Origin of the sequence: Marinifilum caeruleilacunae, from assembly GCF_013141825.1 — a bacterium.
Lineage (GTDB): Bacteria > Bacteroidota > Bacteroidia > Bacteroidales > Marinifilaceae > Marinifilum > Marinifilum caeruleilacunae.
Map to the genome: position 1 here is coordinate 1 of NZ_RZNH01000037.1, position 53,796 is coordinate 53,796.

The window sequence follows — 53,796 nt, forward strand, 5'->3', positions numbered from 1 at the left end:
ACTTGCAAATGTTTTTTTAACTTTTTTTCAAGCTAGATTCTCCCGAAAGCCTCATAGATACTAGTGCTCCAAAGAATCTTCTCTCTTACAAAAGCGGCTGCAAAGATAAACACTTTATTTTTACAAATCCAAAACTTTTTTGAAAAAAAAATAAAAAACTTCAAAATTGTAATTCCTTAAAAATGCAATCGTGGTTCAACCACTCTTCTCTCCAGAATTACGCTAACGCCTTACCGTTGTAAAGCGGGTGCAAAGATAACAGATAATAATTCCTATTTCCAAATAAAAACTTCAAGTTTTTTGGCAAAAAGAAATAGCTGCCTGAAAATCAGTAGCTATTTTTTTATGTGGAAAGGGAAAAACAAATTACGAAATTTAGTTGAGAATGTCCAACTTAATTTTGAAGATTTTTTCGCATTAACTTTCTCTCTGCCTCGAATGATAGATTTGGCAGTTCTTTTTCCAATATTTCCATTCCGGAAATGGTATTTTGAATGAATTTTTGATGCGATTCGGAATCGGGATTAAAAGGACGATGTTCGGCTGCTGAAATCATCTTCTTTATTTTTTTCATGTAATCCCTGGTTGGCTTTTCCATGTATACATCTGTAAAGCGCGACCATATGTAATTTGTTGAAGTGGAATTCATGTGAATCATATCTTCGTGATAGAACCTGTAATCTCTTAATTCGTCCATCACAATTTCGTAAGAAGGAAAATAGCTAACATGCTCGAACAACTGTACCAACTGATCGACAGCCAATAGCAAAGTAGATTTGCTCAACTGGTTGCCATGGGCTCCATCTTTCCAGTGTCGAATTGGACTTACGGTAAAAACAATTTTCAGATGTGGGTTAAAAAGTGACAAGGACAGAATCAAATCTTTATAGAAACGAACAATTTCGTCAACCTCAAGCCGGTAACGATTAAATGATTTGGCCGGTTGCTTATGGCAATTGGAAACAATCTTACCAGAATCGATTAATTCGTATACCCATGAAGTACCAAATGTAATGAATAGAATATCCGCTGTAGCGAGATCTAAAGATGCCGATTGCATTTGGGTATTGATTTTTTTCAGGCACTCTTCGGAAGATACAGACGAAAAACTCCCATGATGTGAGTAACTAAAGTACAAATCGTTGGCAAAATTAAGGTCTTCTTCGGCAAATGTTTTGTTATCGATTAAAAGTTGAATGCTGTTACCTACACTAATAGGATTGTAAATTACACCAAATGGATTCAAACTTGTATTGAATTTATTTTGCACAAGCAGTTTTCCAATGTTCTCGACAAAACAAGAACCCAGCATTAGAATTTTCGAATGGTAGGTAACTTTATATTCCGATTCCGGTATGTCAACAATTGTTCTGAATTGATCCATGGTCAACTATTTCTTGAGTAATTGATTTATCCAATTGCAAATGTAATCGAACACTTCCTGATTACAGGTTTCATTATGCAATTCATGATAAGCATTCTTCCACAATTTAAAGGTACAGTTTTCCTGATTTTTATCGGCAAAAAACTTACTGGCAGCAGAATCGGTAATTTCATCCTCATCGCCATGCATGAGCAAGAGCGGTTTTTTAATTTTCTCCTGAGAATTGTTTACAAAATAACCCGCATCGTAAGCATCTACAAACAAACGCAAGGATACCCAATGATGCACAAATTCATCCTCATCGTATTTTTTGCAAACTTCTGCATCGTGAGAGAGCAAACTTGAATCGAATTTGGTTTTGATACTGAATTTTGGAATCAATGCATTGAATAATCTCAGCAATGGAATTACAAATTTTGGTGGTGCAGCCTGGGAGATAATCCAGGGCGAAGTTGAAATTACGCCTTTATAATTGCCGTTTCTTCTTAACAGGTGATTCAATACCTCTCCTCCACCCATGCTATGTCCGTATAATATAAGTGGTAAGTCTGGATATTTTTCTTCTGCATTTTTCAGGAGCAAATCGATATCATTCATAAAATCGTTGTAAGAAGAAATGACTCCCCGCTTCCCTTCTGATAAACCATGTCCTTTTTGATCGTAAGTTAGCAGAGCAAAACCTTTGTTTACAAACCTTTCGGCCCAATGCAAATATCTCGAACTGTGTTCACCAATGCCATGCACCAATACAATTACCGCTTTTATATTCTGTGTAGGGAGAAATTCTTGCGCAAAAAGTTGGGTTTGATCTGATGACTGGAGGTGGAAGATTTTGTGTTGCATTGAGATTTTTTTTTGTATTGACTATCAGTTAGAATCGGGAGCTTAAAAAACCTTTATATTATACTTTTTCCTCAAGCCGGAAGGCTCTTACTTTCTCCATTGATGAGAAAGTAAGCAAAGAATCTAGGAAGTGTAAGCACAAACTTCTTCTACTTGAAAACTTTAAGTGCGGCGGGGTGATCTTCTCATTCTTCGAAGCTTCCCCGTCTTTCTAAAAGTTTTCTGCACATAAGCACTTTGTCCTTCCAATATCCTATAAGTCCGATCTCATTTTAGCTTTACATTTTGAATCTTTTCGGATTCATTCTTAAACAAGACAAATTAATGAGCATTTATAAAAGGAATTAACTCTTGATTTACTTTATCAAATAAATGATTATTTTTTTAATTGGAATTATTAAGACTTATAAAAGTAGAAAGAAAATGCAGAAACAGATCATAATTCGCACCGATAAGCAGAATGCTTTATATGATATTACCCGGCAGGTGGAAAAAGCGGTGGCCGAAAGTGGCATTCGTTCGGGCATGGTAAATGTATATGCACAGGGTGCAACTGCGGCCATCATGATTCAGGAAAATTGGGACGATTCGGTTCAAAACGACGTAGTTACACTGCTAAGAAAATTGATTCCTTCGGGGATTTGGGAGCATGATGCACAGGACAACAATGGCGATTCACATTTAAAAGCCGGAATTGTTGGGCCAAGCGAATGCATACCAATTGTTAGTGGTAAAATGGGTTTATCGACCTGGCAAAATATTTTCTTTTGCGAATTTGATGGTCCTCGATCGGAGAGAAGTATTATAATTACGTGTTTAGAGATCTAGAAAATCGAGATTTCTTTTGATTCCTTTGAATTTTGTTCTCTTGACAGCCGAATTTCTGAATATCTCGCCAAATTTATGGGCATCCATTTGCTGCCAATCTTCTTTCGACATGCTTAATAAATCGGGATTGGGTTCGAATTCGGGAACCTGATGTGCTTTCGACATGCGATTCCATGGGCAAACATCCTGGCAAATGTCGCAACCAAACACCCTGTTTTGGAATTTTCCTTTTCCCTCTTCGGGGATTTCCCCTTTCAGTTCGATGGTATAATAAGAAATACACTTGCTTCCGTTTACCACATAGGGTTCGGTAATAGCACCTGTTGGACAGGAACGGATGCAGCGATTGCATCCTCCGCAAAAATCGGCGTAGGTCGGATTTTCATATTCGAGCTCGATATCTAAAAACAGCTCGCCAAGAAATAGAAAGGAGCCAATTTTTCGATTGATGAGCAGGGAGTTTTTTCCAATCCAGCCCAGGCCGGCTTTCTTGGCCCATGCGTGTTCGAGTATGGGAGCTGAGTCGACAAATGCACGGCCCGATACTTCCTGTATTTCTGTATTGATGTATTCGAAAAGTTTGTTTAATCGATCTTTCAACACAAAGTGATAATCTTTTCCGTAGGCATATTTTGCAATGACGGGTGCTTCGGGATCGGATTGTTGCTGTTTGGGGAAGTAATTTAAACCGACTACAACTATGGATTTTGTGTTTTCGACCAATAATCGTGGATCGAGGCGTTTCTCGATATTGTTGGCCATGTATCCCATTTCGCCATGATAGCCTTTTTGAATCCAGGAAAGAAAATTTTCTTTTTCATCATCGAGGAAGTCGGCCTTTACAATTCCGCAAAGGTCGAGACCAAGCTCATGGGCTTTTTCTTTAATAAGGTTCGATTTTGCCAGAAGTGAGAGATTCATGTTGGTAAGTTAATGATTTTGGTTAAAACCCAAGTTTTAGGCTGCCTTGCCAGCGGATGTGTTAGGGATTGAAATGAAAACCCCGGAGTGAGGAACGAACGAGGAGTTGCAATGGAAAGCCCGACCCGACAAAGGAGGGGAACAGCCTGAAAAGAAAATGAATCCAATTTCTGGTATAAAACTTTCATGATGAAATTAGAAGAACGAAGAAAAATGAAGGTTTTTCGTGACTTTGTGATTTTGTAAATGTGTATTCCTATGGTTGACTGGGGATAGAAATTAACAATTTTGCTATTACAAACTTTACACTTTTCAAGACATCCATAAAAAAAAGGGCCGAAACAGCCCTTTATATTTTTCAACCTGAATTCCATTAAAAATATTCGCCACAGAAAGTCAGGTTTGTTCAAGATTTAGTTTAAAAATTACGAAATTAATATCGGGATATTATGAGAAATTTTTAAGCTAAAGATTGGATGAAGATGACTTTATTAATTTGCTTGTTTTTGGCATAAATTCCCTCATATTCTCTTGAAATATCCCGATATTCCTTCGAAAATCTGAGAAAATTTCTACTCAAAATCAAATCAAACTGTGATAATATTTTTAATGGAATTCAGGTTTATAGAAAACCCAGTTCGAGTTTTGCTTCTTCGGTCATCATGTCCTTATCCCATGGTGGATCGAATGTTAGCACAACGGTAACATCTTCGATCATTGGTAAGGCTTTGATTTTCTCGTTTACTTCTTCTAAAATCTGATCGGCCATCGGACAATTAGGAGCAGTAAGGGTCATCAATACCTTCACCTCATCTTCTTCGTAAAAGTCGATTTCGTAAATTAATCCCAGGTCGTAAATATTTACCGGGATTTCGGGATCGTAAATGGTTTTTAAAACCTCAACGATTATTCCTTCTGTTTCCTTTTTTCCCATCTTGTATTTTATTTTACATGATTGAAAGCAATTCCGTACATCTTAATTTGTTTCACCATTGATACCAAACCGTTTGATCTGGTTGGTGAAAGGTGCTGTTTTAAACCGATTTCGTCGATAAAGTTTAAATCGGCATTCATGATATCTTCAGGAGATTGATTGTTGAATACTCGAATTAACAATGCTGCAATTCCTTTTACGATAATGGCATCGCTATCGGCTTCAAGTTTCACTTTTCCTTCTTCCAAACTTGCATTGAACCATACTTTCGACTGGCAACCTTTAATTAGGTTTTGTTCGGTTTGGTATTTTGCATCCAATCCTTCCAAATCGGTTCCCAACTCGATTAGATATGCGTATTTGTCCATCCAATCTTCGAATCCTGCAAATTCTTCAATAATTTCTTCCTGAATCTCGTTTATTGTCATCTCTCTAATTGTACTTGGTAAAGAGTAGTGTATATTATATATATAGAATACAATACTCCATTTATTTTAATGGCACTAATGTACAAACATTTTGCAAACTTTTAGGATTCCCTTATAAAGTGCGTCGATTTCTTCTTTTGTATTGTAGAATGAAAAGGATGCACGTACGGTTCCATCGATTCCAAAATGCTGCATTACCGGTTCGGTACAATGTGTTCCGGTACGAACGGCAATTCCCATCTGGTCTAAAAGCATTCCCATGTCGTAAAAATGAATTCCATCGACAAGGAAGGAGATTACAGAGGTTTTGTGTTCGGCAGTACCATATATTCTTAGTCCTTCGATACCCGATAACTTTTCGGTAGCATAAGCCAGTAGCTCCTGCTCGTAAGCATCGATGTTTTCCAGACCGATGTTTTCTACATATTCGATGGCAGCACCCAGGCCAATGGCATCGATATAATTAGGTGTACCCGCTTCGAATTTAAATGGCAACTCGTTAAAAGTTGTGCCTTCGAATCGAACTTCCTTAATCATTTCGCCACCGCCCTGCCATGGTGGCATTTCGTTTAGCAAATCTTCTTTACCATACAAAACGCCAATTCCTGTTGGGCCATATAGTTTGTGACCAGAGAATACCAAAAAGTCGACATCCCACTCTTGTACATCAATTTTTACGTGTTGCACCGATTGGGCTGCATCTACCAATACCTTAACACCGCGCGCATGGGCGATGTCGATAATTTTCTGGATTGGATTAATGGTTCCCAAAGAGTTGGAGATGTGATTGACCGCTACAATTTTGGTGCGATCGCTAATTAATGCATCCAACTGATCGACAAGCAGTTCTCCCTTATCGTTGAAAGGAAGTACTTTAAGAATGGCTTTTTTCTTCTCACAAACCAATTGCCAGGGCACAATGTTCGAATGGTGTTCCATTTCGGAAACAATTACCTCATCGCCTTCGCTGATGTATTTATCGGCAAATGAATTGGCCACAAGGTTTACCGATTCGGTTGTGCCTCGTGTAAAAATAATTTCGTGAAGATGTTCGGCATTGATGAACTTCTGCACAATTTTACGTGCATTCTCGTTTCCATCGGTGGATTTGTTACTTAAATAGTGAACTCCACGATGAATATTAGAATTGTACTTGTAGTAATACTTCACCATTTCATCAATCACCTGTGTAGGTTTTTGAGTGGTTGCAGCATTATCGAAGTACACAAGTGGTTTGCCGTGCACTTGTTCCTCAAGAATAGGAAAATCTTTACGTATTTTTTGAATATCTATAGCCATTCTTTATCAATGATATAAATTCTTAATGATTGCAGGCAATCGCACAAGTATTACATTTCGAAATTTCTCCACGTAATCTTTTATCAACCAATTCGTCGATTCTTTCTTTTAAAGGCTCAACCCTGATTTTCTCGATAATTTCGTGAGCGAATGCAAACATCAACATCTGACGCGCTTCTTTCTCATCGATTCCTCTTGCACGCAGGTAGAACAATGCATCTTCGTCCATTTGTCCGACAGTTGCACCGTGACTACATTTTACATCGTCGGCATCGATTACCAGCTGTGGTTTTGTATTGATTACAGCATCGTTAGAAAGCAACAAATTGTTGTTAGACTGGAAAGCCTGCGTTTGCTGTGCATCTCTTCTTACGAAAATTCTTCCTGCAAATGCGCCTGATGCCTGGTCGTCCATTACACCTTTAAAGTGCTCGTTACTCAAACAGTTTGGCTTGGCGTGATCGATAGATGTAAAGTTATCTACATGCTGATCTCTGTCCATCAGGTACATTCCGAAGGTATTGTTCTCGCAATGCTCCTCATCAAGAATTACATGATGATTGTTACGAATGGTTCCCCCGTAAAGAGAAATGGTATTCGACAATACATTGGAGTTGCTCTCCTGGCGAATGAATGTTGAATTTAAAATTACAGAGTTTAAATGCTGATTTTGCAAAGTATACAAATCGAAGATTGCATTTCTTGCAACATTTACCTCTGTTACCGAATTGGTTAAATATTTATGGTGTGTTAAAGTATGATCGCACACAATAATTTTTGCCTGCGCATTTTCTTCAACAACAATTAAGTTTCTTTGAGTAGCCATTAGGTCGCGATCGGAACGAAGCAGGTTTACTACCTGAATCGGCTTCTCGATTACCACACCTTTTGGTACGTAAATAAAGAATCCATCCTTAGCCAATGCTGTATTTAATGCAACCACACCATCTTCGTCGGTTTTGGCGTATTTGCCATAGTGTGCATTAAATATTTCAGGATATTTTTCGGCTGCTTCCTGAACACCACAAATAATTACTCCTTTTGGCAGTTCAGTTAGCTCTTTATTGTTTCCATAGTACCAACCATTTGTCAATAATACCATATTGGTATCCAATTCAGGCACATCGCACTGGAAAATCTCATTCAAATCAACATCAACCTGCTGATATCTAAGATTTACATTGTATGGATGATCGAAAGCCGGAATCAAGTTGGTATACTTGTAATTCTCGTTGGCACGAGTAGGCACGCCCAATTTCGAGAAATCCTGGAATGCATTCTTGCGGGTTTCGTTCATCACATCCGACGAACCCTCTAACAACAATTCATTTCCTTGATTAAACAAATCGGCGAAATCCTTATTTATTGTATTAATATCGGCCATATCTGACAAATTATTTAATTGAGTGTTTCACCACTCCTTACTATCAACTATTTTCCGTTCTCTTCTTTAATCCAGTCGTATCCTTTTTCTTCCAGTTCAAGAGCCAACTCTTTTCCTGCAGTTTTTACGATACGTCCATCATATAATACATGAACAACGTCAGGTACGATGTAATCCAACAAACGCTGATAGTGAGTAATTACAATTGTTGCATTATCGCGTGTTTTCAATTTGTTCACACCATTTGCAACAACACGTAGTGCATCGATATCCAAACCTGAATCGGTTTCGTCCAATACAGCCAACTTAGGTTCAAGCATTGCCATCTGGAAAATCTCATTTTTCTTTTTCTCACCACCCGAGAAACCTTCGTTTACCGAACGGTTTGTTAGTTTCGAGTCGATTTCGACCAATGATTTTTTCTCGCGCATCAATTTCAAAAAGTCAGAAGCCGATAGTGGATCCAAACCTTTGTATTTGCGATGCTCGTTAACAGCAGTCTTCATAAAGTTCACAGTAGAAACTCCAGGAATTTCGATTGGATACTGGAATCCAAGAAAAATACCTTCTTTGGCACGATCTTCAGGTTCCATATCCAAAAGGTCTTTGCCCTGGAAATTTACTTCACCTTCGGTTACATTAAACAAATCTCTACCTGCCAAAACTGAAGCAAGAGTACTTTTTCCGGCACCATTAGGTCCCATAATTGCGTGAACTTCACCTGGCTTTACATCCAGATTGATTCCTTTAAGGATATCTTTTCCTTCGATGGAAACGTGTAAATTCTTAATGCTTAACATTTCTATATTTAGCTTTTTGCCCATTTGGGCGAATTACTACTTTATTAATTTACCAGTTGCTTGTTTCACTGGCAGAAAGCCCGGCACTAAATAGCTCCAGGCTTATATATATTATCCTACCGAGCCTTCTAAGCTGATTTGAAGCAATTTTTGTGCTTCAACAGCAAACTCCATAGGCATTTTGTTGATTACCTCTTTTGCATATCCGTTTACGATCAAACCAATTGCATCTTCGGTATTGATACCACGTTGGTTACAATAGAAGATCTGGTCTTCACCAATTTTTGAAGTGGTAGCTTCGTGCTCCACCTTAGCCGTTTGGTTTCCGATTTCGAGATATGGGAAAGTATGTGCACCACACTTATCGCCCAAAAGTAATGAATCGCACTGCGAGAAGTTACGAGCACCTTCACAGTTTTTGGCCACTTTTACCAATCCTCGGTAAGAGTTGTTACTCTTTCCTGCCGAAATCCCTTTCGAGATAATGGTACTCTTGGTATTGTTACCAATGTGAATCATTTTGGTTCCTGTATCGGCTTGCTGGTGGTTGTTGGTTACCGCAACCGAATAGAATTCGCTCGATGAACCATCACCTTTCAGGATGGTTGATGGATATTTCCAGGTAACCGCCGATCCGGTCTCAACCTGTGCCCACATCAATTTCGAGTTCACCCCTTCGCAAATACCACGCTTGGTTACAAAGTTGTAAATACCACCTTTACCATTCTTATCGCCAGGGTACCAGTTCTGAACGGTTGAATACTTCACCTCTGCATTATCTTTAACGATAATTTCAACGATAGCCGCATGCAGCTGGTTTTCGTCACGCATTGGTGCTGTACATCCTTCCAGGTAACTTACGTATGATTCCTCTTCGCAAACAATAAGTGTTCTCTCGAACTGACCTGTATTTTCTGCATTGATACGGAAGTAAGTAGACAGTTCCATAGGGCAACGAACGCCTTTTGGAATGTAAACAAACGAACCATCGGAGAATACAGCCGAGTTTAGTGCTGCATAAAAGTTGTCCTGAATTGGAACTACAGTTCCCATGTACTCCTGAATCAGATCTGGGTGATCCTGAACTGCTTCGCTGAAGGAACAGAAAATAATTCCTTTTTCAGCCAAAGCTTCTTTAAAAGTAGTTTTTACCGATGATGAGTCCATTACCACATCAACAGCAACATTGGCAAGAATTTTTTGCTCATCCAAAGGAATTCCCAACTTGTCGAAAGTTGCACGAATTTCCGGATCAACATCATCCATGCTCTCCAGCTTTGCTTTTTGCTTAGGAGCAGAGTAGTAAATGATATCCTGGTAATCAATTTCAGGAATATCCAAATATGCCCATTCAGGCATTTTCATCGTTTTCCAATGACGGTAAGCCTTCAATCTGAAATCGAGCATGAACTTAGGCTCTTTCTTTTTCGCCGAGATCATGCGAATGACATCCTCATTCAGACCTTTACCAATGTCATCGTTCTCAATGTCGGTTACAAAGCCATATTTGTATTCGCTCTCAGTAACCTCATTTAATATTTTATCTTGTTCTTCTTTCGCCATAATACCAAAATATTAGATCCTGACCGATTTCATTCGCTTTCGCGGAATTGTTATTTCATACCAGTAAGATTCAATTTTTGTCTTCGAAACTATTCTTGCATAGGCTTTAAAAACCTATTGTTTCTGCAAAGCAAATAAGAATTTGTGATATATCCCCCTCAAGCCCCTCTGAAATCAAGTGCAAATATAAGAAAGTATTTAAATATCTTACTGATATGATGCAATAAAATACTTCCAAGTCCTTATTAACTGAAACGTAAATTTTTGGGAATGGATACGTTTGCATGAAAGAGATTTTACTCCCGCCCAAAATTCCATTTTTTATACTAAACAAAAAGTTAGGATTGTTTGTTTCAGCTCCTTAGTAAAAAGTTAAGTCGATGCTGAATATGCGTTTGTCGGTATTGGGTATGTGTTTGTCGATGTTGGTTGGATTTCTGATTGTTTATGGTGAGTTTTTATGGAGATTGAAAGTAACTATAAACATTAAAATTTAAGATTATGAAAAAACATTTTATTTTGCCAATAGCCTTGGTTTTAATTAATGGACTCATTTATTCTTGTTCAAATGATCCGTTTATGGAAAAAGAAGATCAACCAAAAATTGATCAGTCGAGTGAACCAAATAACGATCCTAAAGTTTTAAAACTTGGTCAAATCATTGCCAAATCATTAAAAAATTCTAATGTTGGTAATTTTATTCAATCAGAAGCAATTAAGAAATTTGATGGTGATAATAATTTCATTCTAGCACTCGCCTATAATCAGAAAATAGATAATGAATCTAAAGTAAAGTCTCAAAAAAAAACATTCATTGAAACTTTATCCATGTACATTAAGTCTGAAAATGATAAAACAAAAACATCAAATTTTGAAACGCCATCACTTTTTAAAGAATTAGAACAAGACTATCCTCTAATGCAAATTGCAATTCCTGAAATATTTACTGAGAGTGAAGAAGGAATTGACTTTGCTCGAAAACCTCCGCATGTCGTAATACTTCCTATCGATTTTGATGAAAAAACAACAACAACGTTAACTGCGATAGATAATGAAGGAAATTCATACCAAATTGATGCTAACGAACCACCCGAGGAACCTGTTATTGTAATAAGTGAAAATGAAAGATTAGTAGCTATAGTTAAGAACGAACTAGATAATATTAATCATCACATGGGGATTCCTGATTTTGAGACTGAAGACCATTATTATTACCAAAGAGGCATGGTAATTCAAGAATTTAACGGTCGCGGATTAAATAGCGGTTCCTCTTCCTCTTCCTCTTCCTCTTCCTCTAGATCAAGAAGATACGATAGAGATCAGAATGACAACTTAGATAACCTATTAAAGGCTAAATTTATTAGTAAATCAGCTCTGCGGAGTGTAGAAAAGTGGACTCAGGGAAAGCCAGAAGTAAAACTAATTGTTGTATTTGCCAAGGATGACGATAACCAGTTAGGAACACTTACAAAATACCTTGGCAAAAAAGGTTGGTACCATAGAAAATGGTTAAAACTTAAAATTGACACCAAAACACTTAACATTCCAATGCTACAATGGAATAAAAATGAATTCGGGGACAGAATGAAATATGTTTTCATTGAAGAAGATGCTAACAGAGGTTCTAAAAATATAGACATTGTATTAACATCGAAGATTGATAATCAGAACACAATAAATACTAAAATCACTCTAGAAGTTAATAAAAATGATGATGAAATGGGGGAAGCTTTGTTACAATATACTAATACTACAGCTGGAGAAGGCACTAAGCATTCTACTGGAATTTTTGAGTTTTGGGTTAACCAAAAATAAATTTCAGTTACCATGATTACAAATTGTATAAAAGATAATCTTCTAACTTATTAATATCATGATATATATATTAACTAGGATTAATTTGATCTTACTTATCCTTATCTTACTAGCAACACCTGTTCTCGCACAGAAAAAACTCAAAGCATCATTACGAGTAGGAGCAGGCGCCGTACTCAACACAGGAATTGATGGAGTGGGATTTAATATGGAACTGCCTATTCAAGCATGTAAGTATTTCGAATTCTCCCCATCTGTTTCCTATGCGCGTATAAAACCCAATTATGAAACAGATTATAAACAGCAGGTCTATCTGCAGAACTCGACTAACAATTCAATTTCATATGGTGGACGAACCTATCAATTAGGAAACTCTAATTTCTTTACCTCAAGCAATAGTCAGTTCGGATTAGATTTGAATGTAAGGTTCAAACCACTTTCATTTCTGTCAAAGCAATTACCATTCGACATTGCTTTAGGTATAGGATATGGTTACAAAAGCGGTATGGACATCCTGGAAAATTCTTCTGATAATGGGAATTATTGGATTGCACACCGATCGTGGAATTCGATGGAATGGAACCCATTCCTCCTGGATGTAAACTACCAACTTAATAAGAAACACAAGCTAGGTGTGCATTTTAATATTTACGGTGGTAATGATCATATCAGTCAGTTGGGATTTCATTTTATTACGTGCTTATAACTTCAAATCAAACATATCATAATATTTTAACCCCGCTCTTCTTCTTGCTGACAATTAATTTTATTACGTTCATCATTTAGTTGAGTTGTTTGGGTTACCTTTTGCTCTTTTAGGGAATTAATATGTATAACCAAACATAGGGGACCAATAATTATGAATTACGAAACATTACTAACACGAGAAAAACACCTGAAAAAACTCATAGAACAAGAAAGCACAGGCACACCGGAACAGTTAGCCAGCAAGCTAAACACCTCTGTAAGTGCCATATACAGATTAATTAGAACGTTAAAAAAATTAGGAGAGGAAATCGGCTACTCAAAAATCAAACAAACTTACTACTACAAAAAGCTAACAAAATAGAAAATGATGCTTGAATTTTGATCTTATTTAGAATGGCATTTTATTTCTACTATAATAATTATTATTAATGCCATTCAGGACTTCTACCTTCCCCCTTCCCCTTGATTCAGAATAGACTTAATAAAAATAAGCAAACTATCATCAAATGATAGTTTGCTTACATAACTTAGTTCTTGAGTTCATTCAAATGTGCACATGATCAAACTCAAGTCCATTGTCTCATGCGAAGAGATAAGGGCAAAATTAAAGTTAATTTATTATTAAAACTTAAAATTTTGACAAAATGAAAGAATTGAATTTCGAACAAATGGAAAACATCCAGGCTGGCGTACCTATGATGGAATATTGTGCAACCATACATATGATTTTCGAACACAATCCTGATCAGAGAGATACTGAAGGAATGCGTTATGCTTTATCAATTTGTTATGGAGCTGGATATTAATTCAATTATAAATATTATAAAATGAAAGAATTAAGCTTTGAGCAGATGGAGAATATCCAAGCTGGTATTTCTGCAAAAGAATATTGTAAAACTGTACGTATGATCTACGAAAGTAACCCTGACGAAAGACATTCAGAAGGATTGATGTATGCTATGAATCTTTGTCACGCATTGGGACAATAGACCTCTTTTTAAAATATCTGGATTTCTAGTAATTCAGATATTTTTTTTATTCCTATAACTTGCTAGTTTCAACAAATCGCCATTCATTACATTTCCCCCTCAAATCATAACTCTTTCGATTCATACATTTAGTCATCCTTATAAGATTATTTAATAAATGAAGTTTTATTAGCTATTAATGCCATTGATCGGCTAATGTTAAAATAGTAGCATTAACATCCCCAAAAAACTTAACAACACAAAAAATGACATTCTATTCTTAATCTTATTTAGAACAAAATGTCTATTTAATTATAATTGTTATTCTGTATGTATACTAATCCTTATCTTTTACCAAGTATTACTGCCTACAAAATAGACTTAATAAAAATAGGCAAACTATCATAAAGTGACAGTTTGCTTACATAACTTAGTTCTCGAGTTCATTCAAATGTGCACATGAAAAAACTCAAGCTCAATTTCTCATGCGAAGAGATAAGGGCAAAATTAAAGTTATTTTATTATTAATACTTAAAATTTTGACAAAATGAAAGAATTGAATTTTGAACAAATGGAAAACATCCAGGCAGGAGTATCTGCAAAAGAATATTGCAAAACTATTCAAATGATTTACGATCATAATGAAGATGAACGCGACACTGAAGGTATGGGTGTAGCAAGAGGTATTTGTAGTTTCTATGGATATCCTGTAGGATAATCTCTATTTGGGCTCTTAGGAGCCCAATACTCTCCAAACAAAATAACCTACTATTATTTTATGCTTCACAAATTCATATTTTATCTTGGGTTTTTAATCATAACAAATCAAACCTGTTTTTCGCAAAACACACAAAAAATAAAAGGCGAAATTTCATGTTTCAGCGATTCAATTGCCATTGCTTATGCACATATTGGAATATTAGGTACAGGCATAGGTACTATTTCTAACATTAACGGAGATTTCGAATTAAAAGGACAATTTAACCTTGATAAAGACACCCTCGTGATATCTCATCTTGAGTACGAAAAAAAATACATCCCATTAAAAGAATTCGTGGCAGAAATCAATCATATCGACCTTGTAAAAAGTAAATATGAATTAGGAGAGGTTATTGTATTACCTAATGAAAAAATAAATGAGATTTTTAAGCAGGTAATTGAAAACTTAAAAATCAACTACCCAGATAAATTGTATCAATGTGAAGCATTCTATCGAGAAGTGCAATATGAATTAAAAACTAAAACCAATACCCGACTGATAGAAGCTGCGATAAATATTCAGGATGGTAAGGTTAGTTCTCCCAGAACTAAAATAAAATGCAGTGTTTTACAACTTCGAAAATCAAAGAACTACACACAAGAACATTGGGGCTCAAAGTTATTGAGCAAATTACTTATAGATTACAATCAATTGTACTATTTACTTCGAGGCAACCCCACCCGCTGTTACAAAGAACTACTAAGCAAAGGCGATTTGTATTGCAACCCAATTCAATGGGCATATGAAAATAAAAAGGGAACTTTAAGCCTGAAAAGCTTAATTAAGAAAAAGGGTCAGGAAATTTATGTATTTCAATATGATGTAGGCCCTGAACTGAGATTCAATTTTTACATCAACAAATCAGATTTTGCGATTTTACAATTCGATCACGAACTAAAAAATATTCAAAAGCAATCGTATCACTTTACAAAAGTTGAGGATAAATATTACCCCTCATTTTTTAAATCTGAGAATATTCAAAGCATACTAAAAGACTCTAAAGGACTAGGAATGACCATAAGCTCATTGAGCTTTGTCAATCATAATCCCGATCGAAAAAATTTTAAACGCTTACGTTCAAAACACGTCGCCGTTAAGGATCTTGAACTTTACGATCTGAAGATGAAGTACGACGAGTATTTTTGGGCTAGCTACAACATATTACTAGACGAGCCGATACACCCAAAAATCATTTCAGATTTAGAACAAGGTAAATCCTTACAAACTCAATTTAAAGAAAACTCAAATCTATAAAAGCGAATTATAAATAATTAACTCTATGAGTAATAAACTTTTTATATGTCTTGTTTTTATGCTACTAAGCAAACATGCTTACATGCAAAACACTCAAATAATAAGAGGTCAAATATCATGTTTGGCCGACACAGTTGCCATTCCCTATGCCCATGTAGGAATCCTGGGAACGGGCATAGGAACTGTTACAAATATTAAGGGCGATTTCGAATTAAAAGGGCAGTTCAATCTTGAGAAAGACACCCTAATGGTTTCCCATATTGAGTATGAAAAAAAACTGATTCCTTTAAATGAACTTTTATCTGATACCTGTTATATAAAACTTGTTAGAAATGAATATTTATTAGCCGATGTTATTGTATTGCCTGACAATAAAAAAGAAGAAATCTTTACAAATGTTATTAAAAATCTAAAACTAAATTATCCAGGCAAATTGTATCAATGCGAAGCATTCTATAGAGAAGTACAATATCAGGAAAGAACCAAACAACATACCAGGTTAATAGAGTCTGCTGTTAATATTCAAGATGGGAAAGTAACAGCCCCCCTATCAAAAATCAAGTGCAGCTTGCTGCAATTTCGTAAATCTGACAACTTTACTGAAGAACATTTGGGTTCTAAACTATTCAAAAAAATGCTTGGTTTTTCTCAAAACTATCTGCACTATTTGTTAGTCGGAAATCCTGTTCGTTATTTCAAAGACAGGCTTCACACATCTAAGTTTAATCCTCTCTCCCAAAAATACAAGGATAAAGAATTACAATTTGTTTTATCACATCTGATAAAAAAAACGGATTATGAAATCTATGTTTTTAAATCGACACAAAGTATACCCTGTACTTTTTATATCAATAGTAAAGATTATGCAATATTAAAGTATGAAGAAGAACTGAGAACTAACACCAGGCTTATAGCCAAACGCTCTTACCAATACACAAAGATCGACAACAAATATTATCCCGCGTTCTTCTATAGTGTTAGCATAACAGATTACCTTAAAAGTTCAAAAGGCTTGGGTATAACTGAAAGTAGTCTAACATTTGTGAATTACAGTCCCGATCGAAAAAAATTCAAACGCTTACGTTCCAAACATGTTGTTCCCAATGAAATAGATCTTTATGATCAGGAAATGGAATATGATGAAAATTTCTGGACAAATTATAATATACTTCTGGATGAGCCTCTGGAAGAAAAAGTCATTACCGATTTAGAGAAAAAATCATCACTACAAAGCCAATTCAAAGATAACGCCACCAATTAAAATCTAGAAAAACATGATACAATTCTTAAGACAGTTAAAATGCAGATATGCATTATTAATATTTTTATCGATCCTACTTATACTTCGATATACGAGTAGTGGAATTGTTTTTGCGAAAGTAAAGGATTCTGAATTTATTCTTAATAACTTTCTAATATACAATTACCTTTACAACACAATTGTTTATCTATTAAAAATTGCGGTGGTAACTTTACTCATATTAGGAGGAACACTGCTTTCGGGCTACAAATTGAAATCTAAACAAGTTTTAAAAACAGTAATCCTTGCTAATTTCGTATACTTTTTTAGATATATTGCCGTAATCACTTGGGCATCTTTCAATTGGAGTACATATAATATGGAATCCTTACGTACCTTCAATTCGAAAACCTTTTTAACTTTGAAATTAGGAGATGCAGATCATATTCTGGCTCAATTCCTTAAATCATTCAGCTTGTACGATATTATTTTTGTTTTTGCACTGCTTCTTTTAACAACACTTCTTAACGATATCAAATGGAAGCAAAGCACGAAAATTATATTTTCTTCCTATGTCCCGGCAATTATTGTTTATGCTCTTTTTGTTGTTTTTCTAACAGAACTATAATAAGCAACTCATTTTTTATCAATTAGCAATGCTTCAAAATGAATGATCTAAAAAAAATTCTTCCAGTAGCGCTCTTTGTCATCATTGTAGTGACCTTATTGTTCTTTATTAGCACGAAAAGAAAAGCTAATAAAGAAATCGCCAGCAATTTTGAAATCATTGATTTTAACGACTTCAATTTTTTAGAACCTGTTGAGGATTATGAATTAAATGAAAATTCAGTGATCTGTTTTTTTGCCAGCGACTGTTCTTTATGTTCCTACGAAGCCAAGCAACTCAAAAAAGAAGATTTTGTACCAGAAAACCTTGATTTCATTTGGGTATCATCACAAAATCGTGACAGTATCGTCTCCTTTATTAAAAGCAATGACATTGCAGGTGTGGAGCATTTCAAATTTGCTCAAATTGAGGCAAGTGTTTTAACCGAAAAATACAATATAAATGAATATCCAAAAGGCTTAATCTATAAGAATGGAATACTTTGTCATTCGTTTAAGGGTTTAATCAGTTTGTTTACCATAAAGGAACATTTAAATCAAGAAATTCCAAACTAAACACTAACATTCAATCTATAATTTTGTGAATCGTAAACTCTATAAAAAAGCAAAACAAACTTTTACTTTACAACACGATTATGCTGATTGCGGTGTTGCTTGTTTGCTGTCCATTATCAAATATTTTGGTGGTACTGGTAATTTTGAATCATTACGTGAATGGAGCGGAACCAGTAAGCAAGGTACAAGCCTTCTGGGCTTGTATCAAGCTGCAAAAAAGTCCAATTTGTCTGCAAAAGCCTATCAGGCAGAATTTGAGAATTTATTGGAAACAAAGCACCCACTAATTTTACACCTTGAGCTTGAAAATGGCCTGGAGCACTATGTTGTATTTTATGGATTTCATAACGATAAACTAGTGATAGGTGATCCTGGCAAAGGGATTTGTTATTACACACAAAATGAACTGCTAAAAGTATGGAAGTCGAAAGCTCTGTTAACATTAGAGCCAGAAAAATCCTTCGCCCACAAAGAAGAATCAAAAGAACAGAAGAGAAATTGGATCTTAAACATGATTCAGGAAGACAGACAAATTTTAATGGTCTCTATTTTTATTGGTGTTTTAATTGCCGGCTTGAGTTTAGCAGTCTCTGTCTTTAACCAAAAACTGATTGATGACATTTTACCATCAAAGGAGTTTTCGAAAGTTATTATTGCCATAACTGTACTGTGTTTATTGCTTGTTTCTCACACTTTTTTAAATGCTATCCGCAATAAATTCTTATACATCCAAAGCCGGGATTTTAACATTCGAATGGTTAATTCTTTTTTTAAACAGTTACTCAATTTACCCAAAAGTTTTTTTGACAACAGAAAATCAGGAGATTTAATTGCCAGGCTAAATGACAGTGCCAGAATACAAGCTTTTCTTTCGAAAGTAGCTGGTAATTTTATAATTGAGATTCTTATTTTACTGGTTTCAATCCTGGTTCTGTTTTTCTATTCCATCACACATGGAATTCTAACTCTCCTGTTTCTTCCTGTTTACGCAAGCATTCTGATCGTTTTCAACAAAAAAATTGTTTCAGGACAAAAGAATGTGATGGAACATTATGCCCATAACGAAAGTTTCTACATCAATAGTTTAAATGGAATCGAAACAATTAAAAACACCAACACGAATAGTTATTTCGAAAATAAAAACCGATCTATCTACACCAATTTTCAAGACAAAATCTTTACGCTGGGAAAAATAACCATCAATCTATCTTTTTTGTCGGGGATATTAGGAACAATATACATGGCAAGCATTATTGGCGTTGGAGCACAACATGTAATAACCGATACCATTAGTTTAGGAGCCCTAATTGCAATGATTGGCATTTCAACGAGAATTTCACCAGCTTTAACAAGCATAATTGCTATGCTCATACAAGTTCAGGAAGCGAAGGTAGCCTTTGATCGTTTGTTTGAAATGATTAACATTAATACAAATTCTAAACAGAAAGTCAAATCAATCTCGAAAATTACAGACATCCAAATCAATAATCTTAACTTTCGATTTCCAGGAAGATCTCTACTTTTAAAAAACATTAACCTGAAGATACAAAAAGGTGAAATCACAAGTCTTCTTGGAGAATCAGGTACTGGAAAAAGTACTTTGTCCAGTATATTACAGAAATTCTATTTTCCTGAAAATGGAGATATTCTCATGAATGAGATTCCTCTCAATGAGATCTCCAATTCCAATCTGAGATCACGAATAGGACACATTCCTCAAAGCATTCATATTTTCAATAGCACACTAGCCTTTAACATTTTGCTTGAAGACATAAATGAACAAAACTTTACAGAACTTAAGGCATTTTGCGAAAAGTGGGGTTTTAACAAATTCTTTGACCTATTACCACAAGGATTATCTACAAAAGTGGGTGAAGATGGTATTAACTTATCGGGCGGCCAAAAGCAACTATTGGCATTTGCCAGAATATTCTATAGAAAACCTGATTTTATCATTCTGGATGAAGCCACCTCTGCTATGGATCGGCTTACTGAACAGTTTGTTTTTACATTGCTCGAAAAAGTAAAACCAGACGTTGCCATATTAATCATTACACATAGAATCCACATTTTAAAAAGAATTTCAGACCAGATATATATTCTGGATCACAAAACAACAGATCATCATGGAACCCATGAAGATTTAATGAAATACGATAATTTCTATAGTCAGTTTTGGAAAGAGTTACATATTGAATCAAACCAACTATCTGCACATTGAAAAGATTATACCATATCGCGTACCAAGTAGAGGAAATCTGGCACTCCTTAAAGGAACACAAAAAAAGAAATCTCTTAACAGGATTTGGAGTCTCCTGGGGGATTTTCATTTTGGTTCTTCTAGTAGGAGCAGGAAATGGGCTTCAAAAAGGAGTAATGGTTCTTTTCCAGGATTATACTCAAAATAGTTTTTGGATTTATGGTGGCCAAACCAACATTTCAAAGCCCGGACAAAATTCTGGTAGGCATATCCGCTTTAAGCAACAAGATATATCTGTGCTGAAAAGTTGGTATCCTGAAATTGAACATACTTCACCTGAGTTAAGATACAATGGAAAACTTTTACACTCTAAAAGCCATAGTTATCAAAGGTTTGAATGTTATGGAATAAATAGCAGTTATTTTAAAATTAAAACCTACAACACATCACAAGGCAGATATTTCAATCCTTTAGACGATCAGCAAAACAGAAATATTGCAATTATTGGCAAAGACATTGCCGAAGGATTATTTGATAAAGAAGATGTAGTTGGCAGGTATTTTTGTATGGATGGCGTATGGTTTCAAATTATTGGAGTTCTGGCGGAAAAGTCACTCTTTTCAAATAATAAAAGAAACATCTACATCCCATTCGGCACACTTCAAAATCATTTTTTTAAAGACAAGAGCATGAATTGTTTCGCCCTTTCTTTAAAAGCTGAAAATTCGGCCAGGAGATTCGAAGAGTCAATTAAAAACTACCTGTCGAAAAATTTTCGATTTGATTTAGAAGATAAAAATGCAATTTACATTAACAACGTACAGTCTAGTGCCAGTTCAATTAAAGACTTGTTTAAAACCATTAACGGTTTTCTTTGGTTGGTAGGATTCTGTCTGCTATTAAGTGGTATTGTAGGCGTTAGTAACATTATGCTCGTGGTTGTCAAGGAAAGAACGCAGGAAATTGGTATAAGAAAAGCCATAGGAGCGAGTCCCAAAAGTATACTTTACATGATTTTGAATGAATCGATAATCATTACCTTCATTTCAGGAATCACAGGTCTGCTGGCTGCTACATTAATTGTGAACCTTATTAATTTAATAATTGGAGATATGATTTCCGACAGCAATTCTATATTCAAAGGACTGGATGTAAATATTCCCATTGCCATTGGAGCCATTATCACATTGGTTATCTCAGGTGCTATTGCTGGATTATATCCTGCCAGAAAAGCCGCATCTGTCTTGCCTATAAAAGCCATAAGCTCAGAAAACCCTTAATCTTATCTGCAACATGAAAAACAAAAGCCTCATCATAACTTTGATTATCCTATCCCTTTGTGTTGGATTTGTATGGTTACACCAAAGCAAAAATAAATATCGTTTTAGCAATACAGAACAAGCTAGCTTCACTGATCTTGAGTTAAAACAGTTTATTTCAGGCTACCTTGTACCCGAAAGAGAGGTTCAAATTAAATCCCAAATTTCAGGAATTCTAAAACAGATACATGTAAAAGCGGGCGATACCATAAAAAGAGGCGATTTAATAGCTGAAGTGAGTGTACTGCCAAATCCTCAAAATATTGAGACTGCATCGAAAACGCTTACCACCTGTCAAATCAATTATAACAAGTGCAAAAAAGAATATGAGCAATACAAAAAGCTCTATGAAAAAAAAGTAGTTGCCGAACAAGAATTTGATCAATATACCGATGCCTATTTAATCAGCCAGGAGGAATTAAAATCTGCAAAAAAGCAACTGGAAATCATCAAAACAGGATATTCAAAAGATCAGGAAAACATTCCTAATTTTATACGTTCTACCGTATCGGGAACCGTTCTTGAAATTCCTTTAAAAGAAGGTGCGAGTATTACCGAACGTAATAACTTCAACGAAGGAAGCAACTTGGCGAGTATTGCCAATTTACAAAGCCTTATTTTTAAGGCCAAAGTCAATGAATCTGACATTTCATATTTGAAAAAGGGAATGATTTTCAACCTGGAAATTAGTGCTTTAAAAAACAAAAACATTACGGCTGAATTAACTCACATCACGCCCAAAGCCAAAGAGGAAAATGGGATTATGAAATTCGATATTGAAGCCAAAGTTAGTAATGGCAAACACATTCAACTCTATCCCGGTTTTTCAGCTGTTGCAGAAATGATTCTTGACAGGCGGGATAGTGTTCTCACCATAAAAGAACGAAACCTGATTTTTAAGAACGACAGTATTTATGTAGAGCTTCTTGATGAGCAATATAAAAAACAAAAAAGAGTAGTGAAAACAGGATTATCCGATGGTCTTAGAATTGAAATATTAGATGGTTTAAGCCTGGAAGATAAAGTTGTTGTTCAGAAAAATTAAGCCAAAATAAATCTCCATTTTTTCCCTACCTTTGCACGCAAATCATATAGGCGACATTATGCAGGAAAACAAAGCACAAGGAACAGATATCTCAACATTGGGAGAATTTGGCTTGATTAAGCAGTTGACAAAAAACATCAAAATAAACCATAGCAGCACCAAACTAGGTGTAGGCGATGATGCTGCAGTTTTGGATCATCAAGACAAAAAAACGGTGGTAACTACCGATTTGCTGGTGGAAGGAATCCATTTCGATTTAATGTACACCCCATTAAAACACCTGGGATACAAAAGTATTGCAGTAAATGTTTCTGATGTTTATGCCATGAATGCTTGTCCGAAGCAGGTTACTGTTTCCATTGCCATTTCGAAGCGATTTACGGTAGAGGCGATTGAGGAAATTTATGATGGAATCCGTTTGGCCTGCGAAAATTACAACGTCGATTTGGTGGGTGGCGATACAACATCATCGCTAACCGGATTGTGCATTTCGGTTACTGCCATTGGCGAAGCCAAAGAGGAAGAGCTGGCATACAGAAGTGGTGCAAAAGTAAACGATTTGATCTGCGTAAGCGGTAATCTTGGTGCAGCATATGCCGGTTTACAATTGTTGGAGCGCGAAAAAGCCATTTTCGAGAACAATCCAAACATGCAACCTGATTTATCGGGTCACGACTACATTTTGGAACGCCAGCTAAAACCAGAAGCCAGAAAAGACATTTACGAAAGATTGCAAGAAGCGAAGATTGTGCCGACCTCTATGATTGATATTTCGGATGGTTTGTCGTCGGAGTTGATGCACATTTGTGATCAGTCGAAAGTAGGATGTCAGATTTACGAGGAGAAAATTCCGGTAGATTACGAAACCCACAAAATGGCCGAAGAATTAAACATGAACTACAGTACCTTTTCGTTAAATGGTGGCGAAGATTATGAGTTGTTGTTCACCGTGCCATTGGAGAAATTCGACGATGTAGAAAAAATGGAAGATGTAAAAGTAATTGGTCACATTACCGAGGCCGAGAAAGGCATTTACATGATCACCCGCGACAATAGCGAAATTGCATTGCAGGCACAAGGGTGGAATCCTTTGAAAGAGGAGTAATTTTTGAGTGAATGAGGGGTGAGTGAATGAGTAAATGAGGGGAATACAGTAATTGGGTCTTCCCCTTTATCTGAAAATTTGCACACCCAAAATATAAAGCAGAGAAAATGTGTGAATTTTCTCTATTTCTTCATAAAATGAAAACTTACTCTTACACCTACCTAGCCAAAGGGCCTTATCTCTTCATTATTCTTTCCTTATTGATCGTATTATTATTTTTCTCTTTTCTATTAATTGGAATCATTAGGCCTTCAATTAACTGGTCGATATTTATTCTCTTCTCATCTCCCATACTTTTTGCCATTATCCTCCCTTTTCTCACAAGAAAGAGAGTTCAGATTAAAACATTAAGCATATCACCAGATGATATCCAATATGAGGAATACACTATTAAATGGGATCAGATTAAATGGGTTAGGATCGATCAGAACCCCAAATCTATTTATGAGAAAATTGTCATTCAAACTATAGATCAAAGATATCGAATCCAGTATTTCGACACAAAATCGCACAGAGAAGAATGGAAGGTGATCAAGAATGATCTAAAAATAGCCATTGAAAAAAAGTGTCCTGATTTGGAGAAGGCAAAATTGTATTAAATCTCATCCAATCCCTCTTTACGATTTTCGTTGTTTTTGTGGGCATTGGAAGGTTAAGCTGCTTATGAGCAGAAAACTTTTAGTAAGACGGGATAGCTGAGAACTTTGTTCGAAGATCCTCCCGCCGCACTTATAGTTTTCAAGCAGAAGTAGTTTGATCTTACACGCCCTAGATTTTTTGCATACTTTTTCATCAATGGAAAAAGTATGAGCCTTTGCGGCTAGAGCAATTTTTAAAAAAAATGAGACCCTCAAAAGAAGATCTCACTTTTATATATCCTAACTGTTGTGTTCTTTACTCAGGGAAGTATCCTCTCATGATACCACGCTTAGAGTTCTTCACGAACAGAATAATTTCGTCACGCTCTGGTGAAGCAGGCATTTCAGCTTCGATAGCTTCCAATGCTGTAAAGTTGTTCATTCCTTTTTGGTACAGGTAACGGTATACATCCTGAATTTCGCGGATTTTTTCGTTACCGAACTCACGACGACGCAAACCAATTGAGTTTACACCGATGTAAGAAACCGGTTCGCGACCAGCCTTCACGTATGGAGGAATATCTTTGCGAACCAAAGATCCACCTGATACCATAACATGAGAACCAATGTGAACAAACTGGTGAATAGCAACAAGTCCACTTAAAATTGCGAAATCGTCGATTACTACCTCACCTGCAATCTGAGTTGCATTACCAATAATACAGTTGTTACCCACAATACTGTCGTGTGCAACATGAACATAGGCCATCAACAAACAGTTGTTACCAACAATGGTTTTGCCTTTTGCAGCAGTACCACGGTTAATGGTAACACACTCGCGAATGGTTGTGTTGTTCCCAATTTCAACTGTAGTTTTCTCACCACGGAATTTCAAATCCTGTGGCACAGCACCAATTACTGCTCCAGGAAATACATTACAGTTTTTTCCAATTCTGGTTCCTTCCAAAATTGTTGCGTTGGAACCAATTCTTGTACCCTCTTCAATTACTACATCCTTATCGATTGTTACGAATGGCTCAATCACTACGTTATCAGCGATTTTTGCCTCAGGGTGTACATATGCTAACGGTTGCTTCATTTTTTTATTTATTACGTGTTACACAAACTTCTGCCACACCAGAAATTTGCCTTGTAGTAGTTAAATCTTATTTATTTTTTGCGATTTGAGCCATGAACTCACCTTCAGCAACAATAGTATCGCCAACAAAAGCTAAACCGCGCATGTTAGCAACTCCCCTACGAATTGGTGACAAAAATTGCAATTTAAAAATCAGAGTATCTCCAGGAACAACTTTCTTTCTGAATTTAATATTGTTCTGAGTCAAGAAGTAAGTTGAATAATTTTCAGGATCTTCTACCTGACTTAATACTAGAATACCTCCACACTGTGCCATCGCTTCAACCATAAGAACACCTGGCATTACAGGTTCTCCAGGGAAGTGTCCTACGAAGAAAGGCTCGTTCATAGAAACATTCTTTACACCTACAATTGTATCATCCTGAATGTCGATAATTTTATCAACCAACAAGAATGGAGGACGGTGAGGCAATAGTTTCATTACCCCGTTAATGTCTAAAACAGGCTCTTGGTTTGGGTTATAAGCCGGAACTGAATCTTTTCCCATTTCTTTTTTTATTCGTTTGATTAATAATTTTGCCATTTGGGTATTTGGACCGTGACCAGGACAAGAAGCAATTACTTTTCCTTTAATAAACTTACCACAAAGGGCAAGGTCGCCAATCACGTCTAATAGTTTGTGTCGAGCACACTCATTTGCGAAGTAAAGCTCAAGGTTACTTAAAATTCCTTCTTTTACTTCTACATGCTGATGGTCAAACAGGTCGGCAATACGATCCAACTCTTTTTGTTCCATCATTTGGTCCATGATAACAATGGCGTTATCAAGATCTCCCCCTTTGACCAAATTGTTATTTAATAGAAATTCCAATTCGCGTACAAAAACAAATGTACGACACATCGAAATTTCATCTTTATAATCTTTCAATGATGTTAATCGAGCATACTGATTGTTCAACACCTTTGAATTGAAAGAAATCATGGTGTCAACACTATACTCATTATCCGGAAGAATTGTTAGTTCAGAACCGCGAGCTTCATCTTTGTATACAATTGGCTCTTTTACCACGAAGTATTCACGTTTTGCCTCTTGTTCTACAATTCCTGCTTCTTCTATACCTTGCACATAGAATTTTGCACTACCATCCAAAATTGGAGGTTCAGGAGAATTCATCTCAATCATACAGTTATCAACTCCCATACCGTACAATGCCGATAAGGCATGCTCGATGGTTTGAACTTTGCATTCCCCTTTTTCAAGTACAGTTCCTCTCGAAGTATCCCCAACATATTCTGCACTTGCATCAATTACTGGTTCGCCTTCTAAATCAACTCTCTTAAATTTGTATCCGTGATTTTCAGGAGCAGGTACAAACTTAATGGAAACTTCCAATCCGGTATGAAGACCTTTTCCTGTTAAAGTAAATTCTTTTGCTAATGTTCTCTGCTTATCAGCCATAAACTCTTAATATTTATTCTGTTTCCGGAAAACGGAATTCCCCTATTTTTCCTCTTCCAGCTTCTTTACTTGCTTTTCCAAATCCATAATCTGCTCTCTCATTTTTGGCAGATTTTTAAACAACACATATGATTTTTGATATGGACCAAATTCAAAGGCAGGCGATCCTTGCAGAACTTCGCCCTGCTTTTTAATATTTCGGCCAATACCCGATTGTGCTGCTATTTTTACTTCGTCGGCAATTGACAAATGACCAGCAATACCAACCTGACCACCAAACATGCAGTTCTTTCCAACTTTAGAACTTCCGGCAATACCGGTTTGCGATGCAATCACAGTATGCTCATCAATCTCAACATTGTGAGCCACCTGTATCAGGTTATCCAGTTTAACGCCTTTACGGATAATGGTAGATCCCATTGTTGCACGGTCGATACAAGTATTGGCTCCAATCTCAACATGATCTTCCAGGATTACATTCCCAACCTGTGGAACTTTCTTATAATCGTTTGCCGATGAAGGAGCAAAACCAAAACCATCGGCTCCGATTACCGAACCCGAATGAATGATACAATCATTACCGATTTTACAGTTTTCATACACCTTAACGCCAGAATTCAAAATTGTATTGTCTCCAATAATTACATTATCGCCGATATAGGTATGTGGATAAATTTTTACATTCTCTCCAATCTTTACATTGCTACCAACATAAGCAAAGGCTCCCACATAAATCTTATCGCCAATTGTGGCCGATTTACTTACGAAAGAAGGCTCTTCAATTCCTACTTTCTGAGGCTTGCTTTGCTCATACATTTCCAACAACTGGGCCAATGCCTGGTAAGCATCTTCAACACGAATTAAAGTCGCCTTTATTTCTTTGGCAGCCTTAAAATCTTTGTTTACTAAAACAATGGATGAGTTGGTTGTGTAGATATGATGTTCGTACTTTGGATTTGCCAAAAAAGAAAGAGTTCCCGGCTTTCCTTCCTCAATTCTGGAAACATTGTTCACGGCTACCGAAGCATCGCCATCAACCTCACCTTGTAGAAACTCTGCAATATCTTGCGCTGTAAAGTTCATTTGTTCTGGTTTTATATCAGATAATAAGTTGGAATTAATCATTCCGAAAACTCATTTTTTATTAGGCGCACATCGTCCAATATATCTGATTAATACGAAAAAAATTTCTGCAAATCTAACAATTATTTCATGCACATAAAATTTTTTTGCTTTTCAGACTGCAAACTTATCGCGATTCACTCTCATTTTCTGATATTTACAACACAACAGATTAAACATTACAAAATCTCAATTTTAGGATAGCACAAATAGTATTTTTTTACCGTTTTGGATAGTACATCAATATTCATCATATCCGATGCTTCGGCAATGTCGCAAATAGAGCCGTCTTTGTGAAGAATATTGATATGATCGCCCGAACTGTATGCATTATTACTGATCATGCCATGAATCACAATAAAATCGAGGGCATGTTCAGAACATCCGAAGTATTTCTGAATACCAGCTCTTACCTTACTAATATATTCGGGTGTAAATGGAGTTTTCTGAATCTCGATTTTAAACAGTTGTCTGTCGCGAATGCATTTGCACAAATAGGAAAGCACCTTATCCGAATGGTTCGACCAAACCTTAATAGACACCATCAAGTCATCATCATCGAGCTCGGCGAAAACATCGAGGGCACTTTTGCCATTCAGCAGTGGTTTTTCGCTCTCGAAATCGTCAATGCCTACTTTATTATACAGGAAATATCGAAGTGCAGGGGTGGCAAATAGTTTTTCGCCACGTTCGGCCAAATACTTTGCACGCTTTAATATATATACCAACATTTCTTCCGCAGCAATAACGGTTTTGTGCAGGTAAACCTGCCAGTACATTAATCGGCGGGCGATTAAAAACTTTTCGATCGAATAAATCCCTTTCTCTTCTACTACCAGGTTATCATTGCGTACATCCAACATTTTAATGATTCTGGCCGAACCCACAACTCCTTCGGTAACGCCAGAGAAAAAGCTATCTCTTCTTAGATAATCCAAACGGTCCATATCGAGCTGACTCGACACCAACTGGTTGAGGAAACGCTTTGGGTATTCATTTTTAAAAATCTGTATGGCAGTATCCAATTCGCCTTCGAACTGCTTGTTTAGCCTGTTCATGAACAATTCTGATAGCTTCTCATGCGTAATTCCATTTACAATGCTGTATTCGAGGGCATGCGAAAACGGACCGTGCCCAATATCGTGAAGTAAAATAGCTGCATGAACAGCCTCCGATTCCTTCTCACTTATCTCATTCCCCTTCGATCGCAATACCTCAATAGCCAAACCCATTAAATGCGTAGCACCTAATGCATGCTGAAAACGGTTATGAAATGCACCCGGAAAAACCAGGTAAGTCAAACCCAATTGTTTGATTCGCCTTAATCGCTGAAAGTAATGATGTTCGACCATGTCGTAGGAAATTCCACTTGGGATATGGATAAAGCCATGAACAGGATCGTTAACAATTTTTTTCTTTGGGGTAAATTGTTCAGACATAAACAGATGCATTTTGGTTGTAAACAAATGTATAAAAACACAGCCTAAAAGCCTATCGTATTGAAATTCCTTCTCAGATTTTATGATTTAAATTAGAAATAACTCCTTCACGAGCTTCATTAAATATTTATCGTACTGTTTATTAACAGAATTTTCGCCTCCATTTTTTCGAAAAAATCGGCAATAATATTTCAAAAAAATTTTCTTTAGCAGTTAGAATACAATAATTTAGAGGAATGCCATTTGTTTTTTAAAACATTTATCTCTAATTTTGCATCGAAAAGTAAGAATAACGTGTACTTTAGGGGGCAGAAAGTCCCCTATTTTATTGACATTAACCGATATATGATTGATAAAAAAATTGTACTTGAAATTGTTGAAAAAGAAATTGCTGACAGCAACCTCTTTATTGTGGACGTAAGCGTATCTGCAAGTAATGCAATTTCGGTAATGATTGACAGTATGGAAGGTGTACCAATTAGCACCTGTATTGAGTTAAGTCGTGCAATCGAAAAGAACTTTGACCGTGACGCAGAAGATTTTGAACTACAAGTTGCTTCAGCAGGAATAGGTCAACCCTTTCAAGTAATTCAACAATACCAGAAAAACATTGGAAAAGATGTTGAAGTGCTTACCACCGACGGAATGAAACACAAAGGCAAGTTAATTACAGTTGGTGAAAACGAAATAGAAATTGAAGTTGAAGAGAAAGTAAAAGTGGAAGGCAAAAAGAAAAAACAAGTTGTTGTGAATGCCTACAGTTTTGCTTTTGATCAAATAAAATCAACAAAAGATATCATTACTTTTTAACAAGTAAATAGCTGAATAACATGAATCTTATTGAGACTTTTTCAGAATTTAAAGAATTGAAAAACATCGATCGTGCTACCATGATGAGTGTTTTAGAAGATGTATTTAGAAATCTTCTTTTAAAGAACTATGGTACCGATGAAAATTTCGATATTATTATCAACCCAGATAAAGGTGACCTTGAAATCTGGAGAAACCGCGAAGTGGTTGAAGATGGAGAAGTTGAAGATGCTAATCTTCAGATCTCTCTTACTGAAGCCAAGAAGATTGATGAAGATTACGAGCTTGGCGAAGAGGTAACCGACGAGGTTAAATTCCTTGATTTCGGTAGACGTTCGATTTTGACTTTGCGCCAGAATCTTTCGGCAAGAATCCTGGAATTGGAAAAGGATAATATTTTTAACAATTATAAAGACAGAATTGGTGAAATCGTAACTGGTGAGGTTTACCAAATCTGGAAAAAGGAAATTTTGATTTTGGATGATGAAGGAAATGAATTGATCCTTCCTAAAACAGAACAAATTCCTTCTGATTATTTCCGTAAAGGTGAATCGATCAGAGCTGTTGTAATTCGTGTAGAAGTGAAAAACAACAGTCCGTTAATTATCATTTCGAGAACTTCTCCGGTATTCCTTGAAAGATTATTCGAGCTTGAGGTTCCTGAAATTTTTGATGGATTGATTACCATCAAGAAAATTGTTCGCATACCAGGTGAAAGAGCTAAAGTTGCTGTTGAATCGTATGACGAAAGAATTGATCCTGTAGGAGCATGTGTGGGTATGAAAGGATCAAGAATTCACGGAATTGTTCGTGAGTTGAGAAACGAAAATATCGATGTGATCAACTTTACTGCCAACAAGCAGTTGTATATCACCAGAGCTCTGAATCCAGCTAAAATTTCTTCAATTCAAATTAATGAAGAAAATGCTCGAGCAGATGTTTATCTGAATCCAGAAGAAGTATCACTGGCAATTGGTAAAGGTGGTTTAAATATTAAACTGGCAAGTCAATTAACCGGATACGAAATTGATGTATATCGTGAGAAGACTGAAGAGGAAGCTGAGGAAGATGTTAATCTTTCAGAATTTACTGACGAAATCGATTCATGGATTATCGATGAGTTAAAGAAAATTGGTTGCGATACTGCAAGAAGCGTATTGGAACTTTCAGCTGAAGAACTAGAGAAAAGAACTGACCTTGAAATAGAGACTATTAACGAAATTTTAGATATTTTTAGATCCGAATTTGAATAGTCAGATTGATTTGAGACAGTTCCTCACAAATTATTGAAAACGGCACATTTTAACAGTTAACTTCAAAATATGGCAAAAGTCAATAAAAATATAAGACTTAGTAAACTAGCAAGAGAATTCAATGTTGGGATATCTACTATTGTCGATTTTCTGAACAAAAAAGGGATTGAGATTGATTCAAATCCAAATACCAAAGTTTCAGATGACGCCTATGATATTCTGGCAAAAGAGTATAGCTCTGATTTGAATCTTAAAAAAGAATCGGAGAAAGTAAATTTAAAGAGTACCAGAGAAAAGAAAGAAACTGTATCGATTGATCCAGGATCGGAAGAAGGTACGAAAGAAGAAACTGTTGAAAGAACTGAAGAAGAAGCTCCAGAAAAAAATCCTGTTAAGGTTGTTGGTAAAATCGATTTAGATGCATTAAAGCCTAAAGCGAAACAAGAAAAAACAGAAAGTGAAGCTCCTTCGAAACCTGAAGAGAAACCTGCACCTGTAGAAACTCCAAAGGTAGAGGAAAAACCTCAGCCCGTTAAAGAAGAAGTTACTGAAAAACCATCAGAGCCGGCTAAGCCTGCAAAAGATGATCAAACTGTTAAAATGGAAAGCCCTAAAAAAGAGGAACCAGCTCAGACTGAAAAGCACGACAACAAGGAAGAGCTAAAAGTAGTAGGGAAAATTGATTTGGACTCATTGAACCAAAAAACAAGACCTACGAAAAAGACAAAAGCGGAGAAGGAAGAGGAGAGAAAAGTGAAGAAAATGTCGACACCTCAGCCTAAAGCAAAACAACCAGCCAAGGAAGAAACCCGCGAGCCACAAGCTCAGGAAAAACCAGCTGCTAAAGAAGAAATTTTCAAATCTTCTACCCAGAAACTTTCTGGTCCTACGGTAATTGGAAAAATTGAATTACCAGTTGAAAAGAAACCTAGCTCGAACAAAGACAAGCAAGGAAACCAGCAACGCAAAAAACGCAAAAGAATTAAAAAGGATAGCGAAAAAGTGAATGTTGGCAACCAGGGTCAGGGTCAAGGTAAGCAACAAGGTGGTCAGCAGCAAGGTCAAGGCAAACAACAAGGTGGTCAGCAAGGTCAGGGACAAAGAAGACCAGGTGGTCAGCAGGGCCAAGGTGGACAAGCTAACAAATTCAAAAAACTGAAGAAGAAAAAAGCAGTTAAAAAAGAGGTTAGCGAGGAAGATGTACAAAAGCAAATTAAAGATACACTGGCAAGATTAACTTCGAAAGGTGGTAAATCGAAAGGATCGAAGCACCGTCGTGAGAAGAGAGAGCAAGCTAGTGCTAAACAAGCTGAATTAGCTGAACAGGCTGCAGCAGAAAAGAACATTCTGAAGTTGACCGAGTTCGTTACAGTAAACGAATTGGCAACCATGATGGAAGTTCCTGTAACCAACATTATTGCAACATGTATGGGGTTAGGTTTGTTTGTATCGATCAACCAAAGATTGGATGCAGAAACCATTGCCATTGTTGCTGATGAATTCGGATACAAAGCAGAATTCGTAAGTGTTGAACTTCAGGAGTCAATTGAAGAAGAAGAAGACAAAGAGGAAGATTTATTAGAACGTCCACCAATTGTTACGGTGATGGGTCACGTTGACCACGGTAAGACTTCCCTTTTGGATTACATTCGTCATGCCAACGTAATTGCCGGTGAGGCCGGAGGTATTACCCAGCATATTGGTGCATACAATGTATCATTGGATGATGGAAGAAAAATTACTTTCCTTGATACTCCGGGTCACGAAGCCTTTACAGCGATGCGTGCTCGTGGTGCCCAGGTAACAGATATTGCTATTATTATTGTAGCTGCCGATGATAACGTAATGCCACAGACCATTGAGGCGATTAATCACGCAAGTGCAGCAGGTGTACCAATTGTATTTGCAATTAACAAGATTGATAAAGATGGAGCAGATCCTGAAAGAATTAAAGGTGAGCTTGCAAATATGAACTACCTGGTTGAAGACTGGGGTGGTAAATACCAGTGCCAGGAGATTTCGGCAAAGAATGGTATCAATATCGAAGATTTATTGGAAAAAGTATTGCTTGAGGCTGAATTATTGGAAGCCAAAGCAAATCCAAATAAGCGTGCAGTTGGTTCTGTAATCGAATCATCGCTTGATAAAGGTCGTGGTTATGTAACAACACTATTGGTCCAAGCTGGTACTTTGAAAGTAGGTGATGTATTACTTGCAGGTAGCTACACTGGTCACGTAAAAGCCATGTTTAACGAACGTGGAAACAAGATTGATGCAGTAGGTCCATCGGAACCAGCATTGATTCTTGGATTGAATGGTGCACCACAAGCGGGTGACAACTTCAATGTAATGGAGAGCGAGAAAGAAGCTCGTGGTATTGCAAACAAACGTGAGCAGCTACAGCGTGAGCAAGGTCTTCGTACTCAGAAACACATTACTCTTGACGAGATTGGTCGTCGTATCGCAATTGGAAACTTCCAGGAGTTGAATGTAATTGTGAAAGGTGATGTGGATGGTTCTATCGAGGCACTTTCTGATTCATTAATTAAACTATCTACTGAAGAGATCCAGGTGAATGTAATTCACAAAGCAGTGGGTCAGATTTCGGAATCGGATGTTATGCTTGCGACAGCTTCGAATGCAATTATCGTAGGTTTCCAGGTTCGTCCATCGGTTGGTGCGCGTAAACTGGCTGAGAAGGAAGAGATCGATATCCGTCTGTACTCAATCATCTACGATGCAATTGAAGAGTTGAAATCGGCAATGGAAGGTATGCTTTCTCCTGAAATTAAGGAAGAAATTGTTGCTACTGTTGAGGTTCTTGAAACATTCAAAATCTCTAAAGTGGGTACAATTGCCGGATGTATTGTTCGTGACGGTAAGATCAAGCGTAGCTCTAAGATCCGCCTGATTCGCGACGGTATTGTAATCTACACCGGAGAACTTGGTTCGTTGAAACGATTCAAAGACGATGCGAAAGAAGTTGTGAAAGGATACGAATGTGGTCTGAATATCGACAAATACAACGATATCAAAGTTGGCGATATGGTAGAAGCATTCGAAGAAGTAGAAATTCAGAAGAAATTGTAAGAAACAATTCAATGATATGTAAAAGCAGTCCTAAGGGGCTGCTTTTTTTTTATTTTATACCAGAGATCATTTAAGCTACATAAAAACAAAAAACCCTCACACAAATTGTGCGAGGGTTTTTCTATATTTTTAGAATACTCTTAAAGTAATTCTTTGTAAGCTTCTGCAGTAAGTAATTCTTCAACTTCAGCCATATCTGCTACCTTAATTTTGATAATCCAACCTTCTCCGTAAGGATCAGAGTTGATCAAATCTGGAGCATCTTCCAACTTCTCGTTGAATTCCAAAACTTCACCACCCACTGGCATAAACATGTCAGATACAGTTTTTACAGCTTCAATCGTTCCGAATACTTCTTCCTGATCTAATTCTTCGCCTTCAGTTTCTACTTCAACAAAAACGATGTCTCCTAGTTCTCCCTGAGCGAAATCAGTAACACCAATAAAAGCTTCTTCGCCTTCTACACGTACCCACTCGTGATCTTTAGTGTACTTCAAATTTTCTGGTACATTCATGATAGTATGTTGTTTTAAAAGAGGTTTATAAACTGCTCCAAATTTACAGTTTTTTTTCAATAATAAAATACTAGTAATTGAGTAATTGTGTTAATAAGTAAATGAGTTTTATCAGCTTTTAATCATTACTTTACGCTCAATTAACGGTTCTCTATTCAACAAGCTCACTTTAAATTACAAGTTTAATTCGCCAATGTGAATCGTATACTGGCACCAAATTCGGTTGTTGTAGTCGGATAAGACAGTGATACATATGGCGTATTCACAATTCTATCGTAGTACAAACGCAGGTTGAATCGGTTACTCAAAACATAGTCTGCACTAAATTTTAAAGTCACTACTTTCTGTCCAGAAGTTAACTGATCCACCTCGTCAACAATTTTACGAATAATGGTACTGTTTTTACGAATCGAAAGATCGCCACGCAAATTCAAATCAGAATTATATTTCTTCTGACGGGAACCCGAACCGATAATCATTCCAAAATTATCAAATCGATATCCCATACCGAAAATTACTTCGTTAGAAGCCACTTCTGTCAGCTGGGTATTCGAAAGACTCAATATCAGGTTACGAGTACGCTTAATTTCAAAGCTTGTAGAGAAGTTATTCTTCCAAATCATATCCACATTAATTAATGGATTGAATTGCTCGTTAATCGATATTGAATTGGCTTCGTACAGTGGCAGGAAGTTATCCGACATGTCTCTGATAATACTAAAACCATCTGCATCTTCATCGTAATTTAGGTTGGTATTGTATGAACCAACATCGTAAGTTGAAGTATATGCATGCGTTAAATTAATCGACTTAAAGTAGCGTTTTATCAATGGAATTTTCGATAATCCTTCGAAGGTTACACGCCAGTTTGGTTTCATTTGTGCAATACCAGGAAACAATTTATTGAATCCACTTCCTCCGTTTCCATAGGCCTTTAAGAAGGCTGGAATCAACACTTCCTGCGAAGTAGCTCCATATCCTTCGTAATATCCTGTTTCCTCACCTCCCTCAATAATTTCAAAGTCGGCAAATGATGAACCATATCTTTCCTGTGCCAATCTTAATGATTCTGCTTTACGATTCTCAAGGAACTTATCGAAATATTCAGAAGAGTAATCACCCGTGTTTCCAATGGTAAAGAAGGCGGATTTTAAACTTAAGAAACTCATACTAAAGTTTCCTGATTTAACCAGGTTCTCGTTATCGAATCGTCCATTGTCGGTATTATAAATATAATATTCGCTTCTGTTTCTCGAATAGTTACGATTGGCGGTAAGGTCAATCTTCAATCCTTTCACAGGCTCAATCGTACTTCGCACCGATAGGTTCTGCGTATGGCTCATCACATATGGATCATTCATGGTTGGATCGGTTGTAATCCAGCCATTATCGGCTGCTCTGCGAGCAAAATTCTTATCCTGTGCACCTGCAAGGAATCTAAAGCCCGGAGCCTTGGTACCATTAAACGATTCACCACCAAAGTAATTGGTTTGTGGCAAATATCCTGGCAAGGTGGTCGAGTTGATCTCAGAATAGTTAATACTGATATTTCGTACACTCATTAAAGTGCGCAGGAAGTTTTCTCCAATTACAGTTAAAACATTATCCTTTTCGGATACTTTACCCGTAACACGAACCCTCACATCCTTCACATTTCTGGAGGCGGTAATTTTGGCTCGGTTGCCTGTTACAGGTTTCACCTCAATTTTCACCTCTTTTCCTTGTGTATCGTATGCTCTAATGGTAATATCCTCGGTCATTAGCTTGTGATAAACCGAAACAGGAACTCCCGCTTTCAGTTCTTCTAACCTGCCCTCGTAATTTACCTTTTTATAGGATTTTGTTTTCTTCTTGTATTTGCGATTCGAATCGTATTTCCTGTTGATTTTCTTCAGGAATCCAATTTTATTATACAGGCTCACCATTTTTAATTGCCCATTCAACTGAATATTATTCGAGTTGCGAATGGTGTTACCCAATTCTATTGTATCGGCAGTAATCGCACCTGCATTCCAATCGTAAGAACCAGAATAGCGAGCATTTAAAGATGTCCAATTGAACAAAGGAATTTTGTTAATCGGCACATTATAAGTCACATTAAACTTATGGTGGTATTTGATGTTTCGTCCACCATCCATTAAATTATTCCAGATCGAATCTTTCCAAACATCGTATGCTTCACGATCTCTGTCTTTGTCAACCAATCCTTCCGGCTCGTCGATACGAGAAGTATTCGTTGCCGAGAAATCAAATTTCAGTCCTTTGGTCAGATTGTATTTTAAATCGTAATATCTGTACCAGATAAAGTCCTTATCGTAAGAAGGATCAATTTTTAATCCAGGTTCTTCTATATTTCGTTTTTCAATTTCATGATAGTAACGTTGCAGATCAGATCGGAAAGATAACTGAGTTGGCAAATAATAGAAATTGAAGTCTTTCAACAATCGGAAAGCAGGTTTTTGGAAAGCTTTCACTTTTCTGAATGGCTGAACAATTTTCGGACGTTCGGTATAATTATAGCTAACAACACCTCTGTAATTCTTCTCTACATCGCGTACCGTATTTACATCGCGCGAATAAGTTTCGTTGAAAGAATAGGTTAATGCCAGGTTCGATACATCCAACAATTTCGATTTGCCTTCTTGCTTCTCAATTCTCACATTGGTAAGATTGAAACTTTTGCGTTTTGTATATTCCTGGGAAATGTGTTTGATCGAATCCCTTTCGGCTTTCGAATCAGCATTATCCAGCGCCACATCTAAAGGAATATCAGGATCCAAAGGATTGTATTCCGGACTTACCGTTTCCTCCGAAATGGCATAGTACATAGGAATTCTTACTCCCGATTTTTCAGGGAAGAATTTACCCAATTCCAGACTTGCCGATAAATCATATTGGAAAATATCGTCTTTGTAACGTTCATTTACACCATCTTCGATTCCACCAAAACCTGAGGTAATTTGACTTCCTGCCCAGGTTACCGTACCCAAATCGGCCAATTTGGTAGTTACCCTTAAATTTGCAGCCCAACCGCCATCTTCATCAAAGTCGGTCAATCGCAATTCATTCATCCAAACTTCAACCGATTTTGGCAAAGCATCATCGTTGCCAGTAATATCCTCAATCGGATTTTTGATACCAATCATTACGGTTCTTACGTTGGCCAGGTTCGGATTACCCTTAATTCGAACCCTATGCCCTTCTTTTATCGGATCGTTATCATTTGAGAGGTCATTCACTGAAGCATCGTAAACCGTTAGGTAATCAACGCTTGAACCAACACTTCTCATGGCATCATTACGCAATTGTTTAATGGTTTGGAAAAGTCTTAGTTTAAAATCAAACCTGTTCTCATCGGGCCAAACCGCTAACCTGTCGCTGTCGCTATCGCCATTATACAAACCTGGTGCAGTTAGCTTTAATGGAATTTCGTATTCGTAGTAGTTATCCTGATAATCGGATCCTAAACGAATAAATGCAGTGACCTCATTATCGTTAATTGGTAAACCATCTATCTCCTCGGCATGGACATCCATTTTCAGTTTTCCATACTTTCGAATATCCATATTAAGCGTCTTGTAGGCACCTTTTCCTTTCCCATTTTCCAGATCAATTACCTTTAAAAGGATTGCCTGTTCGTTCAATTGAATCAATTGTGGGTTGCTTGGGTCTACAACTCGGTCGATTCCAGGAGGAAGAATATAGTTTACAGGTTCCTTGGCTGCATTCTCTTCAATATTAATCGCAGTTATATCGAAGGTAGCATCAGAAACTACAGCATCATTTTCATCTTCGTTAATGGCTTGCTCATACTTTCTCCAATCGTCGCGAACCAGATCAAGTGTTGCGAAACGCATAATTACATCCTCTTCAAATCCTTTTAAGAACATTCTCATGAATCGAATCGAGGTAAAATCAGAAATATTTCCAAACTGATCTTCAAACTCACTCACCGGAATTTTAAACTGATACCAGTCTACCACTCCTTCTGTTCCGTTTGCCAAATCAACTGTACTGGTAATTTTATCGGTAATAAAGTTCTTACCCACCTCCATTTCGCTTGGTTCCAAATGAACTCGATATTGGTAGTAAGCTTCTGTTTCACTTAAAGTATTGTCATGATTGATATCCTCAACATCCGGCAAAGTGGTGGCTGATGTTGGATAAGATTCGGCAGATAATTCAGAGGTAGGCGAGTTTCCTTCCGGACCATTATATCTCTTGTATCGTTCCAAAATACCTAACTCATCAGCATCGTAATCGCTTCCGCGGAAATAGTGATAATCATCATTCGACGGGTCGTTGATTGCATTGTTATAGGCTCCCGAACCTGTACCCAAATTTGCAGATAAACTAATGGCCTGGATATAGTTGTCGAAATAGCTCAACTCATCCTGGGTGCTCATTCCATCTAAACCAACATCCTGGTATCGCCTCGATTCGGTATTGTTATCGAATGCATTTACCAATGACTGAACAAGAGGAACACGCCCCCAAACAGTCGAATCTACCAATGTTACATTCTCATCGGTTGGCAAACCATTCTCGAATGATTTCCTCGAATCTCGCAGAATATCTTCCGATACATTCCCAAGGTTAAAATACAGGTCACCACCCTTATGGTTCTCGTCGTATACGAATGGGTCCATCATCCAGAATTCGATGTATGCAATATTGGCAGCTTCAAAATCGTTGGTTTCAATTCTTCTCATGATACCACCCCAACGTGTTTCCGGTGCCTCCAAACTTCCGTCTGGATTCATCCCTTGTGAAACACCTGCCTGTCCATCAACATCATAGTTGTACGGACCTTTTTCATCAGGATAATAAGCAAGGTTTAATACCGAAATATTGGTTGGCACACCAGAAGCTCTCTCTTTGTTTGGCCAAATTTCTTCTTCAAAAATTTCACGCACAAAGTGATTCGATTGCTGATCTTTATCGGCCTTAATATGTCCTGGAGTTGCCGAATTGTTTCTTAAAAACAATGGGTCGATCACATACCAGGCCAGTTTTGCACGGTTAAAACCATAGGCCAAATCTTCATTTAAATTTCCTTCCGGGAACAATACATCGTTGTTTTGAGGTGTACTGGCCAAAACCCACGAACTCAAGCTCTTCATATCAATCGATGTTTCGGTTCCTTCAAAATCATCGATATAAGCAGTTCCCGAACTTCCAATTGCATTATTATGACCCGGCATTAATTGTGCAAATTCACCTTCTACCGAAATTCTCGATGGTTCTTTGGTTTCGATAAATGGCAGTTTGTCAATCATTCTTGTCAGGAACATCGATTCGGTCTGGTAACTACCGTTCAGTCCCCAAATGGTATTGGCAATAGGTTCATCACCTATGTTTACTTTTTGCGTAAGTGGCTGTTCAGACAAGTGCATCACCGTTGCGCCCAAATTAAAATCATCGTTAATCTGATAATCCATCTGAACACCTAACAATGTTTTAGTCTGAATATTAAATAGTGAGTTGTTTTCCGATTCAATACTAATTGGTGTATTGGCTTCCAGTAAACTTTGGTTGATAATTTTCACACGGCCCAATGTGTAATCAACCGTGTAGTCAATATTTTCAAGTAATTCTCTACCCCCTGCTTTAACACGAACCGATCCCGGTTGTACATTTAAAGCATTCAGCGAAATTTCCGAACTGGTTGACGATTTGTAGCTCCCTTTTAAAGAGAATTTGTTCTTCTCGGCAATTTGTTGAGCCTCATTTTGTGTTTTGGTATACAATTCCTCGAACACATACTTATCTGCAATTCCATCATTCCCAATCTTTTCACGCAGGTAAGCTCCAAATGGTTCAATTTCCGGAAATATAATTCGACCATTGCTGCTATAAATGGTTACTCCTTCAATAAAGTCAAACATCCCATCGGCGCCAGGATCCAACTGAGAATTCAATCGATCCAGGTTCATCACCTTCAGAAGAATTTCATTTTTGATATCGCCTTCAGGCAAATAGTTAACATTCGATCCTGCCTGGTCGTTCTGATACATGATATTCAAAACAAAATCATCCTGGGTAACCTGGTAAGCACCAATGTTATAAATATTCTTCATCATCAGTTCCCAGGTAGGCATTTTCGGACTCAGGTTGGTTCCTTTCAAAAGCTTCATTACCAGAGACTGAGGTGCACTAACACCATCGGAGGTAAATTCACCCACTCGGTGTACTTCTCCTCTGTAGGTATACTCGTAAGAAACAGCAAGCACTTCATCGGCATTTAGTGCCTGGTTTAAGGAGATATAACCCAACTTCATATTAACTGTATATTCCGATTCTGATAATTTTCGAGCGTTTTCGATTTTCTCATAATCGGTTCCACTTGCAAATCCTGGGGCTAAAGGACCTAATGTTCCTGTTACCTGGTTGATATCACGAATACCCGAATAGGTATTGGTCATTTCATCGTAAGCATTGTTCAAGTCGTTATCCGGCAGGTTTCCGCTTCCTGTTTGCGAGAACAAACTGGTATTGTAAATGTTTGAAGCGCTTTCACCAATATCAACAAAAGCAACAATATTTCTCGAATCCTGAAAGTTCGATGTTTTATTGGTTACCCAAACTTCCACCTTGTTAATCGAAACCGCAGAGTTGATCACTGGCAAGTTTTCCAGGGCCTTGTCGTAAGTATCATAGAAATATTTCGATAAGAAGAAATGTCGGTTTGCTTCGTATTGATCCACAGAAATTTCGAACTCATTTTTCTGTGCACCATTCTCCATTTGAATGACAGATGTTTCTCCTTTTTGTTGTGAGAAAACAGAGGTTACCGATAGTTTCCCGAATTGCATTTGTGTTTTTACACCAAACAAATTCTGTCCTCCTGTAATCAAGGTATTGGAAATTGGCATCGATACATTACCTGCTTCTACTTTTTTGATGATTTCGTCTTCGTCGCCTGTATATTCCAAACGCATCTGGTTTTCGAAATCGAAGGTAGCTTCGGTATTGTAATTCACATCCATCTTTAACTTCTCACCAACCGTCCCTGTTACGTTCATCTGAATTTTTTCATCAAAATCAAAACTGGTGGTTTTTCTTAAGTTTTCAGGTAAAGTAGGATTCTCAACTTTTGTGGTATTAATACCGAAGGTAAGTTCGGCAGAACCTTGAGGTTTAATCTGAATTGAATTGCTACCAAATATCTTATCTATAAACTGGCCTCCAAATTTCATTTCAGGAACCAATTCATTGTTGCCACCTGCTCCGTCGTTTCTACTTCGTTGCATCCAATAATCGCGAATCGAATTCTCGGCAACATAGGCTTCATATTCTTCGGCTGACATGGTAATGGCACGACGGTAGTTCATATCACCTATGGTTTTAACCAGGATATAATTTCCCGTTTCCGGATCATACTTAATGGTAGCCTGAATATTGTTTGGATCTTTTAGGTACAAAGGAGACTGTTGTTGTGATCCATATTCCAAATTGTCATTCTCATCATCAAAAGGATATCTTAAAGAATCATTTTTAGCATTAGGATTGTCCTTGATAAAAGGTGATTTTTGATTTACGATTCTTTGATTTCCACGCGTTGTTCTACGGGTGGTATCCTGTTGCTGAACTGCACTAAACTCAAGATCGCTTTGCAAGGCATGAGCATTTGCAAATTGATTCCCTTTTAGTACAAAACAAAATATAACAAAACAGAGGCTTAGTGTATATTTAAATAGTTTTTTCAATTAAGTTCGGTTTCCTTAGGTTAGTAAAGCAAATACGTTGTTAATTTACAATTGTTTCAATGCTAATTTGATCAAATCTTCAACGCTTGATGCAGGATTAGCAGTATAAATTTTATCGACTACTTTATATGCAGCATTTTTTGCAAAACCCAACATCACTAAAGCAGATAACGCTTCTTCTTTATTGGTATTGTTCTGAGGAAGCGAAATTTCCAATATATCTGATTCTTTTCCGAGTTTGTCTTTCAATTCGATGATAATTCTTTGTGCCGATTTTGCACCAATTCCTTTTACTCCCTGCAAAGTTTTGGCATTATTCGATAAAATGGCTGTTTGAATCTCTGCTGGGCTCAATGAGGAAAGCATTACTCTTGCAGTGTTTACTCCAACTCCGGAAACTGAAATCAGGTGTCGAAAAATCTCTCTTTCACCGGCATCCATAAATCCATAAAGCATGTGGGCATCTTCTCTCACCACCTGGTGAAGAAACAATTGTACACTTTTATGACCTGATAATTGGGTGTATGTATTTAATGAAATATGAATAAAATATCCGATGCCATTATTCTCGACAATGGCTGAGGTTGGTGTTAAATCGGCGAGTTCACCTTTAATGTACTCAAACATAAATTAAGAATTAGATTATCCTGAATTTTAAGGATTTTAAAATATGCAAAATTATGCAATTTTTATAATGAAATATAGGCTTTTAACAAAAAAAGAAAGAGCGATTAAAATTTAACCGCTCTCTTTATAATTTTGTTAATTTTTTATTGCACGTTTTTTACATTCTCGGCTGGCTTAAGTGGATTTTTATTGATCTGCTTATGCATGATTCGATTCTTATAAACATCCAGTGCCAGATACAGTGCTTCTCGGAATGAAATTTCGGAAGCTACATTGGTTCCTGCAATTGAATATGCGGTTCCATGAGCTGGTGAAGTTCTCACTCCAGAAAGGCCTGCAGTAAAATTCACACCCGAGTCGAATGCCAAGGCTTTAAAGGGTGCTAATCCCTGATCGTGGTACATGGCAAGAATTGCATCAAATTTTGTGTAATCGTCAGAACCAAAAAATCCATCGGCAGGGAAAGGTCCAAGAGCCATAATACTCTTTTCTCTTGCTTCGTTCAGTGCAGGAACAATAATTTCCTGTTCTTCTGTACCAATTAATCCATCGTCTCCTGCATGAGGATTTAAACTTAATACAGCAATTTTAGGACGCTGAATTCCAAAATCCTGTAGCAATGAAGTATTCAAAATCTCCAGTTTTTCAAGAATTGCTTCTTTGGTAATTTTTTCAGGAACTTTTGAAATTGGCACATGGCCAGCAACTACACCTACTCTCAACTTATCGCTAAGCAAAAGCATTAATGATTTTCCCGATTCAAGTTTAGCCTCCAGGTATTCTGTATGACCTGGAAATTCAAAATCTTTCGATTGAATGTTTTTCTTGTTAATTGGAGCGGTGATCAATACATCAATTGCACCTTTTTTCAAATCGGCAACAGCAGCTTCCAAAGCCTGAAAAGCAGAAGTTCCAGCTGCATTTGTCGACTTGCCTAACTCCACTTTAATGTTCTCGTCAACACAATTGATAATATTGGCTCTTTTAGGGTGAGCCTCGTTTGCTTCCTTAATATTGTTCAAGCTAAAATTATCGATATTCAGTGCTTTACGATGATAAGCCGCAACTTTTGGCGAACCGTAAATAATTGGAGTACAAAGTTCGAATAATCTATTATCCATTAAAGTTTTAATGATTACCTCGTAACCGATTCCATTGATATCACCGTGAGTTATTCCGACTTTTATTTTGGTATTCTTCATGAGTTTAAGATATTTAGTTTGGTGGTTTTCTCCTGTAAAAATCAAGTCTTTGACCTCCAAACAGAATTTAGAACTTATCAGTTCATCATTGCAAGCAATTGTAATCCAAAAGGAAACTCACTTGCGTCTACAAAAATAGAAAGAATCCTCTAATCCTTACTATCTTTTTTATGAATCCTTATGACTGGTAATTTTTTACGAAATCGAACAACAAACGCACACCGACTCCTGTTCCTCCTTTTCCTCGATAATTATCGGGTGCACCCAGGAAGGCAGGCCCGGCAATGTCGATATGAACCCAAGGATAATCGGTAAAATGTTCCAGGAATTTGCCAGCAGTGATAGCACCTCCATCACGACCACCTATGTTTTTCAGGTCTGCAATGTCAGATTTTATCAGCTCGCCATATTCTTCCCAAAATGGAAACTCAACCACTCGTTCGTAGGTCATGTTACCCGATTTTTTCAGTTGTTCCATTTTATCCTGACTATCATCGTTCCCCATGGCAACCACGCCGTATTTACCAATTGCAACGGCAGCTGCACCAGTAAGAGTTGCCAAATCAATCACAAATTCCGGCTTGTATTGTTTCGCATAGCTTAAGGCATCGGCGAGTATCAATCTACCTTCTGCATCGGTATTCAGAACCTCAACACTCAGTCCATTGTACATTTTAATAATATCTCCTGGAGCATATGCATTTCCGCCTGGTCGATTATCTGTAGCAGGAATTAAACCAATTACATGAACAGGAAGTTTTGCTTTCGCGATAGCATATAAAGCACCTGCGACCGATGCAGCTCCTCCCATATCCGATTTCATCAGATCCATGCTATCCTTGGTTGGTTTTAAGCTTAAACCACCTGTATCGTATACTATTCCTTTTCCTACAAAAATTATCGGATTGCTATTTTTTGCATTTTCAGGCTTCCACTCCAAAATTGAAAAAGTTGGCTCATCAATACTGCCCTGGTTAACTGCAAGCAAACCTCCCATTTTCAAACTTTGAATTTTTGTCTTTTCAAACACCTCTACGCAAAAGCCCGATTCATCTGCCATTTTCTTTACTTCTTCGCTCAGTTTTTGAGCCGTAAGATAACTTAATGGTTCATTTACCAGGTCGCGGGCATGTTTCACAGCCTCACAAACTGCCTGCAGTTCATCCACATCATTTTGCTCAAGAATATCACTCTGTATATTTACTTGATTCAGGCAATGCTTTACCTTCTTCGTATCTTTCAAATACTTTATAAACTGGTAATTGCTTAATGATAATCCTTCCAGAACAGGCAAAATAACTTCTTTATTTAGGCGATGATCAACAAACACAAGTTCTGATATCTTGCTTTCCTGAATTTTTGCATGCAAAGAATTACCCACTTTTCTCATTTTTTCGTAATCCTTATAGCCAAGCTCATCAACCGAGCTTACATGCACAAATACTTTTCTTGTATACTGATTGATCTCGATTAAGGAAGCTTCATTCTCAACTTGCTGCGCGAGATATTGAATTTCATTTTCGGCAAGTGGAAGATTCTTGTAATTCTCTTTGTTTGATAAGTAGCATACATCTTTCGTATCTACTGAAATATTCGGACTAAGTAAATTTATTTTCATGTGATCCTGTTTAAGTTGAACGAACTTTGATCCCAAAGTCTTTATGAAGTTAAGTAAAAATACTAAAAATCTTGGCTTTGCTATCATTCCTGCCAAAAAGAAAAACCGCAGCTTTCCACTGCGGTTTTTCTTTATAGTTTATCTGGATTTTCTTTAAAATAGTTTCGAATCAGAACCTTTTTCAGCTCTCTTAAAATCACCAACTCAGCCAACAAATCAGATTTAGGCACATCGGGATACTGATGTTCTGCCTTCATAATTTGTTTTTCACTTAAATCGATTTGGTAAAGCAGAAGCACCAGGCGATGATAATCGCGGCCTAACAACCAGATTAAATGTTCTTTGAGCTGAGCAAACAACTCTTCATAAGCATAATCAACATCGCCCGAAAACTGCACTTCAAGTCCAAACTGAGCAAAATCCTTCTCAATTTGCGCTGCAACCTGACGAACAATCTCTTCTCGATTTCGGTACGGTTCAATGCTTAAGTTTTTAAAATCTGGCAAATTCATATCCTACTTGTTCATGCTATCGTATGAGTACATAATTGCTTCTAGCTCTCTCAACATCTCGCGCTTATTGTTATTTGGATAGTATACGTACGAATCCATACAAATCACACGGTTATTCTTCTCGTCAAGATAAGTAATACTTACAAAAGGACCACCCATAAAATCGTTCTCTACTTTCCAAAGGCCGCGAGTTTCAAAAGCATAATTTCCTTCAAAATCGAATTGTCTAGAAACAATTGGGTATGATTTTTCTGTTCCCATATAACTTCCCTCGGTCGGACCTGGAACATACTTCTTTAGCAAATCATTTCTCCTTTTAATAATTTGATCTTTCGAGAACAAATCTTCCGAAGTATAGCCGTATGAGTAGATGAACATTCCCTGGCTGGTTGTTGGAGTTTCGTTGCTGATCCAAAGGAAATCCGGCTCATCTTTATTGATTTTATATCCGGCAGGAAATGAAAGTGTGAATTGATATTTTGATTTTACTTTCTCAAAAATTTCCTGAACAACAGATCTTCTGAATGTTTTGATCTTTCTGTTTCTCTCACCCAGAAGGAAGTACGCAACAATCTTATTTCTGTTCTCTTCCAACAATTGGATCATAGCCTGGTTGTCTTTGGCTTCAATTTTCATAAACGATTGAGTTTTGGCATAAAGCTCATCTTTCACCGACAATGAATTTTTTTCTACCGCTGTTGAAACTCTTAAATCAAGAATACTACGATGCGTTTTAAACATGCTGCCAAAAGCATTGTGCGTAATGTGGATGATATCCAAAACAGGCTCATCCTGCGGTAATCCTAACTGTGTATCGTTAAGAATTGATTGCAAGGTATCTCCTACTGCACTTTCCCAAAGTGCATCATTGATCAATACCAGAACTTCGCCCGATCCCCCGGTTACTATAGGTCTTAAGCCTTTTGTTGTCTTCTTACACGATACGGCACCTAAAATTACAAGTGCACAAAGAAGTGTTATATTAATAATCTTTTTCATAACTAGATGTTTATTTGGAATTCATTTTATTATTCGTATTGAACGATTTTCAACACCATGCCAGGCTCAACAACCTTGGCCTGATTCATGTTGTTCACCTCCACCAGGTCCTTCACCGATTCAACCTTGAATCGAGTAGCTATGGATTGCAAGCTGTCTCCATCCTGCACCTCATAAAGCAAGAACTTGCTCTTTTTCATGAGTGGATCTCTCTGAGGTTTCTGACTAATATTTTCTGATGGTTCAACCCATATTTTCAAGCGCTGACCAATATAGATATCCTGACTTTTCATATTGTTCCACTTCATGATATTATGCGTGGTACAGGAATATTTCATGGCTATTTTATGAAAATATTCACCTGCCTGAACTTCGTGATATATTGGATATTTTCCTTTGGTTGATGATAGCTCTTTCTGCAATTCCAGGTATTTCTTTGGCTGATCTTTCATGGCATAAATTTCTTCCTCACGATCGATAAACAATCCAATTTTTTCAACCGGAAGTACAATTTGAGCCGGCAATTCGCCTGTAGGAATTACATCTCTTTTATAAATTGGATTTAGCTTTCTGATCTCCTCAACAGGAACATCAATTACAGCTGCCACGTGTTTAAAGGAAACTTTTTTCTTCACCTTTACAGGAGATACTCTGAAATATGGATATTGATTTGGTTTTGCAACAATATTATGCTCTCTGCTATAATTCATAATATAATTAGCCGCAATAAAAATAGGCACATAGTTCCTGGTTTGTTGTGGAAGATAAGGGGCAATTTCCCAGAAATCGGTTTTACCACCCGACCTTTGGATAGCTTCACGAACCACTCCCGGTCCACCATTATAGGCAGCAATTGCCAATTGCCAATCTCCAAAAATTCTGTGAAGGTATTGCAGATATTTACAAGCTGCTTCGGTCGATTTTTCTGGATCCATTCTTTCATCCACATAAGACGTAACTCTAAGGTCGAACATCTTGCATGAATTGTACATGAACTGCCACAAACCAATCGCTCCCGAGCGCGATCTTGCTTTCGGATCTAAAGCCGATTCGATTACCGACAGATACTTTAATTCCAGTGGCAAATCGTATTTGTCCAAACACTCTTCGAAAATTGGAAAATACAACTCCGAGCGCTCTATTATTTTACCTGTTTTTTCACGATGGCGAACAGCATAGGCTTCTATAAACCTGCGAACCACAGGCTGGTAATCCAATTCAATAGGAGTTTGATCATCTAAACGCTGCATTCTTTCCCTGTAAATCTCATCGGAAAAAACCGGAATATAGTTGGCATTTAAAATTTCGTTCTCTGGAAGCTCTTCTTTCAAAATTTCATCGGTGAAATAAATCAGTCTTTGATTAATTTCCTCGGCATTTTCAGGCTTTTCTTTTTGCAAAATACGAAACAAAGATTGAGCAGAAACAGCAGAACTGCCTAAAAGAGAGATTAACAAAAGAAGGAAGAAATTCTTCATGCAAGTGAGCGGTTTAGGTTTTAGGGTTTTCTAAATTCGAATTGAAAATAATTAATTTACAAGTAGCATCCAAATGATTTTACAAGTTTTAAACTAAATATTTAGTTGTTTTCTTTTTTGTTGAATAGAAACATGAAAAAAGGCAGGTAAAATACCTGCCTTTTTTTATTTTTCAATTGAATCTTTATCTTGATTTTTGTCTTTGTCCTGGTCTTGATCTGTAGCCTTTTTAAATTCTTTCATTCCTTGACCTAATCCTTTCATTAATTCAGGAATTTTTTTGCCACCAAAAAGAAGTAAGATTACAAATACAATTATTACGATTTGCCAGGGACCAATCATTCCCGCTATTACAAAAAGGTTCATATCAGTTGAGTTTAATTATTTTACACTGCTAATATAGTATTTTTAATGTAATAATTACCAATTGGATACCCATTTCACCACATCGTTGGCATTTGCAAAAATCAGCAATCCAAATAATAAGATCATTCCAGTTACCTGGGCATACTCCATGAATTTATCGCCAGGTTTTCTGCCCGTAACAATCTCATACATCAGGAATAATACATGACCACCATCCAAAGCCGGGATTGGTAAAATATTCATAATGGCTAAAATAATCGATAGGAAAGCTGTTAATTCCCAGAAAGCATGCCAATCCCATACCGAAGGGAAAATACTTCCGATGGTACCAAAACCACCAATCGATTTGTATCCCTTAATTTCCTTATCGAAAATTAATCCAAATTGTTTAAGGTAATCGTTTAGTTTTTTAAATCCTTTTGCAATACCAGCCGGAACTGCCTGAGCAAAGCTGTACTCAACGGTTTCGTAGTCAAAATGACTCACATCTGTTCCGCCTCTGATTCCTAACAAACCATATTCATCCAGAACAATACTAAGCGATTCTTCTTTTCCATCGCGAGCTACCAATACATTTACTTCCTGGCCTGCTTTAGATTTCATATAATCCTGGAATTCATCGAAGAATACAAAATCTTGTCCATCAATTTTTAGAATTTCATCTTTCTTTTGAAGACCTGCTTTCATTGCCGGAGATTCTTTCTGAACCTTAGCAATTTTGTACGGGTGAAATGGATAACGAAGGCTAATGGTTGGGTCAACTCCAAACTTTTTACTACTTCTTTCAATTAAAGCAGGAATATAGCTCGAAGGAACCGATACATCCATATTCGCTCCATCTCGAATAACCTGGATGGTAGAAGGACGATTTAGAATGATTTCCGGCATGATCTGCGAGAATCTTTCTACCTTCTGATTGTCCAGAGCAACAATAATGTCTCCATCTTTCAAGCCAATGCTTTCTGATAATGAATCACAAACCACACCATATTTTGCATTTTCTGCCGGAAGATATTGTTCTCCCCAGTAGAATAATACGGCAGTGTAAATCACAAAGGCCAACAGGAAGTTCACCAAAACTCCACCAACCATAATCAATAATCTTTGCCATGCAGGCTTAGATCTAAACTCGTATGGTTTTGGAGGCAAAGCCATCTGCTCTTTATCCATCGATTCATCAATCATTCCGGATATTTTAACATATCCTCCCAAAGGAATCCATCCAATTCCATATTCGGTTTCTCCTCTTTTGTATTTGAAAAGCGAAAAACCAGGATTAAAGAACATGTAAAATTTCTCAACCCTTGTTTTGAACAATTTTGCAAAAACAAAGTGTCCTAACTCGTGTAAAACCACAAGAATAGACAAACTCAATAAAAACTGTCCTATTTTAACTAATACTTCCATTCAAATTTCTATTTCTAACAAACAGGCTAAGGCAGATACTTTGACCGAAATCATGCTCATAGAAAGCAAGCTTTTGCTACCTGTTTATGATTAATTACTAACTGTTCACTGTAAAAGGCTGCCTAAGATAATTATTTTTTACAACATAGACTCTGCCAATTTTCGAGCTTCTGTATCCGACATCACATAGTCATCGTAAGTTGGCGCTTTTATAAAACTCGCTTTATTCATTACATTCTCAATGATATCACTCATTTGAAGGAATCCTACTTTATCGCGCAGGAAAGCATCAACCACTATTTCATTTGCAGCATTCACAATGCATGGTAAATTTCCACCTTTGTTCATGGCTTCGTAGGCAAGTGCAAGATTTCTAAAATTCTCGGTATCTGCAGGAGCAAAATTCAATTCGGGATAGTCCAAAAAATTAAAACGTGGAAAATCCGTTTTTAATCTTTTGGGATATGTTAGGGCAAATTGAATTGGCAATTTCATATCCGGCAAACCCATTTGTGCTTTCATCGATCCATCCTGGAATTGAACAATAGAGTGTACGATAGACTGGTGATGAACAATTACATCTACCTGGTCGGGACGGAGATCGAACAACCATTTGGCCTCGATTGCCTCAAAACCTTTATTCATCATACTTGCCGAGTCGATGGTAATTTTGGCTCCCATATCCCAATTTGGATGCTTCAAAGCCTGTTTGGCGGTAACGTTCTCCAAAAATTTCTTATCCTTTCCTCGAAAAGGACCTCCCGAAGCAGTTAGGTAAATTTTTTCAATTGGATTATCAAACTCTCCAAGCAAACACTGAAAAATTGCAGAATGTTCCGAATCGACAGGATATATACTTACGCCATATTCTAATGCTAATTTTTGAATGATATCTCCAGCAACTACAAGGGTTTCTTTATTTGCCAGGGCAATATGCTTTCTTGCCTTAATAGCGTTAATTGTAGGTAACAAACCCGAATAGCCCACCATGGCTGTAACAACTACATCGATGGCTCCCATTTGAACCACTTGTGCTATTGCATCCTGTCCGGCATAAACTTTAATCGGTTCATCTTTTAAGGCCTCAACCAGTTGAGGATATTTATCCTCTCGGCCAATAACAACAACATCTGGCTTAAATTTTTTCGCCTGCTCTATTAACAGTTCAACCTGGTTATTCGCAGTTAAAACGTCAACAACAAATTCTTCGGGATTTGCCTCTACCACTTCCAATGTTTGGGTTCCGATCGAACCCGTCGATCCCAGAATAGCAATATGCTTACTCATTAATAATTAGAGTTTTGTTTTTAAAATTTTATATAGTCTTCAGGATTTAAAGGGCGACCATTGTGCCATAATTCGAAATGCAAGTGTGGTCCGGAGGTAAGTTCTCCCGAGTTTCCTAACAAAGCAATGGCCTCACCGGCTTTTACTTGTTCACCGGCTTTTTTCAGCAATTCTGAATTGTGTTTGTATACCGACAACAGGTTATTAGAATGCTGAATCTGTATCACATAGCCTGTATTAAGGGTCCACTCAGCAAATATTACCGTACCATCTAAAACCGACGAAATACGCTCATTTACTCCACCTACAATATCAGTACCGTAATGTTGAGATTTACTATCGAAATGATTTGAAATCATCCCTTTAATTGGCGCAAAGAAATGAGTATTCGATAAGCCTCTGGATTTTGGGGCATCCTCAAGCGTTAAATTGTATTTTTCATCTTCCTCATGATCCAATCGAAACAACGAATCGGATTCTGTTCGGGTAAAACTTAGATTTTTATACTTTGGATCGACAATAGAATCAGACGCACTCTGAACAACATTATCAAAATCATTTCCTTCAACAACATTTCTAATTCCCTGGAAAAAACGATCTCTCTTTTCCAACTCAAGAATTAAAGAGTCTACCAAAATGGCATTGTTCTCAATATTTTTTCGCATCACACCATCGGGGTAACCAGGAATGTATTCGCGCAAAGGAGTAAAAGCAATTAAAAGGGTAACCAATACAATCAACAGAACTGAGAATACACCAGTTACTGTAAAAACATTTAATCTTGATAGTCGAATAGACAGCACTTCATCAAACGTGGCTTCGTTGGAAATGGTGAGTCTGTATTTGTTCTTTAATTTTTCAATTAAAGGAGTTTTCTCATTTAAACTACTCATACTGATCGTATCTGAAATATTTACGCAAAGGTAACAGAAATCAACGAAATTGTATGTTTTTTAGGTAGAAGGAATAAAAAAAGGCTCTGGATTACTCCAAAGCCTTAATTCTTAGTCGCGGGGGCCAGACTCGAACTGACGTCCGGCGGCTGCCGGATATGAGCCCTGCCAATTTGCCCTTATTATATTAACTTTCAATAATTCTTTTTAATCAATTCACGAATGAAACTTCTTCCCTGATGAGATTTCAATTGCTTCTCTCTTTTCATTGATTCCTGTTTTGTATGGAATGATTCTGTGTATAGAATTTCCCAAGGTCTATACCTCATGGTATAACCTTTAGTGGCCAACTC

At 37.0% G+C, this 53,796-nt stretch carries 45 protein-coding genes; 19 read left to right on the top strand and 26 right to left on the bottom strand.

The genetic code is table 11. The annotated features are described in order from the left end of the window. Positions 1 to 394: 394 nt before the first annotated feature. Complete coding sequence (locus ELS83_RS17545; RefSeq protein WP_171596847.1) at positions 395 to 1,384, bottom strand: GSCFA domain-containing protein; 990 nt, start codon at positions 1,382 to 1,384, stop codon at positions 395 to 397. 6 nt (positions 1,385 to 1,390) lie between these two features. Then, a complete protein-coding gene (locus tag ELS83_RS17550) occupies positions 1,391 to 2,227 on the bottom strand; it encodes an alpha/beta hydrolase (RefSeq protein WP_171596848.1) in 837 nt (278 codons plus the stop codon). Positions 2,228 to 2,650: 423 nt separating this feature from the next. On the opposite strand from ELS83_RS17550, the gene ELS83_RS17555 reads away from it, so the two are divergent. Further along, complete coding sequence (locus ELS83_RS17555) at positions 2,651 to 3,055, top strand: secondary thiamine-phosphate synthase enzyme YjbQ (protein ID WP_171596849.1); 405 nt, start codon at positions 2,651 to 2,653, stop codon at positions 3,053 to 3,055. Here ELS83_RS17555 and queG read toward each other — a convergent pair. The 7 genes from queG to sufB all read right to left on the bottom strand — a co-directional run bounded on the left by queG (position 3,044) and on the right by sufB (position 10,384). Further along, a complete protein-coding gene (gene queG, locus ELS83_RS17560; RefSeq protein WP_171596850.1) occupies positions 3,044 to 3,976 on the bottom strand; it encodes a tRNA epoxyqueuosine(34) reductase QueG in 933 nt (310 codons plus the stop codon). The genes ELS83_RS17555 and queG overlap by 12 nt on opposite strands. A gap of 622 nt (positions 3,977 to 4,598) precedes the next feature. Continuing rightward, a complete protein-coding gene (locus ELS83_RS17565) occupies positions 4,599 to 4,910 on the bottom strand; it encodes a metal-sulfur cluster assembly factor (RefSeq protein ID WP_171596851.1) in 312 nt (103 codons plus the stop codon). An 8-nt stretch (positions 4,911 to 4,918) separates the two neighbouring features. Continuing rightward, the gene (locus ELS83_RS17570) at positions 4,919 to 5,338 is read right to left on the bottom strand and encodes a SufE family protein (RefSeq protein ID WP_171596852.1); all 420 of its coding nucleotides are present in this window, start codon (positions 5,336 to 5,338) and stop codon (positions 4,919 to 4,921) included. 75 nt (positions 5,339 to 5,413) lie between these two features. Further along, positions 5,414 to 6,637, bottom strand: a complete 1,224-nt coding sequence (locus ELS83_RS17575) for an aminotransferase class V-fold PLP-dependent enzyme (RefSeq protein WP_216616654.1) — start codon at positions 6,635 to 6,637, stop codon at positions 5,414 to 5,416. 22 nt (positions 6,638 to 6,659) lie between these two features. Further along, on the bottom strand, positions 6,660 to 8,021 hold the full coding sequence (sufD, locus tag ELS83_RS17580; protein WP_171596853.1) for a Fe-S cluster assembly protein SufD: 1,362 nt from the start codon (positions 8,019 to 8,021) through the stop codon (positions 6,660 to 6,662). Between the two features lie 47 nt (positions 8,022 to 8,068). Beyond that, positions 8,069 to 8,821, bottom strand: a complete 753-nt coding sequence (gene sufC, locus ELS83_RS17585) for a Fe-S cluster assembly ATPase SufC (RefSeq protein ID WP_171596854.1) — start codon at positions 8,819 to 8,821, stop codon at positions 8,069 to 8,071. Positions 8,822 to 8,932: 111 nt separating this feature from the next. After that, positions 8,933 to 10,384: a Fe-S cluster assembly protein SufB gene (sufB, locus tag ELS83_RS17590; RefSeq protein ID WP_171596855.1), complete on the bottom strand. Its 1,452-nt coding sequence runs from the start codon at positions 10,382 to 10,384 to the stop codon at positions 8,933 to 8,935. Positions 10,385 to 10,885: 501 nt separating this feature from the next. Here sufB and ELS83_RS17595 point away from each other — a divergent pair. The 15 genes from ELS83_RS17595 (at position 10,886) to ELS83_RS22880 (ending at position 24,579) form a co-directional block, all read left to right on the top strand. After that, positions 10,886 to 12,199 carry a hypothetical protein gene (locus tag ELS83_RS17595; RefSeq protein ID WP_171596856.1) on the top strand — a complete coding sequence of 438 codons (1,314 nt, stop codon included), beginning with the start codon at positions 10,886 to 10,888 and terminating at the stop codon, positions 12,197 to 12,199. A 58-nt stretch (positions 12,200 to 12,257) separates the two neighbouring features. Continuing rightward, on the top strand, positions 12,258 to 12,905 hold the full coding sequence (locus ELS83_RS17600) for a hypothetical protein (protein WP_171596857.1): 648 nt from the start codon (positions 12,258 to 12,260) through the stop codon (positions 12,903 to 12,905). Positions 12,906 to 13,058: 153 nt separating this feature from the next. After that, positions 13,059 to 13,268, top strand: a complete 210-nt coding sequence (locus ELS83_RS17605; RefSeq protein ID WP_171596858.1) for an HTH domain-containing protein — start codon at positions 13,059 to 13,061, stop codon at positions 13,266 to 13,268. A 283-nt stretch (positions 13,269 to 13,551) separates the two neighbouring features. Continuing rightward, positions 13,552 to 13,713, top strand: coding sequence for a hypothetical protein (locus ELS83_RS17610; RefSeq protein ID WP_171596859.1), 162 nt, complete (start codon positions 13,552 to 13,554; stop codon positions 13,711 to 13,713). Between the two features lie 21 nt (positions 13,714 to 13,734). Beyond that, positions 13,735 to 13,896, top strand: coding sequence for a hypothetical protein (locus ELS83_RS17615; protein ID WP_171596860.1), 162 nt, complete (start codon positions 13,735 to 13,737; stop codon positions 13,894 to 13,896). A 526-nt stretch (positions 13,897 to 14,422) separates the two neighbouring features. Then, positions 14,423 to 14,593, top strand: a complete 171-nt coding sequence (locus ELS83_RS17620) for a hypothetical protein (RefSeq protein WP_171596861.1) — start codon at positions 14,423 to 14,425, stop codon at positions 14,591 to 14,593. A gap of 60 nt (positions 14,594 to 14,653) precedes the next feature. Further along, a complete protein-coding gene (locus tag ELS83_RS17625; protein WP_171596862.1) occupies positions 14,654 to 15,889 on the top strand; it encodes a carboxypeptidase-like regulatory domain-containing protein in 1,236 nt (411 codons plus the stop codon). Between the two features lie 25 nt (positions 15,890 to 15,914). After that, on the top strand, positions 15,915 to 17,150 hold the full coding sequence (locus ELS83_RS17630) for a carboxypeptidase-like regulatory domain-containing protein (protein WP_171596863.1): 1,236 nt from the start codon (positions 15,915 to 15,917) through the stop codon (positions 17,148 to 17,150). 13 nt (positions 17,151 to 17,163) lie between these two features. Further along, positions 17,164 to 17,757 (top strand): hypothetical protein, encoded by a 594-nt coding sequence (locus tag ELS83_RS17635; RefSeq protein WP_171596864.1) that lies wholly within the window; start codon positions 17,164 to 17,166, stop codon positions 17,755 to 17,757. 38 nt (positions 17,758 to 17,795) lie between these two features. Then, positions 17,796 to 18,311 carry a redoxin domain-containing protein gene (locus tag ELS83_RS17640; RefSeq protein ID WP_171596865.1) on the top strand — a complete coding sequence of 172 codons (516 nt, stop codon included), beginning with the start codon at positions 17,796 to 17,798 and terminating at the stop codon, positions 18,309 to 18,311. Between the two features lie 25 nt (positions 18,312 to 18,336). Continuing rightward, positions 18,337 to 20,532: an ABC transporter transmembrane domain-containing protein gene (locus ELS83_RS22595; RefSeq protein ID WP_171596866.1), complete on the top strand. Its 2,196-nt coding sequence runs from the start codon at positions 18,337 to 18,339 to the stop codon at positions 20,530 to 20,532. Further along, a complete protein-coding gene (locus tag ELS83_RS17650; protein WP_171596867.1) occupies positions 20,529 to 21,791 on the top strand; it encodes an ABC transporter permease in 1,263 nt (420 codons plus the stop codon). Before ELS83_RS22595 ends, ELS83_RS17650 begins: the two co-directional genes overlap by 4 nt. 13 nt (positions 21,792 to 21,804) lie before the next feature. After that, positions 21,805 to 22,875, top strand: coding sequence for an efflux RND transporter periplasmic adaptor subunit (locus tag ELS83_RS17655; protein ID WP_171596868.1), 1,071 nt, complete (start codon positions 21,805 to 21,807; stop codon positions 22,873 to 22,875). A 58-nt stretch (positions 22,876 to 22,933) separates the two neighbouring features. After that, positions 22,934 to 23,980 (top strand): thiamine-phosphate kinase, encoded by a 1,047-nt coding sequence (gene thiL / locus ELS83_RS17660; RefSeq protein ID WP_171596869.1) that lies wholly within the window; start codon positions 22,934 to 22,936, stop codon positions 23,978 to 23,980. Between the two features lie 137 nt (positions 23,981 to 24,117). Then, entirely contained in the window at positions 24,118 to 24,579 is a 462-nt protein-coding gene (locus ELS83_RS22880; RefSeq protein WP_488153816.1) for a hypothetical protein, read from the top strand. Between the two features lie 295 nt (positions 24,580 to 24,874). Here the strand turns inward: ELS83_RS22880 and lpxA are convergent, their stop codons facing one another. The 4 genes from lpxA to ELS83_RS17680 all read right to left on the bottom strand — a co-directional run bounded on the left by lpxA (position 24,875) and on the right by ELS83_RS17680 (position 29,677). Beyond that, entirely contained in the window at positions 24,875 to 25,657 is a 783-nt protein-coding gene (gene lpxA / locus ELS83_RS17665) for an acyl-ACP--UDP-N-acetylglucosamine O-acyltransferase (protein ID WP_171596870.1), read from the bottom strand. Positions 25,658 to 25,724: 67 nt separating this feature from the next. Then, positions 25,725 to 27,116: a bifunctional UDP-3-O-[3-hydroxymyristoyl] N-acetylglucosamine deacetylase/3-hydroxyacyl-ACP dehydratase gene (locus tag ELS83_RS17670; RefSeq protein ID WP_171596871.1), complete on the bottom strand. Its 1,392-nt coding sequence runs from the start codon at positions 27,114 to 27,116 to the stop codon at positions 25,725 to 25,727. A gap of 42 nt (positions 27,117 to 27,158) precedes the next feature. Beyond that, entirely contained in the window at positions 27,159 to 28,199 is a 1,041-nt protein-coding gene (lpxD, locus tag ELS83_RS17675) for a UDP-3-O-(3-hydroxymyristoyl)glucosamine N-acyltransferase (RefSeq protein WP_171596872.1), read from the bottom strand. Positions 28,200 to 28,417: 218 nt separating this feature from the next. Next, positions 28,418 to 29,677 carry an HD domain-containing protein gene (locus tag ELS83_RS17680; protein ID WP_171596873.1) on the bottom strand — a complete coding sequence of 420 codons (1,260 nt, stop codon included), beginning with the start codon at positions 29,675 to 29,677 and terminating at the stop codon, positions 28,418 to 28,420. A 345-nt stretch (positions 29,678 to 30,022) separates the two neighbouring features. On the opposite strand from ELS83_RS17680, the gene rimP reads away from it, so the two are divergent. The 3 genes from rimP (at position 30,023) to infB (ending at position 34,830) form a co-directional block, all read left to right on the top strand. Further along, on the top strand, positions 30,023 to 30,487 hold the full coding sequence (gene rimP, locus ELS83_RS17685) for a ribosome assembly cofactor RimP (protein WP_171596874.1): 465 nt from the start codon (positions 30,023 to 30,025) through the stop codon (positions 30,485 to 30,487). Between the two features lie 20 nt (positions 30,488 to 30,507). Next, entirely contained in the window at positions 30,508 to 31,740 is a 1,233-nt protein-coding gene (gene nusA / locus ELS83_RS17690) for a transcription termination factor NusA (protein ID WP_216616656.1), read from the top strand. A gap of 69 nt (positions 31,741 to 31,809) precedes the next feature. Further along, complete coding sequence (gene infB, locus ELS83_RS17695; protein WP_171596875.1) at positions 31,810 to 34,830, top strand: translation initiation factor IF-2; 3,021 nt, start codon at positions 31,810 to 31,812, stop codon at positions 34,828 to 34,830. A 140-nt stretch (positions 34,831 to 34,970) separates the two neighbouring features. Here the strand turns inward: infB and gcvH are convergent, their stop codons facing one another. From gcvH to ELS83_RS22725, 13 genes are all read right to left on the bottom strand, one after another. After that, the gene (gcvH, locus tag ELS83_RS17700; protein WP_171596876.1) at positions 34,971 to 35,345 is read right to left on the bottom strand and encodes a glycine cleavage system protein GcvH; all 375 of its coding nucleotides are present in this window, start codon (positions 35,343 to 35,345) and stop codon (positions 34,971 to 34,973) included. A 182-nt stretch (positions 35,346 to 35,527) separates the two neighbouring features. Further along, positions 35,528 to 42,964, bottom strand: a complete 7,437-nt coding sequence (gene sov, locus ELS83_RS17705) for a T9SS outer membrane translocon Sov/SprA (protein ID WP_171596877.1) — start codon at positions 42,962 to 42,964, stop codon at positions 35,528 to 35,530. A 135-nt stretch (positions 42,965 to 43,099) separates the two neighbouring features. After that, positions 43,100 to 43,681, bottom strand: coding sequence for a Holliday junction branch migration protein RuvA (gene ruvA / locus ELS83_RS17710; protein WP_171596878.1), 582 nt, complete (start codon positions 43,679 to 43,681; stop codon positions 43,100 to 43,102). Between the two features lie 143 nt (positions 43,682 to 43,824). Next, positions 43,825 to 44,883, bottom strand: coding sequence for a 4-hydroxythreonine-4-phosphate dehydrogenase PdxA (pdxA, locus tag ELS83_RS17715; protein WP_171596879.1), 1,059 nt, complete (start codon positions 44,881 to 44,883; stop codon positions 43,825 to 43,827). Between the two features lie 178 nt (positions 44,884 to 45,061). Further along, complete coding sequence (locus ELS83_RS17720; RefSeq protein WP_171596880.1) at positions 45,062 to 46,501, bottom strand: leucyl aminopeptidase family protein; 1,440 nt, start codon at positions 46,499 to 46,501, stop codon at positions 45,062 to 45,064. A gap of 131 nt (positions 46,502 to 46,632) precedes the next feature. Next, positions 46,633 to 47,013, bottom strand: a complete 381-nt coding sequence (locus ELS83_RS17725; protein ID WP_171596881.1) for a hypothetical protein — start codon at positions 47,011 to 47,013, stop codon at positions 46,633 to 46,635. A gap of 3 nt (positions 47,014 to 47,016) precedes the next feature. Beyond that, positions 47,017 to 48,012, bottom strand: coding sequence for a DUF4837 family protein (locus ELS83_RS17730; protein ID WP_171596882.1), 996 nt, complete (start codon positions 48,010 to 48,012; stop codon positions 47,017 to 47,019). Between the two features lie 29 nt (positions 48,013 to 48,041). Then, entirely contained in the window at positions 48,042 to 49,490 is a 1,449-nt protein-coding gene (locus ELS83_RS17735) for a lytic transglycosylase domain-containing protein (protein WP_171596883.1), read from the bottom strand. Positions 49,491 to 49,655: 165 nt separating this feature from the next. Continuing rightward, positions 49,656 to 49,856 (bottom strand): twin-arginine translocase TatA/TatE family subunit, encoded by a 201-nt coding sequence (locus tag ELS83_RS17740; RefSeq protein ID WP_249414488.1) that lies wholly within the window; start codon positions 49,854 to 49,856, stop codon positions 49,656 to 49,658. A 54-nt stretch (positions 49,857 to 49,910) separates the two neighbouring features. After that, positions 49,911 to 51,263 carry an RIP metalloprotease RseP gene (gene rseP / locus ELS83_RS17745; RefSeq protein ID WP_171596884.1) on the bottom strand — a complete coding sequence of 451 codons (1,353 nt, stop codon included), beginning with the start codon at positions 51,261 to 51,263 and terminating at the stop codon, positions 49,911 to 49,913. A gap of 138 nt (positions 51,264 to 51,401) precedes the next feature. Beyond that, complete coding sequence (locus ELS83_RS17750) at positions 51,402 to 52,550, bottom strand: 1-deoxy-D-xylulose-5-phosphate reductoisomerase (protein ID WP_171596885.1); 1,149 nt, start codon at positions 52,548 to 52,550, stop codon at positions 51,402 to 51,404. 20 nt (positions 52,551 to 52,570) lie between these two features. Next, positions 52,571 to 53,443 carry a M23 family metallopeptidase gene (locus ELS83_RS17755; protein WP_171596886.1) on the bottom strand — a complete coding sequence of 291 codons (873 nt, stop codon included), beginning with the start codon at positions 53,441 to 53,443 and terminating at the stop codon, positions 52,571 to 52,573. 194 nt (positions 53,444 to 53,637) lie between these two features. Then, the gene (locus tag ELS83_RS22725; RefSeq protein ID WP_430438940.1) at positions 53,638 to 53,772 is read right to left on the bottom strand and encodes a GIY-YIG nuclease family protein; all 135 of its coding nucleotides are present in this window, start codon (positions 53,770 to 53,772) and stop codon (positions 53,638 to 53,640) included. Positions 53,773 to 53,796 lie beyond the last annotated feature (24 nt).

Coding starts and splice junctions, on each gene's coding strand:
- gcvH (WP_171596876.1), bottom strand. CDS start 35,345: ATGAATGTACCAGAAAATTTGAAGTACACTAAAGATCACGAGTGGGTA.
- ELS83_RS17595 (WP_171596856.1), top strand. CDS start 10,886: ATGAAAAAACATTTTATTTTGCCAATAGCCTTGGTTTTAATTAATGGA.
- ELS83_RS17740 (WP_249414488.1), bottom strand. CDS start 49,856: ATGAACCTTTTTGTAATAGCGGGAATGATTGGTCCCTGGCAAATCGTA.
- ELS83_RS17670 (WP_171596871.1), bottom strand. CDS start 27,116: ATGGCTGATAAGCAGAGAACATTAGCAAAAGAATTTACTTTAACAGGA.
- ELS83_RS17750 (WP_171596885.1), bottom strand. CDS start 52,550: ATGAGTAAGCATATTGCTATTCTGGGATCGACGGGTTCGATCGGAACC.
- ELS83_RS17730 (WP_171596882.1), bottom strand. CDS start 48,012: ATGAAAAAGATTATTAATATAACACTTCTTTGTGCACTTGTAATTTTA.
- queG (WP_171596850.1), bottom strand. CDS start 3,976: ATGAATCTCTCACTTCTGGCAAAATCGAACCTTATTAAAGAAAAAGCC.
- ELS83_RS17630 (WP_171596863.1), top strand. CDS start 15,915: ATGAGTAATAAACTTTTTATATGTCTTGTTTTTATGCTACTAAGCAAA.
- ruvA (WP_171596878.1), bottom strand. CDS start 43,681: ATGTTTGAGTACATTAAAGGTGAACTCGCCGATTTAACACCAACCTCA.
- ELS83_RS17625 (WP_171596862.1), top strand. CDS start 14,654: ATGCTTCACAAATTCATATTTTATCTTGGGTTTTTAATCATAACAAAT.
- ELS83_RS17605 (WP_171596858.1), top strand. CDS start 13,059: ATGAATTACGAAACATTACTAACACGAGAAAAACACCTGAAAAAACTC.
- ELS83_RS17755 (WP_171596886.1), bottom strand. CDS start 53,443: ATGAGTAGTTTAAATGAGAAAACTCCTTTAATTGAAAAATTAAAGAAC.
- rimP (WP_171596874.1), top strand. CDS start 30,023: ATGATTGATAAAAAAATTGTACTTGAAATTGTTGAAAAAGAAATTGCT.
- ELS83_RS17555 (WP_171596849.1), top strand. CDS start 2,651: ATGCAGAAACAGATCATAATTCGCACCGATAAGCAGAATGCTTTATAT.
- infB (WP_171596875.1), top strand. CDS start 31,810: ATGGCAAAAGTCAATAAAAATATAAGACTTAGTAAACTAGCAAGAGAA.
- ELS83_RS17720 (WP_171596880.1), bottom strand. CDS start 46,501: ATGAAAATAAATTTACTTAGTCCGAATATTTCAGTAGATACGAAAGAT.
- ELS83_RS17635 (WP_171596864.1), top strand. CDS start 17,164: ATGATACAATTCTTAAGACAGTTAAAATGCAGATATGCATTATTAATA.
- ELS83_RS17735 (WP_171596883.1), bottom strand. CDS start 49,490: ATGAAGAATTTCTTCCTTCTTTTGTTAATCTCTCTTTTAGGCAGTTCT.
- ELS83_RS17615 (WP_171596860.1), top strand. CDS start 13,735: ATGAAAGAATTAAGCTTTGAGCAGATGGAGAATATCCAAGCTGGTATT.
- ELS83_RS17600 (WP_171596857.1), top strand. CDS start 12,258: ATGATATATATATTAACTAGGATTAATTTGATCTTACTTATCCTTATC.
- ELS83_RS17545 (WP_171596847.1), bottom strand. CDS start 1,384: ATGGATCAATTCAGAACAATTGTTGACATACCGGAATCGGAATATAAA.
- ELS83_RS17610 (WP_171596859.1), top strand. CDS start 13,552: ATGAAAGAATTGAATTTCGAACAAATGGAAAACATCCAGGCTGGCGTA.
- lpxD (WP_171596872.1), bottom strand. CDS start 28,199: ATGAACTTTACAGCGCAAGATATTGCAGAGTTTCTACAAGGTGAGGTT.
- ELS83_RS22880 (WP_488153816.1), top strand. CDS start 24,118: ATGAAAACTTACTCTTACACCTACCTAGCCAAAGGGCCTTATCTCTTC.
- ELS83_RS17655 (WP_171596868.1), top strand. CDS start 21,805: ATGAAAAACAAAAGCCTCATCATAACTTTGATTATCCTATCCCTTTGT.
- ELS83_RS17565 (WP_171596851.1), bottom strand. CDS start 4,910: ATGGGAAAAAAGGAAACAGAAGGAATAATCGTTGAGGTTTTAAAAACC.
- pdxA (WP_171596879.1), bottom strand. CDS start 44,883: ATGAAGAATACCAAAATAAAAGTCGGAATAACTCACGGTGATATCAAT.
- sufB (WP_171596855.1), bottom strand. CDS start 10,384: ATGGCGAAAGAAGAACAAGATAAAATATTAAATGAGGTTACTGAGAGC.
- sufC (WP_171596854.1), bottom strand. CDS start 8,821: ATGTTAAGCATTAAGAATTTACACGTTTCCATCGAAGGAAAAGATATC.
- ELS83_RS17725 (WP_171596881.1), bottom strand. CDS start 47,013: ATGAATTTGCCAGATTTTAAAAACTTAAGCATTGAACCGTACCGAAAT.
- ELS83_RS17570 (WP_171596852.1), bottom strand. CDS start 5,338: ATGACAATAAACGAGATTCAGGAAGAAATTATTGAAGAATTTGCAGGA.
- ELS83_RS17575 (WP_216616654.1), bottom strand. CDS start 6,637: ATGGCTATAGATATTCAAAAAATACGTAAAGATTTTCCTATTCTTGAG.
- ELS83_RS17680 (WP_171596873.1), bottom strand. CDS start 29,677: ATGTCTGAACAATTTACCCCAAAGAAAAAAATTGTTAACGATCCTGTT.
- ELS83_RS17640 (WP_171596865.1), top strand. CDS start 17,796: ATGAATGATCTAAAAAAAATTCTTCCAGTAGCGCTCTTTGTCATCATT.
- rseP (WP_171596884.1), bottom strand. CDS start 51,263: ATGGAAGTATTAGTTAAAATAGGACAGTTTTTATTGAGTTTGTCTATT.
- ELS83_RS22725 (WP_430438940.1), bottom strand. CDS start 53,772: ATGAGGTATAGACCTTGGGAAATTCTATACACAGAATCATTCCATACA.
- ELS83_RS17620 (WP_171596861.1), top strand. CDS start 14,423: ATGAAAGAATTGAATTTTGAACAAATGGAAAACATCCAGGCAGGAGTA.
- lpxA (WP_171596870.1), bottom strand. CDS start 25,657: ATGAAGCAACCGTTAGCATATGTACACCCTGAGGCAAAAATCGCTGAT.
- nusA (WP_216616656.1), top strand. CDS start 30,508: ATGAATCTTATTGAGACTTTTTCAGAATTTAAAGAATTGAAAAACATC.
- sufD (WP_171596853.1), bottom strand. CDS start 8,021: ATGGCCGATATTAATACAATAAATAAGGATTTCGCCGATTTGTTTAAT.
- thiL (WP_171596869.1), top strand. CDS start 22,934: ATGCAGGAAAACAAAGCACAAGGAACAGATATCTCAACATTGGGAGAA.
- ELS83_RS17550 (WP_171596848.1), bottom strand. CDS start 2,227: ATGCAACACAAAATCTTCCACCTCCAGTCATCAGATCAAACCCAACTT.